This is a genomic window from Acinetobacter sp. YH12231 (genome assembly GCF_013417755.1).
Taxonomy (GTDB): domain Bacteria; phylum Pseudomonadota; class Gammaproteobacteria; order Pseudomonadales; family Moraxellaceae; genus Acinetobacter; species Acinetobacter amyesii.
This window is the reverse complement of record NZ_VPDJ01000011.1, coordinates 1-57,671: the sequence shown is the minus strand read 5'-3', so window position 1 is coordinate 57,671 and position 57,671 is coordinate 1. Positions and strand designations below refer to the sequence as shown.

The following is a 57,671-nucleotide window of genomic DNA, read 5'->3' as shown; positions in this document are numbered from 1 at the left end:
AGGTATCGGTCGTGGAGTCGCACTACAAGTGGCCCGAGAAGGCGCTCAAGTGGTATTGGCAGATCTTTCAGATTTTGTTGAAGATACGCTGAACGATATTCAAGCCCATAATGGCGATGCCATTATTGTTAAAGCCAATCTTGAAACATATTCAGGCGCTCAATTAGTTGCTACCCAAGCCATTAAAAAATATGGCCGAATTGATATCTTGATCAATAACGTCGGAGGTGCGATTTGGATGAAGCCCTTCCAAGAGTTTTCAGAAGAAGAAATCATTAAGGAAGTTAATCGTTCATTATTTCCAACTATGTGGTGCTGCCGAGCCGTGTTACCTGAAATGATTCAAAATCAGCAAGGGACGATTGTAAATGTATCTTCTATTGCAACCCGTGGTATTAACCGTGTGCCATATTCAGCGTCAAAAGGTGGGGTCAATGGCTTAACCGCTGCTCTTGCTTTTGAGCATGCAAAAGATGGTATTCGAGTCAATGCCGTAGCCACAGGTGGCACAGAAGCACCACCACGAAAAGTACCTAGAAACGCCAACCCATTGTCAGATCATGAAAAACAATGGATGCAAGACGTGGTCGATCAAACCATTGACCGCACATTCTTAGGCCGTTATGGCACAATTCAGGAACAAGTCAATGCCATCTTATTTTTGGCATCCGATGATTCATCTTATATGACAGGAACAGTCGTCCCTGTTGGTGGTGGAGATCAAGGTTAATCTCTAAAAATCATTGGTTAAATTCAACAGGCTCATTGACATAGTCGCATGGAGGCAAAAGCGATGGCACCCCTGTTAAAAACATTAAAAGAAGATTGGTCGATCTCAGCGACGGTTGCAGGATTTTTAGCCGTGCTGATTTCATATTCAGGCCCACTAATTATTTTTTTCCAAGCCGCACAAAAAGCTCAAGTTTCCCCAGCCATGATGATTTCATGGATTTGGGGGATTTCTATTGGTGCTGCGCTGGCGGGTATTTATCTCTCTATTAAATATAAAACCCCGGTGATTACCGCGTGGTCAGCGCCCGGTACGGCTCTTTTAGTCACCCTATTTCCGAATATTTCACTGAATGAAGCCATAGCGGCTTATATCACATCCGCTATCGTTATATTTTTGATTGGCATCACCGGCTATTTTGACAAACTCTTAAAATGGATTCCTCAAGATGTCGCTGCGGGAATGATGGCAGGTATTTTATTTCAGTTTGGGCTTGGACTGTTCACTGCTACAGATAGTATGCCGATCATTGTCTTTGGCATGTTATTGGTCTTTCTTTTTTCGAAAAGACTATCGCCACGCTACGCGATGATTTGGGTCTTACTGACTGGAGTCGTTTTGAGTTTTTCATTAGGAAAAATTAATCCTGTTGATGTGAATTTTCAACTCGCTATACCGCAGTTTATTGCCCCAATTTGGACTTGGAACTCAACTTTAAATTTGGCGATTCCCTTAATCTTAGTCAGTCTGAGTGGTCAATTTCTTCCGGGGATGGCGATCATGAAACTCAGTGGATATGACACGCCAGCTAAGCCCATTATTACAGCGACCAGTATTGCCTCGCTCGCTGTAGCATGTGTCGGAGGCATTACTATTGTTTTAGCGTCTATCACCGCAGCCATGTGTATGGGCAAAGATGCACATGAACTTAAAGAAAAACGCTATATAGCCGGTATTGCCAATGGTATTTTTTATATTTTAGGCGGCTTATTTGCAGGCAGCATTGTCATGTTATTTAGCCTATTACCTAAAGAGTTGGTCGCTGCACTTGCAGGTCTAGCGTTATTAGGTGCGATTGGAACAAATATGTCGGTTGCAATGAAAAATGAGGCCAACCGTGATGCAGCGCTGATCACCTTTTTAGCGACAGCCTCAGGTATGCATTTTTTAGGGCTAAGCTCGGTTTTTTGGGGGATTTGTATCGGTGTCGCTGCACATGTCATTTTGACCAAACGAGTAGCCACACAAGCACCGATGACAACGACTCAAGATTCTAAAAGTTCATAATGTCCAAACGCATTGCCAATACAAAGAAGATGGAACACTACATCTTCTTTGTTTAATCGAAAACTCAATTTTTTGATTTTCTTGTCATTTAAACTTAAAAATTCAATATTCGAAATTAAGAGCTCTATAGGATAAAAAAGGGATCATGTTGCATCATCCCTTTTTTACTTATCTTTGAATTATTTACGTTTTTTCTTACCACTAAGTAGATCTATGGCTTGGGCATAACGTGTAGGTGCAATTCGCTGAATTAAATCAATAATTTTGGCATCATTACCAATTAAAACTCGACGTTTATTCTGCTTTACCGCATCTAAAATGACTTTTGCTGCGACTTCAGGCGGTGTTTTTAGCACTTTATTAAATGCTTTGGTTGCCCTATCTGGGTTCATCCCTAACGCACGAATACTGTCACTCATACGCGCGCTATTTGCAATATTGGTTCGAATCCCACCCGGATGCACGCAAGTTGCGCTGACTCCAGCATTTTCCAAGTCTAATTCTTGGCGTAAAGATTCAGTAAAACCTCGTACCGCAAACTTCGTTGCATTATAGGCACTTTGAGTCGGTTGAGCCGTCAAACCAAATAAGCTGGAAATATTAACTATATGTCCATCGCCACTTTGTTTTAAATACGGTAAAAATGCTTTTGTCCCATATACCACGCCCCAGAAATTAATATTCATAATCCACTCAATTTCATCATAATGCATACCTTCTACAGTACTGGCTAACGCGACACCTGCATTATTAAAGATCAAATTGACCTGGCCAAATTCAGCTTGGGTTGCAGCCGCCCATTGCTCTACAGCGGCACGATCAGACACATCTAATTGGGTCTGAATTATTTTCACACCGGTGTACTTAATCATTTCAGCCGTTTGTGCAAGACCGTCAAGGTTGCGATCACTTAATGCTAGATGCGCACCTGATTGAGCCAGTTGAATGGCTAACTGCTGCCCAATACCTGAACCTGCTCCAGTAATGGCTGCGACTTTGTTGTTAAAATTTTTCATCGTTATTCCTATACACACTTAATCTCGTTCAGTGAACAAGCTGCATTTTCATATTATTCATAACACAAGCTTAACGAGAACTGATCTATGAATGAAATGATTTTATTTAATTGTAAAATATGAATGCTATACATAGCTCTTTAGCGTTATTGCTTCAAATCAAATTAATGTAATTCAACATGATTAGAGCAAAAATTGAAAACTTAAATGAGCCTTTTAGCTCCGGCTTTTTTTGGGATTGTAGCTCTAAATTTTTCAGCTCAAACAGCGTTTGATATTTATAAAAGTGATACAAATCCCAAATGTTATAAACAAAGCTCAACATTTATTCTATTTTTCTACACGATCCAGATTCTACATATTCAAAATCAGTATATAAAATCCACAATATATACTTATTTTTTTGTGAATATAGCCCTTGAAGACAACAAGGCTGATGCTTTGTAATTTTCCAAGTCTTGTGTATCCACCCTTTGGAAGATCAGGGATGCACATCTCTTACTATGTTCAATAGAGGTTCTAAAATGATAAAAACAACTCTTAGCCTAATCGGTTTGTCACTGGTGTCTAGCTTAGCTTTGGCTGCTGATCCATTGCATGGTACTAAATGGAAAACCATCGATGACCAAACCAAAAAACCTTTATCTGTAGTTCAATTTAATGAAACATCAAAGGGCGTTTTATCTGCAAAAATCGTTGATGTACTCACCCCGGGTGAAGCAGAAAACTGCCAAAAATGTGTAGGTAAATTCCACAATAAACCACTACTCGGTGTGCAAATCGTGAATGGTTTGAAAAATACCGGTAAAAATACCTATGACGGCGGTAAAATTACTGACCCGAAAAATGGTAAAACCTATAGTTTCAATGCCAAAATGTCGAATGACGGCAAGACCTTGAATGGTCGTGGCTATATTGGTGTATCTGCGCTTGGACGCAGCCAAACATGGATACGTGTAAACTAATCCTTTATGTACAAAGTCAAAAGCGGCTCGATTGAGTCGCTTTTTTTGTATGAAAACCAAGAATGAAATTATTCGAAAATAAAAATTAAACGGTATAACGTTTGCTTAGCCCCCATTCGGCTAATATTCGACGATAGGTTGTCGATGAGCGATCTGCTTCGAAATGCGCCTCCATACTGATATCCAGTGGCAATTCCTCAGATTTTTGACTTTCCACCATGTCCTGATCTTCAGCAAAAATTTGTGCATTAAAATCATAGACCGCTTGTAAATCGCCTGTGGTATCAAAATTACGAGTTAAAGGCACAAATAAACGGGTTTTATTATGCGATACAGGACAACAGGCATTTAATATTTTTAACACTCCATTTTCAGGAAAATCGATGGTTAAAATTGCAGAAAATGGCGGATAGACATCAAACGTTCTTTTCCATAAAAAATCTTCTGGCGCTAAATGTTGTAAACCATGCGGATAATTACTCACATCACTAAGATATTCTGTATGTAGTCCATAGTCCGTACGTACTGTCGAATATTTTTGTACTTTAGGATTTTCACGGTCTGCAAAGCTCTCATGATGCACCCATGCGAAATGTGCAACATCAATAAAGCCTTCGAGCTGGCGCCCACTTGAACCACCAATATCTACATAAGGTGGCAATATAGATTGGTGCTGCTCGGTATCCCACGTGTCTAAATCTGGAAAATTGGCCGTAGATTCGTCTCTGTTAAATAAACTGGTCCACACCAATCCATATTTCAATACAACTGGAAATTTGGTTAATGAAAAACGCTCTGAAATTTGAGTCAGCTCTGGCTGTGCGGGAATTTTTACACACTTTCCTGCGCCGTTATAATGTAAACCATGATATGGACAAATAATGTCTTCACCCTTGACCCAGCCTTTGGTTAATGGCACCCCACGATGTGGACAGATGTCACGAACCAAATGAATTTTCCCACTTTCAGTTTGATATAACGCCATTTTTACATCGAGTAATTGCACTTGTTGCGGTTCAATCGAAACATCTTCTACACGTGCAACGGGATACCAATGCTGCGCCAAAATATTCCAGTCGTTGGCATCAAATGTACTGCACTGAGGTTGGGTAAATAAATTGAGTACTGGAATGGCATTCATAGTTCATCTCGACAATTGCAATATTTCTTTAGCATTTAGCGCTATTTAAATTTTGCTAAATCCTTATTTTCTAAGTCGAAATTAAAATCTAAACACATTTCTGTCTATTAGAATGATTTGCATGGATTGTTCTGTTTTTTAGAACATTAAGCATTGAACTCTGCACGATTTGATAAAGCTGGCATGAATATCGCTTAAAATGCATAACATTATGATTCGCTATTTACGCGATAGAGATTGAAGCCTGTATGTCGATTACTTTTTCTAGATTTTCTGAATATTTTATGGCGGTTGCACGGACTGGAAGTCTACGCAAAGCTGCTGAACAACTTTTTATTTCAGTCTCGGCAGTACATCGACAAATCGTTTTGGCAGAGGAAGAACTGGGGGTTGCCCTATTTGAACGACTACCTCAGGGCTTAAAACTGACGCTTGCGGGTGAATTACTGTACGCCGATTTATTAAAATGGCAAAAAGAATATCAACTGACGCGAACTCGATTTGATGAAATCCAAGGCTTAAACCGTGGAAACATTGAAATGGGTTTTATTGCAGCTTTGAATGACAGTTTCGTCGTCGACTGCATTCAAAAGATGGCTGAAACTTATCCGTGGATCAACCTCAACATCAGCATGAATAGCAGTGAAGACATTTCCAGAAAAATCGTCGATGCAGAATTAGATTTTGGCATTATATTAAATCCCAAAAGCCATAGCCAATTAGAGATTTTATCCTTTATAGAAATTCCGTTGGGCTTTGTGATGTCACCGCATCATACCTTGGGTGGGATGGATAAAATCTATCTTTCAGATACGTTAAATGAACGGCATATTTTGCCGAGTGATCCACTCATTATTAGTGAATATGTCCATACTTTATATAAGCATCATAAGTTTAGTCCGATTCAAAAGATCGAATGTAATGACATTAGAATGATATTGTCATTAGTTCAGCAACAATTAGGCATCAGCTTGATGTCATATATGGATGCTTTGCCACTGCTTGAGAATAATAAGATTATTTTTAAACCGATCCGTGAAAAAGGTTTGCACAGTTTGACCATTGCTTTATGTGTCGCATCGAAGCGCCAAACTTCTCGAATTTCTCAGATCATGATTAATCATTTGGTGGAAAAAATGGAAGAAATTAAAATCAATTTAAAATCCATGACCCCCTAAAACCAATATTTTGGCGTTGTAATAGCAAATAATTATTTAAAAAAAAGCCAGTGCGAATAACCCGTACTGGCTGCTGAAAGCTAAAGTTTTATTAGTTTATTTTTTTAATCCAATGGATTGCCTACAATATTACTAATGATGCCTTTCATAATATGATTGCCTTGTTCTTTACGCAGTTCTGCATACCATTCGCGCGTCACACTTTCATCTTTCATATGCGTCACATCACAACGTTTACGCGCTCGCAGAACCAATTCATTAGCACGTTCATTACGTTTATTTTGATAACGACGCAATGAATCTTGTAAGCCCAAAGTATTGATTTGCAAAGAACGAGCTAAATAAATTGCATCTTCCATTGCTTGGCAACCACCTTGTCCAATATCAGGCGTTGTGCTGTGTGCTGCATCACCCACGATCACCACACGACCTTTGTAGAAATCTGCAAAAGGTTCAATATCATGAATTTCTACCCGATTGGTTTTTTTGGCATCTACAGCATCAATTAGCTTTTGCACCGGTTCACACCAACCTTTAAAGTATTCTTTAAATAAGGCCTTATATTGTGTGCGGTCATTTTCTAAGCCTGCTGCTAAAGGGACATCAAAGAAGAAATAGAATCGGTTGTCGGCAACGGGCATCAGCGAAACACGTTTACCTTCTCCTACAAATGTCGTCCATTGATCTGCCGCAGCAAATTCTTCTGAAATGTTGACTAAACCGTTCCAATTGACATAACCTGCATAGCGGCGCTCAACTTGTTCACCCAATACATATGCCCGTGTCAGTGAATGTGTACCATCGGCGCCAACCAATAAATCAGCCTGAACCTCACTTCCGTCGGCAAAATGTGTGATCACTTGATCATCTTGTTCTGAGAAGCTCACCATTTTTTTGCCTAGATGAATATTCTCACGACCAAATTCATCCATAAGCATATTTTGTAAATCTGCACGTGAAACTGGATAAGGTCGCTGACCAACTTCTTCGATTAAAGGAAACAGACTAAACTGCGTCATAACATCGCCCGTTAAACCATCGATATAGGCTAAATGATCCATCTTGCCACCGAGCTTTTCGACTTGTTCGGTTAGCCCCAAATAGTTCAAACATTTGACACCGTTAGACCATAAAGAAATAGCGGCTCCAACAGGTAAAATTTGTTCTGCCTGTTCATAGATGGTTACTTGGTGTCCGAATTTTTTCAAAGCGATCCCAGTCGTTAGGCCCGCCATACCTGCACCAATAATTGTAATGTCCATCTATAACTCCCCTGTGTTTTTTTAAATATCTTTCTCCTAAAAAGCGAAAAGCATGCCATTTTTTCAAACAAACAATAAAAAAATCTAAAGTTGGCACACGCTGTGCTTCTAAACACGTGTAAATGCTAGTTTTTATCAAATGTTAAATTTTTAACACTAAAAACAAAATGCATATGTTTTAAATGAAAATAGTGAATGGATTTTATATATGGCGACTTTACTCGCACCAAGTTTTGATATTCCTGTACAATTACAGACACTTACAAATTTAGCAGATGACCGTATTGGTGCAAAAATACTTGAATGTTCAGATGATTTTTTTGCAGAAGCAAAACGCATACTTCAATTTAATGCACCTATCTTCGTCGAAGATAAATTTGATGAGCATGGCAAATGGATGGATGGTTGGGAAACGCGTCGTAAACGCCATGCAGGTTATGATTGGGCAATTATGCAACTCGGTGTTGCTGGTCGAATTCAAGCCTTAGATATTGATACAACATTCTTTACAGGGAATTATCCAGCTTCCGCATCAGTTGAAGCCTGTTTTGCACCAAGTGGAGAGCTAGCACAGGCAGCATGGGTCAATATCTTAGGCAATACCGTATTGGGCCCGAGCCAACACCATATATTGAAGGTCTCAACTGATCAGGTTTTTACCCATGTGCGTTTAAATATATATCCAGACGGCGGTATTGCACGATTTAAAGTCTATGGTGAAGTTCAGGTTCAAATTCAAGACAGTACGAGCACATTAGACCTTGTTGCACTGGAAAATGGTGGACGCGTAATTGCTTATAGTGATGCTCATTTTGGACATCCACGAAACTTAATTAACCCTGGTCGTGGTATCAATATGGGAGATGGTTGGGAAACTAAACGTCGCCGTGCACCAGGTTTTGACTGGTGTATTTTGGGTTTGGGTCAATCTGGTGCAATAGAGAAAATTGATATTGATACTGCCCATTTTAAAGGCAACTTCCCTGCGCAAGTGTCCATACAAGCGATCTATGTAGAAGATGCCACTGACCCTCAACTGATTCCGCAAAGTATGTTCTGGCCGTTTTTGCTAGATTCACAAGACATGCAGATGGATCACATTCATAGCTTCGTCAGTGAGATTTTAAAGCATGAAAAAATATCGCATATCCGCATCAATATGATTCCTGACGGGGGGATTAGTCGCGTACGGTTATGGGGAAAAATACATCCTTAATTGCAATATTGATAAAATAGGAAGCCTTCGGGCTTCCTATGTGTTTGGTTTCAATTTTTTTAATTAAATGCTCTATAAGATATCTAAACATGACACATAGCATAAAAATACAAGCTCTAAGTATTGAAGGCTTTGCGCCTTTTGGAGAGGTCATTTGCACGACTGGACATGATTTTTTCCACATCAATGACACACATACAGAGCGATATCATGCCCTCGTGGAAACAGAAATTTCAGGTGATGCGGTTGCTGGAATTAGCATCTTTAGAAATATCAAAACCACTGAATTGCCTTTTACGATTTCGATGTTGGAGCGTCATCCCAACGGCTCACAAGCGTTTATTCCAATGCAAGCGCAGGCTTTTTTAGTGGTAGTTGCACCTGCGTTGGATGATCACAGCCCTGATCTTACACAGCTATGTGCTTTCATCACTGATGGTAGCCAAGGAGTCAACTATCGTGCAGGAACATGGCATCATCCTCTCCTGACACTCGAAGCACCAAGTAGCTTTGCCGTCATCGATCGTATTGGCATTGGACATAATTGTGATGTGTTCCAGTTCCAAACGCCTATTTACATTTCAAATTAATGTATTTTTAGCTTAAACACTTACAGTTAAATAGACTAAAAATCACTTAACCAATTGTTAATACATAATTAATTTCATCTTTTGATATTATTTAATTTAAACATAACGCATTAAAAAAGCCCTCTACTTCGAGGGCTTTATTTATTCTATACAAACTATATTCTATGAATCATCGTGTGGTTCAAGACCCAAGATCGGCAATGATTAATGTTGTACATCTATCGCCATGCTTGGTTTTTTAACCTGATCTTTGCTCATAGTCACTTCTTTATTTTTAAATAAATTCAAATGATTGAACACAATATTTAGAATAATCGCCATCAAACAAGTTGAACTAATACCTGAATGAAAGAGTGTTTGCACCCATTTCGGGAAGTTTGCGTAGAAAGAATGATCGATAATTGGAATCATCCCTGCTGCAATCACAGTCGCAACAATGATGAGGTTCTTTTGCTCGTTATAGTCAATTTTCGCCAAGGTACGAATACCACTTGCCGCAACCGTTCCAAACAAAACTAAACCAGCACCACCTAATACAGGGACAGGAATCGCTGCAATCAGTCGCCCCATAATTGGCAGAACGCCTAATACGACTAAAATCATTCCACCCGCTGCGACAACAAAGCGACTTTTCACGCCTGTAATCGCTACTAAACCGACATTTTGTGCAAAAGCACTTTGCATGAATGAACCAAAGATTGGTGCTGCTGCACTAGATAGCATATCAGCGCGTAAGCCATTGGTAATACGCTCAGCATCTACTTTAGTACCAACAATTTCACCGACAGCAATAATGTCTGCCGTCGTTTCAGTCATAATGACTAAAGTCACGATCAGCATGGCAATAATGGCACTTAACTCAAATGTTGGCATACCGAAAGCAAAGAAGCTTGGAAATTGAATCCAGTTACCATTTGCAACTTTAGAAAAATCGCCAAAGCCAAAGGCATAAGCGAGCACTGTACCGAAGACGATGGCTAACAAAATAGATAAACGTCGGATAGTTGCATTACGGGTTAAGTTCAGCGCAATCACGATACCCAAAGTTAAAAATGCCAAACTGATGTTCTCAGCACTTCCCCAGTCTGGTGCTTTATTGTTCCCACCCATCATCCAGCGTACCGCTACAGGCAGCAATGAAAGGCCAATCACAGTGATCACACAACCAGTCACAATCGGTGGGAAAAAACGAATAATTTTTGAAAAATAAGGTGCTAGAAAAAAGCCAATTAGAGATGCAACAATCACCGCACCATAAACAGCAGAAAGCCCACCGCCTGCGGTTACTATGGCAATCATCGTCGCCACACCTGCAAATGAAACCCCTTGAACTAAGGGTAATTTTGCACCGATATATTTCACACCTACGGTTTGTAGGATGGTCGCCAAGCCACCGACAAAAAGCGCCGCGGCAATCAATAAACCGATTTGCGCAGGTTCAAGTCCCGCGGCTGTACCAATAATCAATGGCGGAGCGATAATACCGCCATACATGGTTAATACATGCTGTAGTCCATAGGCAAGGCTTTTCCCTGCGCCTAAATATTCATGTTCTGGTGAAACTGTTTTATCTTGTTCTGTCATTTTTATATCCCCTATTTTTTAACTTTGCTCTTAGCTTCCGCGATACGTAGAATATGCAAATGGGCTAATGAGTAAAGGAATATGAAAATGCTGCGAGGCATCTTTTACATAAAAATGAATCACAGCTTTTGGAAAAAAGGTTTCGGTATTTAACGTCTGAAAATATTCAGCAGTCGCAAATTCAAGGCTATACGCACCTGCTGTAAATTCCTTGAGTGCAAAATCATTAACGCGGCCATCAGCATTGGTTTGGGCTGAACCCAACAACTTACCTTCAGCATTAAATAATTGAATGCTGACGTTCGCTGCAGGTTTGCCTAGATTGGTGTCTAAAATATGTGAGCTAATCATGCGCTAAGCTCCTGTTTTAATCTTAATAAGGCAATTTCAGCCAGTTGATGATGGACAATTCTTTTTTCTGTTTCAGGATCATTCAATAATCGATATTTCAGCGCCTGTAGTACATCTTCACTACTGATGCCTGAAGCTTTGATTAAAAAGAGATAACCGTACTTTTTCTCATACGCGATATTGCCTTTCAGCAATGCAAATTGAGTTTCTTCATCTGCTGAAATTTCAGACTGTTCTTGATTTGAAAATTGTTGTTCCAAACTACTTAATTCTGCCTGCGCCTTTTTTTCACCAATTCGTGGATGGTTATCTAGAGCATTTTTGATTTCATCCCAAGTCCAAGCTTTTGCAGCTTTTACTGCTTGCTCTGTGATTTGCGTGACAGAGGTATAAGGGCGCTGCGCCACAATGTGTTCCGCCCAGCCTTCAATTTGCACACAGTGCTTTAAAAAAGTTTTTACATCTGCTTCAGATGCTTTATTAAATTCAACAAGTTGCACTATAAAATCGCCTAAAATTATTGAATGATTGTTCAAATTTAGTTTTGCAATATCAGTGCCAACCTAGGTCTATGATGTCAGTTACCTAAGTACAGGCCTAAAAAAAGAGGAGCTAAGCTCCTCTTTATCCGAATATTTTTTTATTAGACTGCATGATGTGTATACCAATGTTCCGCGATATCACCACGACGACAGATCCAGACTTTTTCATGTGATTGCACATAATCTAAGAATCGTTGTAGTGCTTTAAAACGGCCTGGTCGCCCTAAAATACGACAATGCATCCCAATCGATAACATTTTTGGCGCGCTTTCACCTTCTGCATATAGCACATCAAAAGCATCTTTAAGATATTGATAAAATTGTTCACCACTGTTGAAACCACCCGGTGAACAAAACTTCATATCATTGCTTTCGAGTGTATAAGGAATAATTAAATGTGGACGGGTTTGACCATTTTCATTTGTCAAACGACTCCAAAAAGGTAAATCATCACCATAGTGATCACAGTCATATTTAATTTGCGGAAATTCAGCCAATAGCTGACGTGTGTTGGGACTGTCACGCCCTGTGTACCAACCAATAGGCGTCTTTCCAAATAATGCTTCAAGCACACTAATTGCCTGATCCATGTGCTGACGTTCCAACTCTATCGGCATATCCTGATAATGTAACCAGCGTTGACCATGTGAAACGACATCATAATTGGTTTGTTTGATCGCATCGACAATATAAGGATTGCGTGCTAAAGCCATACCAACGCCAAAGACCGTCATGGGTAAATCACGTTTTTTAAATTCTTCATGAATCCGCCAAAAACCGGCTCTGGAGCCATATTCATACATCGAGTCCATCGACATATGTTTGGCAGGAAAACTGGCCGCTCCAATAATATCGGATAAGAATTGTTCTGATCCTGCATCCCCATGTTCGATGTGGTTTTCTCCACCTTCTTCATAGTTCAACACGAACTGCACTGCGATACGTGCCTGATTAGGCCATACGACTTGAGGTACATCGCCATGATATCCAATTAGGTCTCTGGAATAATCCTGTTGTTGGATCTGGTCAATTAAGTCTTGTCCACGTAAGTAGCCTGTAGTCACTTCAACTTCCTAATTTGTTATATCAAACAGTAAAAAAATTAGGTAGAACAAGCAAATTATGCGCCAATATCGTAGACGGCTAAATAACTTTTCATATCAATGACCATTGCCTTTTTTTAAAATATTGAATGGTTGCCCTGAATCATCTGCAAGGATTGAAATTTGCCAAATTTCATCTATTTCTGGAAAATTCTGATGCAGTTGATCAATGAAATAGTAATAACCCAGTGTATTTTCGGTAATATAAATGATTGTATTTGAACACAATATATAGAGTTGAATCTCATCAATGGTTCCAATATTTTGGCGTACGACATCTATACTTTGAATATCTTTCCATAATATAGTTTTTGTGCTTATTTCAGGCCCAGTTATAGTGTATGTGAAACCATCATTAAAATATTCAAAATCACCTTTATCCTGTCTTATAATCTCAAATTCATTTGTTTTATTTTTTATATCTTGTTTTAAATCAATAGAATCTACAAACCAAATATGAGGATGATAAATTATTGCATTCCAAATAATAAAAATACAAAGTGTAAAAAACCATATATTAGCTGTAATTACTATCGTAAGCACTACCAATATAAATAAGATAAAACCAAAATTTAGGTTTAAAAATAATATAGTTGAAGTTCTTATCGGTAGCCGTACTTTCATTGGCAACTGCTTGAATAAAATACCACCATCATTCAATTTTTCGTTGTATTTAAAGTAAAAACAAATTGCCAGTATTAAAAATGATATTAAGCCAATGAATGTAAAATGTTTTTCCCATATTTGCCAATTAGATAAAAAATATATAAAAATGACCATAAATATTGAAATTGAACAATACATCGTAAGTAAGGAATTTAAAAAATATGCATTCTCATTGATTTTTTAATCTTGTAAATTTTTTAATGGTATAACGGCTTTGTTGCATAAATATGTAAGCATCTGATTTAAATAAATTTAATTTTGAATCAAAAAATAATCAAAACCTTTAAAATCATATAGTTATAAAATTTTTGTGCAACAAAGCCCAATAGAGCCATAAACGAGCAAAACTCTACAAAATATTAAAAAAAATATTTACTCATAATTTTTAAATTTTACTCTTCACTCAACAATGCAATATATTGAAAACAAATAAATTACAAAAATATAGATAAACCTAATATAATATTCATAAACTTCACTTTCTTTTTTTATCTTCCCGATCAACAAATAACTCCCATTATAAATTAGATCAACAAAGATAATAAAAAAAACTACTGCACCAATAAAACTCCAGAAACCTATCCCAAAAAAGTAATACTTTATTAAAAAAATCAAAAACTCAATAATAAAAAAAATAGCTATAATTAGCCTTTTATAATCGTGATAAACTCTAATTACAAATTTATCCATTATTATTCCTTTTTAAACTATCGATCCATCTCATTACGAACTGCATCATTACTTTACTTCTTCAGTAGACATCAATTATTTAATACACATCACGGCGGTAACGACCTGCTTTACGCAGTGTATGCAGTTGTTCAATGCCCAGTATCTCTTGCAAAGTGGCATCTACCGCTTTAGCCATATTCAAACTGCCGCAGATATAGAGACAAGCCCCTTGCTCTAGCCAATCAATCAATTCAGCTTTTTTTACAACTAGAACATCTTGCACATACTTTTCAGCAAATCCATCACGAGAAAATACCCGATCGATTTCTGCAATTTTACCTTGGTTTTGTAATTCATGCAGTTCATCAGCAAAAATTGCATCGAAATCTTGTTGATGCTCACCATAAATTAACCAGTTTTGATAGTGCTCTGTTGCGACACGTTGCTTAAGATGTGAAAGCAAACCCGCCATTCCTGAGCCATTGCCAATCATAATTGCCGACTTAACGCCCTCTGCTAAGTGAAAATTTGAATTCGCACGAATATAGGCATGAATACATTGTCCAAGTTTAAAATCTTGTGTTAATAAACCAGAACCTAAACCTAGTTCATCGCCATGCTGCTCTTGACGTACGACGAGCTCTAAATCTTTTTAATTAAATAGAGTTTGATAATTTCACGCTTATACTAAACGACTGAATAAAGACTATAATAAAAATTAAAAATTCATTCGCTATTTGCGAAATCTTCGAGCAATCATGTCCAAAAATCTTGCAACGCTGATTGGATTCAGTGCAATCTTACAATGGTCTTCTATTGTTGGTTTACTTAAGAAAATTAGTTTCAGTATTGGCCCTGATCTTGCTGTGCTCTTTATGTATACCTTGAGCGCAATTATTCTATTGCTCTTATTTAAAATTCCAAACCTTAAACTGGTTCCGCGCCAATTTTTGATATACGCCACCCTTTTATTTGTGATTTATGAGTTGTGTTTTTCGTATGCCATTGCTTTGGCTCAAACAGCTCAACAAGCGATTGAAATCAGTTTGGTCAATTATTTATGGCCGAGTCTGACAATTGCCGCGTTAATATTATTTAAAGAATTAAAATTTAACTTTTTCGTAATCATTGGTTTAGCCATTAGTTTGGGCGGCATTATTTTAATCCAAACTGGTAACGGAAGTTTTAACTGGTCTACAGTCTTTACCAACATTCAGTCCAATCCCTTTAGCTATTTTCTTGCTTTTATGGGCGCGAGTTTATGGTCACTCTATTGTGTGATTACACGTAAATACAGTCATGGGCATAACCCTATTTCATTCTTTTTCGTCGTGATCACCATTGTGCTATGGCTAAAAATGTTGATATTTCACGGTATCCCGCGAATGCCTGCCGTAGACTTACATACCGGTAAGTATATGTTAATCGTGTCCATCGTGTCCATCGTGTCCATCGTGACCGCATTGGGTTATGCAGCGTGGAATGTAGGTATTATAAAAGGCAATATTACGATATTGGTAACTTTATCGTATTTTAGTCCGATTTTTTCTTCGGTTATTTCAATGTTTATATTACAGACACCACTGAGTTTAAGTTTTTGGCATGGTGCCATTTTGGTGACATTAGGTTCGCTGGTATGTTGGATTTCAACCAGTTGGCCACAAATTAAAGCCAGATTAATGCAATTGCGCCATGAATAATAAGAAGCAGTCACTTGGCTCATTTATCTTAAACTGAATAGCAAAACCGCGATTAGGCACAGCATATGAAGTAACTGTGTTGGTGCAAAATATAGAAAATATTTCCAGCCACCTGTGAGAAATGCATTCACACATTTTGAAATCGCATGGGCTGATAATCCAATCACCACAGCATAAACCAATGTTAAATTGTCGATATTACCTTGCATCACCACGGTTGCCATAGCTGCATGGACTTCAAAGAGTGATGCTAATAATGTCCCTAAAATTAAGCCTTTATCACCTAAAGCGAGATTTAATCCATAAACAAGTGCTTGGATCAAAGTAAGCGTGATGGCAATGATTGCCGCCTGTTTTAAGCTAAACATTCGACTATCAGTATTTTCTAACGGCACTGTTTCATTCGCCTCTACACGAAGCATTTCAGGTTCTGACTCTTTATTATGCTGAACTTGAGATGAGCCATAAATCAGATATAACGCAGTAAGGACCAATATCAAGATGCCGACGATACTTGGTATAACTAATATTTTAAACCAAGCAAAACTCACCCCAAGGACAATGATCAAAAGTTGAACCAATGTCGCAACACATGAAAAAAGTCCTGCCCCTGCATTACTTTTGGCACTGGCTTTTCCTGCTCGCACTTCCATGCCTAAGCTTGCGATTGTTGCTGTGCTCGACACAAAACCTGATGCCAAGGCCGATAAGATAATCGCTTTATCAGAAGATAGAAGCCGCTTGGCGATGTGCGCTAATGACTGCACCACCAAGATCAATATCAGTAATTTTAAAATCACATAGGGATTTAATACAGAACCCCAATAGGCCTGATTCGGCGTTAAAGGTAAGGCAATTAGGATCAATGCCAGTAAAAATACACCATCTCTTAACTCATAGTCTTTGATCCAATGTGCTGCAAAATGATGTAAGCCTTTTTTTCCAACTAATATGAGGGTCAACACCACAGCCAAACACGCAGCCAATGGAATATTAAATACACAAGCAGCGCCGATTAAATAGGTCATAACAAAAGCTAGTTCTGTGGTTGTGCCAATATCTTGTTTTTGCTGGCTTAATCCATAATAGCTAAACACACTGACGACAATTGCACCGATTACACCAACAGCTAAATGGATTAAAAAACACAATGCTCCAAACAGCGCACAAATGGTAAATGAGCGTAAACCGGCAAAGCTCTGTTCACTGTCCAAATTGTTGTTACGTTGACGCTCCAAACCGATGAGCAATCCACAGCCTAAAGCCGAAGCTAAAATAGTTAACAACGCTGGGAAGGATAATGTTTGTATGAGTATTTCCAAATTTAAGCCCTCCCATCAATACATTGTTTATTTTGGCAATATAAATAAAAAATAATATAAAAATTTAACGCTAAAATTTGAAAAAAACATATAAATTGAACAACTTGAGAATTTTCAATCATGTTCAAAGTTTAGTCATACTTTAAATCATAAACAATTCCATGATAAATATCCTAGTGGACATCAAATATTTCTCATCTTTTAATTAAAAAAAATATTCGAAAATCTGACTTAAATTCGGACTTTTTTACCTTCATGTCTGTTTAAAGCACACATTAAGCCCAAATCACCATAATCGCCGCAATCACCACTAGGGCTAAACCCCAATGATCAGTTCTTGCGAGTTTTTCCTTAAAGAAATAGGCAGAGATTAAGAGGCTAAATAATATTTCGATTTGACCTAGGGTTTTGACAATCGCAACCGTTTGCATACTCATAGCAGTAAACCAGCCCAAGGATGCTAGAAAGCTACAGACACTAACGCGAAAGGTCAGACCTACTCTCTCCCACATGGCAATGAGCGTTTTACGGCTAAATAGACTGAGGTACAACAGCATAATCACACATTGAAAGCCAATTACACTCAACAACACCCACGCCGCACGATGCAAAGTCGGTAAATCACTTAGCTCTAAACTGGCTTCACGAACCAATAAAGAGGTAATTGCAAAACTTAATCCACTTCCTACACCGATGCATAAAGTTGGCAGAGATAATTTTTGTCGTTGAGAACCTTTGCTTAAAAGAAAAACGGCAACACTACCAACCAAAACACCAATCCAACCAAATAAACTTAAATGTTCACTTAAGAAAATCACTCCAACAATGGCCGCAAAGATCGCTTCACTTTTCGCTAAACCGACGCCGATGGCATAATTCTTTTGTTTAAAAAGCAACACCATTAAAATCGTCGCTAAAATTTGACTTAGCCCTGCAATCACCACATAAACCCAAAACATAGGTGTAAATGTGGTCACCTGAGTCACAGGCTGTTGCTGGTACAACACGAACAAATAAATACAGGCAAATGGGAGCCCAAAAATAAACCGTGCAAGGGTGACACCATACACATCAACAGTGGTACTGAGTTGCTTTTGAAATGCATTGCGCCATGACTGCATAAAAGCAGCCATTAAAGTGAATAAGATCCAAACTGGAAACATAAGAAAGGTGGTTTAACGGTGGATGCCTCATCAATTTACGCTTTTATTGAATTGAATGCGACCCAACACGGCTAGATTATTCATTGAACTTGGTTATAGATTCGTTGAAAAAAATTTATTTAAAAACCTGATATTAAGAACTTGGTATGTATCGAAAGGTAAGTTTTTATAAAAAAATGCAAAGGCATATCACCTTTGCATTTTGCACTTTACCAACATTTAGTTAGCGACTTACGTTAAGTTAGCTTTCAAGTAGTACAGCACCAAATTGCTCACGTAGATCTTTTTTCAGCATTTTACCTGTTCCACTCAAAGGAATAGCATCCACGAAAATCACTTTATCTGGCACCTGCCATTTAGCGACTTTATCTGCATAGTAATCCAAAATTTCTGTATCAGATAAATCGACATCTGGCTTTTTAATCGCAATCAATACAGGACGCTCATCCCATTTCGGATGGGTCGCTGCAATCACTGCCGCCATTGCAATTTTAGGATGTCCCATAGCTAAATTTTCTAACTCAACAGAAGAAATCCATTCGCCGCCCGATTTGATCAAATCTTTTGAACGGTCACTAATTTTTAAGAAACCATCTTCATTCAGCGTAGCAATATCCCCGGTATCAAACCAACCATCTGAGGTTAATGCGGACTCTGTTTTGCCAAAGTAATTGCCAATAATCCAATGCCCTTGGATTTGTAAATTACCTGTCGTTTCACCATCACGTGCAACTTCATATGTACCGCTTTCTTCATCGGTAATACGTAAATCGACCCCAAATGGTGGACGACCTTGTGACAAACGCACTTGTAATTGTTCTTCTTCAGATAATAACAAATGTTTGGCTTTAAACTGGTTTGAAGAACCTAATGGACTGGTTTCGGTCATGCCCCAAGCATGAATCGTTTCACAGTTAAATTGCTCTTTAAACACTTTCAACATCGCAGGTGGGCAAGCAGATCCACCAACCACATTACGCACTAAACTTTCGAGCTGACTACCTGCTTGTTGCGCAGCATTGATTAAACCCTGCCAAATCGTTGGAACACCCAATGCAACGGATACTTTATAGTCATCAATCATTTGCGTCAGGCTTGCTCCATCTAAACCTGGGCCTGGCAGCACTAAGGTGCAACCCACCATAGCCGCAGCATATGGCGTACCCCATGCATTGACATGGAACATCGGCACAACAGGCATCATAATATCTCGCGCTGAGATATTTAATGAATCTGGCATACAAATCGCATAACTGTGTAAGACTGTTGAACGATGACTATACAACACACCTTTAGGATTGCCTGTGGTACCCGAGGTATAACATAAAGAACTAGCCGATAATTCATCTAATTCTGGCCATGTATAGTCTGCAGATTGCCCCGCGATAAGTTCGTCATAAAATTTAACATCTGGCACAGCTTCGACAATCGCTGCATCTGGTGCATCTAAGCAAATAAAGTGCTCAACAGATTTTAATAAAGGTTTTACTGCTTTGATTAAAGGCAAAAAAGTTTTATCAAATAACATGACGCGGTCTGCGGCATCATTGATGATAAAAATTAATTGTTCAGGAAATAAACGTGGATTAATGGTGTGACATACATAACCACTACCTGAAATAGCGTACCAAGACTCTAAGTGACGATGGTTATTCCAAGCGATGGTCGCAACACGATCCCCTAAATTTAAACCGAGTGATGCGAGAACATTCGCAAAACGTTTTGAATTTTTATGGACTTCACCCCAAGTAGTTTTCGTAATCGTCGTGTCTGTATTTTTTGAAATGACTAAACTATCCGCATGATAGCGACCCGCATGTTCAATCATGCTACTAATCAAAAGCGGTTTAAACATCATATTACCAAGCATTCTTTGCTCCCACATTCATCCATATTGAGTTGTTGTTTTTCCGCACTGTCCTGCAGATTTTTTAAAACTTTGCACCATGTCAAAAGTGATTATTCTTTATCGACAAGGTTAAAGCAGTAGATATGAAACGCATATCCAAAACTGATTCTTATGTTTTAACCTTAATTGATTTTAGAATCCACTGTTTTATTGCTCAAAATATGAATGCTTTAGTGGTATAGAATGCAAAAATTAATAGCTTCAGCCCAATTCAAAATATATTCTTAATGTGCGCGCACACCACTGCTTTAAAGAAATTTTTTTGTTCAAATATTAAATAATTGACTGAATCAGATTGGCATAAAAAAACCCAGTCTACATATACTGGGTTCATTCATCGCATTAGCCGTTGTAGTTAAGTTACAATAGTTACAGTACTTCAAACTCAATACGACGGTTTTTCTTACGGCCTTCAGGCGTAGCATTGTCTGCTACAGGCTTATTTGAGCCCATCCCTTCAGTACTTAAGTTCGCCGCTGCAATATTTTTTGAAATCAGGTAGTTTTTAACTGCATTAGCACGATCTTGGCTTAAACTTAAGTTTTTCTCAGGATTCCCCGAGCTGTCTGTGTGACCAATAATTCGTACTTTTTTCCCACCGACGCGATTCAGTGCGACAACCATTTCATCTAAGATCTGTACCCCAGATGGCGCTAAAATAGCACTTCCCGATTCAAATTCGATAATACGATTACGTAAAGCCGCATCAATAATAGCCTGTTCAGCCTGATTGACAGAAAGCTGTGCATTGAAACGAAAAGGTGCTGTGACCAAAGACTGAAACTTGGTGGTCGTTGGTTGGATATCATTTTGATTTGACATCTTGCCACTTAAATCGACTTGCGTTCCGCGTACAGAGAGTTTCCCCTGTTTTACTTTTTTTAAGTCATCATTAATCATTTGGCTTACGCTATTGCCCCAACCATTGGGTGCTGTAACCGCTCGAACCTGAATTTTATCAACCACATTTGCCTGACCATAGGTCAAATAGGCTTTATTTAATATTTCTTGCTTGGTTGCTTCATTCGGTACAGCACCTTCAATCACAATAGGCTCTGCCCAAAGCAAAGTCGAACAACCTAAAATGTACACACTCGCAAGAAATTTGGGCAACATTGGTAAGATTCTTTGCATCATTATTCTTCTATAAAAGTCTGTCTAAAAAGTTTAATGCCATGAATAAGGCTGATCTGGCGCTCACTCAAAGACTGTTCCAAAACGGCTAAGCCTGCATTTTGTTCAAGATAAGGATCAATCCAACTAGCATCAATCAAGGAAACCCAATGATCACTTTGCATGTTTTGGGTAAATACATCACTCAGCGCTGTAATATCAGCGCCTTGAAAACCAAACAGTAAAACTGGCGAATCACTGTGTAGGATGCCAATGAGTAATTCAGCATCTTGGTTTTCGACAAAGCGACTAATTAAATTGACCCAAAAAGCCGCAATTTCATAACAGTAACTAATATTATTGATCGGTAAAATCAACACTTTATTCAACCGAGACGTGCCCTGATGAATAATCGGTTGTAGCAGCAAACCGAGACCAATCATGCTTTGCGCCAACTGATAAGGCGTAAAATTCAATAAACGTGCAAATGAATGCAACGTATGATGCTCATAAAAAGAAGAGGTTTCTTCTGTCCCGAACACTTGAATTTCGTTATTCAGTTTGCCTAATTTATCGAGCAAAATATCGGGATCGCGAATAGAACGCATCACTCGGTTACGCTGATATAAGTCAATTAAGGTTTGTTTATAACGATATGGTGCATACAAAATATTATCGAAAGGATCATCGATTTCTAGCAGATGAGCGAGCACCATTGGAAATTGACGCTTTGAACTGTCTTCACTACTAATCAAATTGGCAACCAAAAAACGCTTATCTTTTGGACTGGCAATAAAGAAATCTAATGAAGGCAGTGAGTTATACGCTGCATTAAAATTGTCTGAACGCATAGCGAACTCAAGCGCCTCCGTGATCCACTGATCGATTAACTGAATCAGTGAATATTGTTCACGGCTCTTTAAGAAGTCACCACGAGCTGGACATTTTCCATAATACAGCGGTGTCGTTCTCACTTCATACATCGTCACACTCCTTGTTCTTTTGCACGAATGCCACCGCTCTCATTTTTAAATTCATCATCATGGTGTTGCTGTTCCTTGTACAACACTCATCGGTGAAGTCACTGGCGCTACAGGCGCTTGTCCTGCAGGCATCGTTTGCGCTGCGACGACACGAACACCTTTATTCGTCACCACTTGATCAACAAGAGTCATACCTGAATAGCCTGAACCTGTAGTTGGGCCAGATGCGTTACCACTAATTAAACGGAAATTCACTTTAACAAACACTTTTGGATTTTGTTTGCTACGCCACACCATTTCAAATGAATTACCATTTTGTGTACGCTGAGCGCCTTCAACCAATCGGTTAATACCATATTCACCCGGCTCATCAAAAATCGTATGCGTTTGACCTTCCAAGTCAATTGCAGTAATACGTGCACCCGGAATTGCCCCTTTATTTGGCCAAACGAAGTTCACCCATTGCTGAACACCGTTTTCATACACCATACGCTGACCATCAATATCAATGGTATATGAAAGCAACTGTGTATTTTCTAATGGGAAGAATTGGAAGTTCGATTGATTGGTTGCCGCAGGTGCTGCTTGACTCAATTCCCCTGTAGCTACGCCATTACTTGGCGCAACATAGCGTTGGAAATTCGCTACAAATTGTGGATTTAAACCAATGCCCAAATCTTTCCATGTTTTCGTGGTTAAGGTATAGCCTCGACGAATCACCAATGGATCTAAATATTCTTTTACAAAACGAGCGATACTTCCGTTTTCACCAAAAATTTGGCTAATTTCATTACTGGTCGCTTGTAAAGTAGCATTGCTATTAAATGGATATTTAGGCGCAAGATTGGTTGTAAATGGTTGATACGCCTGCATTGCCCACAACTTATTAATTTCGTTTTGAGCTGGGATCAAAAGAACCTCAAATGACTGGGTCACTGGCTGCATAAAGAGCTTTTGAATCAACTGTTGATCTAATTCATTCAGACCGACAGACATTTTTTCATCCACAAATTTTTGCGTGCTATTAAAGACAGAGCTTTGATCATTGATGGTTTGTTTCACCAATGTCATGCTTGCAGGCCCCATATCACCACCACTCTTTAAGTCATTGAACTTACTACGTACTTGACTCAAAGAAAGCATGTATTCATCTAAAATAGATTTGTTTTGCTGATCATCACGCTTACGAACCAATTGATAGAACACATCAAATTCTTTTGCAATAACACCTTGACCGGCTTTAGAAGCAACTTGCTGTGCCTGCTGCGCATCATCACGGCTGAGGACTTTACGTTTAAACCACGCAATAAAACCTTTCTGAGGCGCAGCCAGTTCTGCTTGAACAATTGGATTATCCCAACTGGTTTCTTTGGCAATACGGTCGACCACTTTACGAATTGGCGAGTTTTCAGGTTCACCTAAAATATCAATAAAACGTGACTGCTGAGCGACATCTGCGCCTTTGCCATAATGCACAGCATTTAAGAATTTACGCCATTCAGCGATATATTCCTGCTTATAAAGTTCGGTTAACTGTTTACTGATCTGATCTGGACTACCACTAAACGTCAGGTCATCAGAACGATTGGTATTGAGTACCCAATCTTGAGTATCCGTCGGATTATTCGCAGCTTGGTTAATCGCATCTTTTACATAATCATTCCATGCTTGGTAAGTAAAAATACCCGGCAAGGCATAACTACCTAACATGCTTTTTTGGCCTGTTTCACCTAAAATTTGCTTCACAGTTACTGCTGGGAAACGTACCGAACCACGCATTTTAATTTCATTATAAACGCGGTCACGTGCAGGAATACCCATGGTAACAGCTGTTAATAATTGACGTGTTTGATCAACCAATAAAGGATCAGATTCCATTTGCGGGAACGCAGGATCAGCAGCTAAAGTCATCGCATAAGATAAAACTTGTTCGGCTTTTTGAATCATTTCCCCACGTGGCATTTGACCGCGATTTGAATCTAACCATGAACGCCAGAAACGAGTAACTTGGTCACTCAAATGGCTCGATTCCATATATTTATGATTGCTCATCATCAAATACGCCTTCAGTGCATTATATGCATCCTGAGGGTTAGTATCTGATGGTTCTAAATAGGGCTGATTTGATTTCACAGCTTGAGTGATTTGCACATTGACGTGATTTTCTTTCAACGTCGCTTCATTGGCTTTAACGCGCTGTAAGTACTGCGCCATATTTTGCTGAGATGGTGCCAATACAATTTGTTGAATACCTCGTAAATACTCAACTTTGAGTTTTTCACGAATTTTATTCCCTTGGTATAAACCAAAGCTATATTTCAAAGGACGATCTTCATCAAAATGATCGAGCTGCTGTAAATGCCCTTGTAATATCAGCAATGCATCCAATTGAGTCGAAAGCTCACTTCCGCTACGGCTTTCCATTTGTACAACTTTGTCTAGGTCTGCCTGAACTTCAGCCACGAGTTGTTGGTTATTACGATACGACCAAACCCATAATCCAAGCACCACAGCAACCAATAATAATGCAGCAATAAATGCCATAAAACGCTGACGCTTACGTGCAGGATTGATATGTTGTTTAACCAGATTTTTATCTTTTAAAATGACGGTTGAAAAGAGTCCTTTTAAGAAATAACCATGATCTTGCGAAACAGAATTTGTCGGAATGCCAAACTCACTATCCGTACTTTTCACCAAATGAAAATCTTCAGCAATTTGTTCGGTCATCGGACTTTCAATCACACCTTCTTGTAACGCACTGGTGAAATAGAACCCACGGAATACCGGTTTAAACTGATAAGGGTTGTCTTGAAACAACGTACCAATAAAAGTTTTTAACACTGGCTTTAAACTTTTAAACTCAAGTGGAAATGTCATTACACTTGGAGAAATATTTTGCGAATGACGACGACTCAAGTGCGTAGTACTGACGCTCTTCAAGCCATCGTATAAAATTGAATAATGCTTTTCGAACATCTCAACAGCATGTTCGGATGAGTCTGGATCATAAGGTAGCGTTGCACCCCAAACTTGATCAAATTCATCCTTATCATAACAATCAAAAAATTCTGTAAAGCCAGCAATCAAATCCATTTTTGAAAAAACGATATACACTGGCGCAAAAATTTCTAAACGTTCCGTCAAATCCTGTATACGTGCGCGTAAGTTTTTGGCTAATTTGATTGATTTTTCAGGACTTTGACTAACAAGCTCCGCCACAGAAACAATCACGATTAAACCGTTAATTGGTGCTTTAGAACGGTTTTTCTTTAGAATATTTAAAAAGCCTAACCATTCTGAATGGTCTTCGGCATAAACTGAATATCGACCTGCGGTATCGAGTAACACACCATCTGTAGAGAAAAACCAATCGCAGTTACGAGTACCACTTAGACCTGCCGACACCATTTTCTGATGAGTTTCTTCAAATGGAAATCTAAGACCAGAATTATAAATCGCTGAACTTTTACCCGCTGCTGGGTTACCAATCACCATGTACCAAGGTAATTCATATAGGGCTGCATTCCCCTTTTTGTCGCCGAGTTTTGATTTACGGATAAGTTGAATCGAGTCTTTCATTTGCTGATTGATCAGCGCAAGTTCTTCTTTATTTTTTTGTTTACCGTATTCAGCTTCATTATCCTTGGCAATCGCCTCAGCAAGTTCTTCGCCTTGCTGTTTATGACGATAATGCTGTACTAATTCATATATACCCCACAGAATTAATCCGAGAATATAAACAGCAACCACAATGTAAAAAGTCTTTTGCGGAATCGAATTATGCATAGCCACAATGGCCACAAAAAATGACAAAGCCACCATCGCTTTAGGATTGGTGACGTACTGCCAAACATAACCGAGGATCGTATAAAATAGTGTGTTCACAATGTTCTCAATTTCGTCTTAATTCTAATTAAACAGTTTCTTGTTCAAGTTCATCTTCTACTGAAAATGCTTGAATAAAAGCAAATGTCGATTCTTGGTCTGTGCTATAAATCATGGCAGTTAACTCTTCTGGCAAGTGCATACCCAACATGAATCCAAAAATTTTTGCCAATTGCTGGGTATTTCCAAGATTCTGTTTTGTATATAAAAAATGATAGGTTTCAATCGCGGTTTCATTAAATTTATACTGTAATTTTTTCACCACTTTCATATCCGTTGCATCATCTAACATCAATAAAAAGGGTTGTTCTTGATCATACTGATCTAAATTATTCAGTGCTTTAAGCTCTAAATGACGTTTCAACTCAGGCTCATGTGCCACCACTTGTAGCACTTTATTTGGAGTTAAACCTCGAACTTGAACGTCTGAAGCAGCCAAACACCAACTCGATGCAAACTCTGCAGCAATGTATTTTTCTTGTAACCACATCTTTTCATCAATCCATTCTTGGTCGATTTCAGAGTCAGCATTCAGAATCAAACTGACTTCAAACTTTTGTTTTGAAATCATCTCTAAAATGCTTAACCATTCTGAATAAGCGACTTGAGTGCCGATAAAATGTGGCTCGATATGAATTTGTTCGGGAATGATCGAAAATCCGTCAGAAAGATACTGCTGAATAATCTGGGCATAATCATCATTCCATTGATGAATCAAATTATCAGCAAGCAAAATATGGACATTTAAACGATTTAAACGTGAAACTTGCTGTGCATTGTTCGCCAAATGTTCTGGATGTTCATCTTGCGTATAATCTGGATCCACCCAACCCGGATGCATACGGTACTGATATGCCAATTCACTATCATAAAAGAGTGCTGATTGCTTCAGATGCTCAGCAATTAAAAATAGACTTTCAACGTGTTGCTCTAGTTGTTGCTGAATAAGTGACTGGATTCGTTTTTCACGCATGGTGATGGCACTATATTCATCATCTGCTTCTTCATTAGTGAGTTCATCTAAATCTTTGATTCGAAATGAAAGAACAGGCAAACCGTATGCATTGAATAATTTATCATCGAGTTCAGGACTTTTGAATTGTTGAATATCTTGGATAATTTGTTCATTTTCACCAAAACTATGCCAAGCCGCTGAAGAATAAACATTTAAACGAAATTGCTGTACATCAATAGGCTTCGGTTTTGCTTGTTCAATGGCATCAAGTTGTTGTTGCTCAGCTTGTTCTTCTGCACGTTTTTCAGCTTCAAGTTTTTTTTCTTTTTGATGTTGAATGCCCTTATAAATCAAATAAGGCGACAAAATAATTGCACATAAAGCGACAGGAAGAAGTAGAAAATAGGTGACCAGATCAAAAGCTGTCGGGTCATAGCCTGTATCTCGCCAGTAAAAAATCACGAAAGCAGTACACAAAACAAAAAGCGTACTAAAGGTACCAATTATTAATTTCAGCATTATTATAAATTCCCCATTAAGGCATAACAGGTTTCTGTATTATCGACCTGTTTATTCGGCTGTAAAAATGCTCCCTGAGCTAAACCAATTCCGCTCAAAGAATTTAAACACACCGGTTTTATTTCTTCTTTTTGTAAAATTAAGCGCACATCCACCATTAATGTTGGACTGCACCAAGTTTGAATCATTTGTTTTAATTTTAAGCTGCGTGACTGATTCGGTAAAAATGTTAAATAATCTTCATGATTTAAAGGTCCAATCACGATTTCAATTTTTTCGTCAATCTGTTGAATCTTTTCACCACAAAATGTATTTAGTCCCAATAAACTCGGCTGAGATCCACCTAAACATGTTCTCTGATCTTCTTCAAATACAAAAGTTTCAGGGATAAATTCTCGAATATCAAAATTCTGCTTAAAGATACAGTTCAGCATGGTTTTTAATGCATACGCTGTATTGTTTTGTCCCTGCATTAAACCTGAAAACTCTGCAAAATAATCATCTAAATCAGGCTGATCATGCTGGCTACGGATATAACCATTTAATGCATGTAAAATATCAAGATAGTGATTATCCTGCTCGATTTCATAACGAATAGGTAAATGATAATTTAAACTGGCATCAACATAATGTGCTGTTAATTTATGATTAAACAGCCCTAAAAACTTTTGTGTTTCGTGTCGCTGATGTCGCCCGCTGAGCTTAATCTTATTGGTATAACTATAAGGTAATGTACCTTGAATACCCGTTAAACCCACCATTAAATTTGTCAGTTCAACTTTTTCATCATTGAACTCTAAACTTTCAATTTCAGTATTCGGGAAGTTCAGATTAAGTGAACTATTAAACTCAAAGTCATTTGCCCAATGGACTTGAGCTGCTCCATAAGGTGCATGTCTTAACAAACGAGTGGCTTGAACAAACTCGTAGGCTTTCGGTTCTTGGAAAAGTCCGTCAATTACAGAGCTTTCTTGCCACCAACGTTCTGCACGCATTGGTATAACTCCTGTTGACTATTTGCATCAAAAACCGAGACATCGACAAAGCTGTTCATATTGACTTTTAAATTAAAGATATGTGCCAGTAATTGACTAAATATATACAGGCTATGTCCTCTAAATATATCCGCATCGATATCGAGCTGTACTTTTAAACCTCTGACAAATAAGGGAAACGGTTTACTATCCACAAGTTTCTGCGTGGTAGAAAACTGAATATTTTTTATGGAGTCGATAATAATTTGGTTTTCTTTTGATTTAGGTAAATTATACAATTCCAAAAGTTCTTTAATATGAGAGACCGCATCGCCTTTCATTAAAGACATATTATTCAAAGATAAATGTGAAATCACTCGCCACTGTTCTTGTTTATTTTGTTCAAAATAATATGGAATCGACGGACGTTTGAGCATCAGAGCACGACGTGCCAAATTACTATCATTCAGTGTTAATGCATTCTGATCTTTATTATAACTTTCGTAAGGTAACTCACGATTACTACATAGTAGTTCCGTACTAATAAAATCAGACTGAGTGCTATGCGGATCTAAAGCACGAGATATGATTGAATAGTTTAATTCCTGATGTTTATTCTTCATCTGCTGCGGATTTAAACTATAAAAAAACTGAATTTTATCTTGATGATAATGACTCATTGCAAAAAAAGGCAGTACAGGATAATACACTTCATCTTGGTTACTTTTTTCACGCACCATGTTCATTTTTAAAATGCTATAGGCTTGAAAATATTCAGGATGATGTGCGTCTGTCACCAATGGATATTCCATTCGCTTATGATTAATCTTTTGCGGCTCTGCTTGTTTATTGAAAAGATTAACAATTGGTGTAGCAAACAATTTAAAATTTGCCGCATTTAATTCTGAATAATTTCGAATCGCCGCTTGATCATTTAAATTGAGTTTAAAGTGCATTTGAACATCAAATTCACTATGTTCTAAACTTAAAAACTTAATGAAATCTAAATTTAGATTTAAAAAATTGAATTTTTCAGGAACACAAAAATATTCCATCAATAAACGATATGCATGATGCGTATGTTGATCGATAGGTAGAACACTTTGAATTTCATCAAAGCCCATAATTTCAAATGGATTGGCAATATCAAAAATGTGCTGCCCCACACGAATCGAAAAACTCGTAGTCGATTTAAAAATACTATCTAAAACCTGTAAAGGAAAATTAGAAATAGCGTCTAAAAATATCGGCAAAGTTTCATTTTTGAGTAAAGCGTGCTTATTCGAAAAAATTTCAAATCCTAAGCTCAATGTGGCATTTTGATTTAAATGCATATGTGCCGATGGATGAGTTTTGAAATTGAGCTGTTTTAATTGAATCGGTAATAAAGTGACTTCTTGTACCGTCTGATATTCACATTGAACACCACGCGTACTTTTGGCTTTTAGACTGGTCGCCTTTGGAATAACGTGTCGATCTGTTAATTGCTTAATTTTATTTATATCTTCGAAGCTCACCACAGAACATGCAGGAAATGGTTTTAAATATTGAGGAAACATCACCTCAAAAATTGATCGAGTAAAAACGTCATAACTATCTGCAAGTTTTTTATCAATCCGTGCAGAAATTAAAGAAAAGGCTTGAATTAAACGCTCAATATGCGGGTCATCTATTTGTTCTTGGTTTAAAGACAAACGCTGGGCGATTTTGGGGTATTTACTGGCAAACTCACGGGATTGTTGTCCAAATTCCTGTAGTTGTTTTTCGTAATACGGTAACAGCTCTTCAATCACAGATAACCCACTTCATTAAGCTCTTGGAGAAATAACATATTGTTGTGTTGTTGGTTTTAATAAGGCATCAAAAATAACTGGTTCGTATAAAGGATGAATATTTAAATATGCCTGAATACTTAAACATAGTGCCCCCATATTATGGCCATCCATGAGCATTTCGACTCGAATCTGTTTTAAACGCGGTTCATGTGCAGCAATCGATTGCTCAATTGACTGGCAAATTTTGTCGCGATCCGATGGATTTGCTGTCGATAAGCCCACAAAATCGATAATGCCAAATTGCAAAATAGACTTTTTTGCTAATGGAAAGTCATCAATCAGTTCATCTAACTTTGCCACCCGACTATTGAGAAGATCCTCTAAATCGGAAGCAACAGATTCACGAAGTTCTTGCAAAGACAGACCTTGAGTCTGCTGAGCATCTGCTGGTAATAAGCGGTCAAATAATGTCGTTCTAAAACCGTAAGGATAAAGCTGATCGAGATTCATATCTTCTTATAAATATTTAAAAAAATGAAAATAGAGGCTACCCAAGTTAGCCTCTATCTGAATCCATCTATTACGCTGCGTATGAAGCAGTGTTGTTAGATAATGACCACTTCTTAGTAACAGCACCTTTCGCAGTACCGTTAATATCTTGTTGGTTATATGTCCACTCTACTGCAGCATATTTCAAACCAAATGATTCGTGCGGAACACCTTCATCATTTACAGTTGGAGTCACACTAGAAACCAACACATGTTTCAGTTTGATTTGAAGATATTTAATACGTTTATCGCCATTCGCACGGTAGAAATCAATTTGAACTTCATCAAATGTATAACCTGCTGAACATGCTTCCCAAAGTTTAGGGCTTGTCGCGTCTAAATCTTTAACAAAAACCATGTCAGAATGTTCTACACGTTCTGCAGTGTGACCACCCACACTTGAAGAAGTCGCAGATTTAGGTTGACGGATGTTATGCGTCCAAGAGTTTACTTCTAACCAACTCTTGTGCTCTGCATCACGAGATTCGCCGTCTACTTTGTACTTACCACGAAATTGAATGTATATATCTTTCATTGTTCTGAATACCTATTTATTTAAAGTTATTATAGTGTTGACCCAAAATTAATTTGAGGACTGAGGTAACTCGGTCACAAGTCGTAATGAAACAGACAACTCATCCAACTGGAAATGTGGTCTTAAGAAAACCACAGATTTGTAGTGACCAGGCAAAGCTGGATTTTCTACAACTTTTACAGAAGCTTCACGCAATGGATACTGAGCTTTAGCTTCTTGAGATGCACCATCATCGAGCAATACATATTGCGATAACCATTCATTTAAGAAGGTCTCAACATTACCCGCTGATGCAAAACTACCCACTTTGTCACGCATCATTGCTTTTAAATAATGTGCAATACGTGAAACTGCCATGATGTATTGGATCTGGCTAGACAATGCAGAATTGGCATTTGCTGTATCGCTATCATATTTTTTAGGTTTTTGCGTCGATTGCGCACCGAAAAATGCAGCATAATCCGTATTTTTGCAGTGTACCAACGGAATAAAACCAAGATCACTCAGTTCTTTTTCACGACGGTCAGTAATGGCAATTTCAGTTGGGCATTTAAAGACCACTTCACCATCATTGGTTTTGAACGTATGGACAGGCAATCCTTCAACTAAACCACCACCTTCTACACCACGAATCGCAGCACACCAACCATGCATATCAAAAGCATTAGTTAAACGCGTACCAAAGGCATAAGCCGCGTTCATCCATAAATATTCATTATGGTTTTCGCCCGAAACTTCTTCAACGAAGTTAAATCCTTCAGTGGCAATACCTTCTTTTGGATCATATGGCAAACGACCCAAAACACGTGGCATTGTCAACGCAACATAACGTGCATCGTCACTTTCACGGAATGAACGCCATTGTACATATTCTGCTGTTTCAAAGATTTTAGATACATCACGCGGACGATCAATATCAGTAAAAGACTCTAGTCCCAACATATTCGGGCTAGCAGCCGAAATAAACGGTGCATGTGCAGCCGCAGCGACATGTGAAATTTGCTCAAGCAAATACATATCAGATGAAGTACGGTCAAACTCAAAGTCACCAATCAATGTTGCATAAGGCGCACCACCGAATGATCCATATTCTTCTTCATAGATTTTTTTGAACAACGTGCTTTGGTCAAAATCGGTCGCACCTTGGAAATCTTTAATCAATTCTTTTTTCGTCGTATTTAACATACGAATTTTTGTTAAAGAATTTGAAGGTGTTTCTTGGCAGAAATAATACAAACCACGCCATGTCGATTCAATTTTTTGAAATTCAGCATGGTGCATGATTTTACTTAACTGAGATGAAATCAACGCATCAATTTCAGCAATACGCTTATCAATTGATAAAGTCATATTGTCCGAAACGGTGATGGTACCTGCCATGACTTCTTTGGCAAGTTCACCGATCAGACTTTTTGCACGATCATGTTCTTGATCTGTACGCGCAATACGACTTTGTTCGACAATTGAATCTAAAAGCGAATATTCTTCAGTTGCTTCAAGGTTTGCAGCAGTTGCAGTATTAAAATTACTCATTTTCTGCCTCCACACTCAACTTACGAATTTGATCAGTGTTATGTAACACTTCATCCAGTAAATCTTCTAAGCGTTCATTATTTGAAATTTTATTACGCAAGTCAGACAGACGCTCACGCGCGGCAACTAACTTTTGTAATGGATCAACCTGTTGTACAACTTGCTCTGGAGTGAAATCAGCCATGCTCTTAAATGTAAGATCTACCGACATTTTTCCACCGTCTTCAGTCAAGGTATTCTCAACTTGAAAATTAGCACGTGGCGCTAAAGACTCCATTACTTCATCAATATTATCTAAATCAACATTAATGAATTTCTTGTCTTTTAATTTGGTTTTCTCTACTTCAGATGCCGCTGAGAAATCACCTAACACCCCTACAACGAATGGTAATTCTTTAATTTCTTTACCGTCGCCAACTTCAACATCGTAAGTCAATTGAACACGAGGAGGACGAATTCGTTGAAGTTTTTTCTGTACACTTTCACGTTTTGCCATGAGTGCTTTTCCTTGTTATTTATTTTTTAATGTATCGAAAGGTGAACCACTGGCAGCAGGTTTTTTCGCTGTAGTCTGCGTTTTTGCTGTCGTGGTAGTTTTCTTTTTGCTTGCTGCTGTAGTCGTTTGTTTAGACTTGGTAGACGCTGTATTGGTTCGTTTTTTAGCTGGTGTTGTCTGTTTAGATTTCACATTGCTCGAAGATTCTGTACTTTTTTCACGAACATCTGCTGCAGCAGACGTAGATTTATCAATCGTCGGCTGAATATAACGAATATTATCCGACAACACTTTGGCAGGAGAATAGGTCTGTTCATCTAGAGTACGATTTTCATTACTCCGCATATGATTCAGCGCATTATAAGAAATAGCGATACCTGCTAAAAAAGTGACATCAGTAAGTTCAGGCGACTGATAGTTCTTTTCTCGCAGCAGATTGACCGCTTGCAATGCTTTTAAATTGTAACCATTAGCTTGATATTTTTTGGCAATATCTACAAAAATTTCATTTTTTAAGTTCTCATTTTTCTTATTTTTTTTGTCGCATAACTGATTATAAAAACCAATAATCTCTGGATCTGTATCACCTACTGCCAGTGGATAATCCTTTAAACAGGATTTTTTCACAGATGCCGCTTTATCTTTTGCAAAAACGGTTTGTGTTAAACTGGCTGCTAAAATTATAGGTAATAAAACACTAAATTTATTCAAAATTGCCTCTGTATTTCTACGTGCTAAAACTTAATTTATGTGGAGAAATCACCACTTATTTTCCCGTGGGTTTTCTCTTCATTTATCAAAATTAAAAATATGCTGCAGATTTAACAAAAAATAAGCACATAGAGTCAATACAAAAATGTGCCAAATACTCCAAAGTTTGTCGACGATTTGTTTTTTTTTGTTTCATTTTATAAAAAAATCTTTTTCCTTTTTTTATTTAGTCTGTATTATATCGCCTAAAGCAAGACACTAATAATATATAAGGTGTTGATTTTAAAGTTTTTATTTTTATAGCAAGAAAAAAGAGATCACAGTCAAACTTGTAAAATTTCGTACTGTGGATTCTAAATTTGATGAGTTATTTATGAATAATTTAAAAGTTTTAATTACTAAACTTTCACCTCACGCCCGCATTTCACTCGAAAAGTCAGCCAATACATGTATTTCACAGCAAAATTATGAAATCGAAATTGAACATTTTTTACTCGAATTATTAACCTATAACAATAAAAATGACCTTCAAATACTCTTAGAAAAATACAAAGTTTCTGCAGACGGTTTGGCAGATGACCTCAAAGAAAGTATCGCTCAACTTCCAAAAGGAAATACGCGCACCCCGATTTTTGCCCAATCCATTGTGCGCTTACTTGAACAAGCTTGGTTATTAGCATCTGCTGAACAAAATCCACAAATTCGTAGTGGTCATTTACTTGTTGCACTGCTTACCGCGCCAGATTTATACCAAATCGCAGCAAGAGCTTCTTCTCTATTCGATTTATTACCTATCGATACGATTAAACATAAATTTTTAGATCTTTGCCTAAAGAGCATTGAAAATGAAGATTTAGCAACTGCATCACCAGATGAAAAATCAGCAGCACAAACGAATGCAACAACGCCAGTTAAAACACCTGCTCTAGACCAATACACCATTAATTTAACTGAAAAAGCTAAAAATGGTGGCATTGATCCTGTGATTGGTCGTGAGTTTGAAATCCGCCTAATGCTAGATATTTTGATGCGTCGTCGTCAGAACAATCCGATTTTAACGGGTGAGCCTGGTGTTGGTAAAACGGCCGTTGTTGAAGGTCTGGCATTAAAAATCGCAACCAACCAAGTTCCAGATGCTTTAAAAAATGTCAGCATTCATACTTTAGATATGGGCTTGCTACAAGCGGGCGCCAGTGTTAAAGGTGAATTCGAAAATCGCTTAAAACAAGTCATTCATGAAGTTCAAGCCTCTGCACATCCAATCATTTTATTTATTGATGAAGCACACACGTTGATTGGTGCGGGTGGTCAAGCAGGTCAAAATGATGCTGCAAACCTGTTAAAACCGGCGCTTGCACGTGGTGAGTTAAGAACCATTGCCGCAACCACATGGGCTGAATATAAGCAGTATTTTGAAAAAGATGCCGCATTAAGCCGACGCTTCCAAGTAATTCAGGTTGAAGAACCGACTGAAGAAGTCGCAATCGATATGCTGCGTGCCATGATTCCCGTGATGGCAAAACATTTCAATTTACAAATTGACGATGAAGCTATCGTTACTGCAGTCCATGCATCACACCGTTATATCACTGGCCGTCAATTGCCTGATAAAGCGATTAGTGTCTTAGATACGGCTTCTGCGCGTGTTGCGTTAACGCAAAATGCACAACCTGTAAAATTGGATCAACTTCATGCTCAATTACATAATTTGAAGCTTGAATTGGTGATTCTTGAAAATGAACATAAGAATATTCCTATTCACCACGAACGCATTGAAAGTGTAAAAACACAAATATCCGCGCTTGAACAAGAAATTCAGTCGACAGAAACGCAGTGGAAAAAAGAACTCGAAATCGTTCAACAGATTAAAACGCTTGAACAAGAGTCCGAGCAAAAACCAGAAAATATTGAAACTTTAAGCAATATTCGTAACCAACTGGCAACTTTACAAGGTCAAACGCCGCTTGTTTTTGAACGTGTAAATGCTCAAATTATTAATGAAATCATTTCAGACTGGACCGGAATCCCTGTTGGTAAAATGGTGAATGGTGAAATTCAGCAAATTTTGAAGCTTGAAGCACAGTTAGAACAACGTGTGATGGGTCAAGATTATGCACTGCATCAACTGGTACAAGGCATTAAAACCTCTAAGGCAAAATTGGAAGATCCAAATAAACCTCAAGGCGTTTTCATGCTGGTTGGCCCAAGTGGTGTGGGTAAAACCGAAACAGCACTTGCGTTAGCAAACGAGTTATATGGTGGTGAGTCACATTTAATCACCATTAACATGTCTGAGTATCAAGAAGCACATACCGTGTCGTCTTTAAAAGGTGCTCCTCCGGGCTATGTCGGTTATGGCCAAGGCGGCGTACTGACAGAAGCAGTTCGCCGAAATCCATATAGTGTGGTTTTGCTCGATGAGATTGAAAAAGCACACAGCGATGTTCAAGAGCTATTCTACCAAGTATTCGATAAAGGTACTTTGGAAGATGGCGAAGGTCGTGTAATTGATTTTAAAAATACCACGATCTTATTGACTTCAAATGCAGGCTCAAGTGCCATTATGCAGGCTTGTTTAAATCAGCCAGTAGAAGAATGGCCGTCAGCAGAAGAACTTTTAGATGTATTAAAACCAGCATTGTATAAACAATTTAAGCCGGCATTTTTAGGTCGTATGCGTATTGTGCCGTATTTCCCTTTACACGATGATCTGCTTGTACGCATTATTCAGCATAAATTAGGCAAAATCACCGCGCGTATTGAAAAACAATATGGTACGCAAACACGTTATACCGATGATTTAGTCGAATTATTATTAAGTCGCTGTACTGAGGTCGATAGTGGTGCGCGTAATGTCGATAACATTTTAAATGCGACGGTCTTACCTGCTTTAGCCACTGAATTACTCATGGCAATGAGCGAGCAAAAGATTCCATCAGTCATTGAAATCGATGTCAAAGACGATGAAATTATTTATGTTTTAGATCCTAAAAGTAAACCTGCGAAAAAACGCAGCAGCAAAAAGACTAAAACCTTAGAAGCATAAGTTAGGAACGATGTAGAATATGAGTTTAGAGCTCGACGCTTTATTGCAACCGATTACGGATGATTTACCTTGCGGTAGTGATTTTTCATTTTCAAATGATTTTCATGCAATTAAAAAAGCTAAAACACAAGATGACCCGCTCTTGGATCAAGGCGACTGGATCGCAGAACCAAAACAGGCAGATTGGGGCTTTGTGCACCAAAAATCGTCAGATCTACTTCGCGAACATACAAAAGATATTCGCCTATATGGTTGGTTGCTTGAAGCGTGGACTCACATTCATGGTTTCGAAGGGATTGCCAAAGGGATTGAACTTACACAAAAAAGTTTGCAAGACTTTTGGCTACAACTTCATCCTGAAATTGAAGATGATGACCTTGATCAACGTCTAGGTTTATTACAAGGGATAATTAATCAAATCCCAACATTAATTAAATCAGTTTCAATCGTTCATGGCGCGGCAGCGTATTCCCTATCCGACTATGATCGACTACTTCATGTTCAAAACCAAAGACGTAAATCCAACCATGAAGATGATGATCAAGAAGAGTCTTTTAATGGTATGGAACAGTTTGAACATGCCTTGTTCAATACGTCAAAATCAATTCAATACCAGTATTACCAACAGTTTTTAGATATTTTAAACCATTGGGAAAACTTAAAAACGACTCTTGATGATTTGATGGGTTTAGATGCGCCAAGCTTTGCTGGCATTGACTCTCAAATCGAAATGATTCACTTGAGCTTAAAAAAAATCTATAAAGCAGATGCTTTTATCAATTCATCGAGCGCTGAACAGGTTCAATCAAATTCTCCAATTGAAAGCCAGACACTTTCCACTGTAACTTCCGTGCAGAATGATATGCAAATAATACAACAACAGCATACGCAGCAATTTAAACCTCAAGTGCAAAATCATCTTGAAAACCGTGAACAAGCCATGAAAGTCTTGCAAGATATTGCGGACTATTTCCAAGTGAATGAGCCGCATAGCCCTGTCAGTTATATGCTGCAAAAGACCATTAAATGGTCACAAATGCCACTGCATGAATGGTTAACTCATGTGATTAAGGATGAAAACCCTCTTGAAGCTGTACAAGAAATGTTAGGTGTTCAGCAACAAAGCAATGAATCGAATAGCGACTGGTAAAAACAATGTTTAAAGCAGAAAAAATTTTATGGGGCGAAGGATTATTTTTACGCCCACAACACTTTCAATTACAAGATGCTTATCATGAACAGCGTTTAAACCATACGGTTCGCGCAACGATACCGTTCGCTTATGGTATTCAAAGTTTAAATTTTGATGAATCACAACTCAGTACCAATACTTTGGCTTTGAATAAAGTTGAAATGATTTGGCAAGATGGCGAGATTTATCAAGCACCTGCACAAGATTTATTACCAGAGCCCGTGCTACTCGACTCATTAAATTTACGCGGCGAAATGCAAATTTATTTGGCATTACCGATTGTTCAACCGAATAAGCGAAACGTCAATTTTGAAGAAAATACCCAATCGAGTCGCTATCATTCACATTTGACTGAAACTCATGATTTATTTACAGATGCAACGGCTGCTGAAATTACTTTATTACGCCGCCGTGCAGAGTTTAAAATCTTTGAATTAGGCCAAGAACCACAGCACAATCTTGATGGTTTTCTTTACATGCCTATTGGCCGAATTAAGCGCCAAAGTTCTGGTAATTTTGTTTTAGATTATCAATTTATCCCACCAATATTACATATTAGCTCGTGTGATTCGCTGATTACTGGGCTTAAACGAACGCTCAATATCATCAAGGCTAAAATTAAAACCATTCAATCGAATAATCGTGAAAACGAACAAAAGTTAATTGAATTCCGTTCAGGCGATATTGTGTCGTTTTGGTTGGTTAATGCGCTGAATACTGCACATGCGACCTTAAATCATTTATTGCAATATCCACTGATTCATCCTGAACGTTTGTATTTTGAATTATTGCGTCTGACAGGTTCCTTGCTCACCTTCTCGACAGCTTACGAAGTAGATCAGCTTCCACAGTATCAACATCATAATTTGCAAGAAAGTTTTGCTCAATTAGATGTGATTTTACGTGAGTTGCTCGATACGATTATTTCAAATCGATATATCAGTATTAACTTGAAAGAAACCCGTCAATCCTACTGGGTGGGCAGTCTTGAAAGTGACAAAATTACTCGCGATTCTCGCCTGTATTTAGCTGTTTCAAGTAGCGTGATGCCTACACATGACATTATTTCTTATGTACCGCTGCGCTTTAAAGTCGGCAATACTGTCGATGTTGAACAGCGCGTCATGGCAGCCTTACCGGCTGTTCCATTGCAACATATGATGCAAGTGCCAACAGCAATTCCAGTACGTTCAGGTGTGAGTTATTTTGAAGTTGAGCCAAATAATGATTTGTATCAACGTATGCTTGATTCTGAATCCATCTGCGTATACATACCAGCTGGTTTCCAAGATATCTCGATTGAACTTATTGCAGTGATGAATGGTTAAGGAGCAATCATGAATATTTCAAATAATGCCCCTTCACTTTTTGACGACGGTCAAATTGGATTAGGCTCTTCAAAACCAAGTGCTGAACCGAAAATCAACAGTTCAACTAATTTAGTTGATCTACTGCATGATGGTTTTTACATTGTTTTCTTACTCAAAAATCAATATGTTCCATCAAGCCCTGAAAGCTTCAGGACAAAAATTATGGATCTATTAAACCGATTTGAAAGCCAAGCTCGTAAGCTTCAATTCAGCAATGAAGATATCACGGACGCAAAATATGCTTATTGCGCTTTACTGGATGAAACCATTGTCACCCAACAAGATGCTCGCTTTTTTGATTTACAAAACAATTGGATGATGAATCCACTGCAATTAAGTCTTTTTGGTTCTCAGCTAGCTGGTTATCGTTTTTTTGAAAATTTAGAGCAAATTCGTTCTAAAAATAAAGATCGATTAGCTGCACTTGAAGTTTATCATTACTGCATGCTCCTTGGTTTTCATGGTAAATACCGCCTTGAATCGATTGAAATGCTCAATTCACTCGTTGCACGTGTCGGCGATGAAATTGATTATATGAAAGGTAAAAAGGCGTTTTCGCCTTTCGCGGCATTACCGGATCAAATTAAAAACATTATTCACCGTGAATTACCATTTTTTTGGATCATTATCTTTTGGGCTTTGTTTGCTGTATTAGCATTTGGTGGACTGAGATATATGTTATCTAGCCAAAATAATCAGGCGTTATCACAATATCAAAACGTCATAACTGCCCCATCGGAACAGGCTTATATCACCATTCATTTACCATAAGACTTAGACACCATGGCAAACGAAAAATCGAATAACGTTAGAATTTTACAGTCGACTCAAAAAAATAATTTACCGCCTTTAGCTCATGCTGCTATCGGCTTTCTTGTTGGTGCAGCGGTGATTATTGTTGTTGGCCTGGGATATTTTTATCTAAATTCTGACGATCAGCCTACAAATGCAGAAATGACTACTTCTGCCCCAACTGAAGATAAAGCTGAAACTGAGGCATCCGCTGTACCTCGTCAAAACGAAAATGAGCAAGCTTCAGCTGAAAAAGCGCAGCAAACCGTTCATGCAACTGAAGAAAAAGATCCGGATAATGACTTATATTCGAATGATTTAGCTACTGCTTTCAATCATGGTAACACGGCTAAGGCAACTCAGCCTGTTCAAGCTGTGGCGAATAACCGTTCACCTTTTGAAATTACCCAACCGCAGCGCCCTGTTGTAGCTGCTACAACAACCGTTAAATCACATATTCCAAATACTATAGCGAAACCAAAAGCTTCGCCAACAACGGCCAAGGTGACCAAGCCTACAGAGCCATCTACGAAAGTAGTGAAAGAAGATGAGCACTTCGAAGAACCGATGGGCGGAACGCAAATTTCTGAAACCAAACGTCCAAAAGTGGTTGCTGCAACAAGCACTGCCAATGCGACTGTGAGCACTACAGTTTCTCCATGATCATTTTTTTGGTTAGTTGTTTCTTTGTCTTAGCACTGGTGACAGTGCTTTGTTTTTCTTATGAACTCAGAATTAAAGTTCAGGATTTTTTCTTTCAAATCATTCCACAAAGTAAAAAAAGAATTCAGCACGCCAAAAATTTTGCTTATGAACTGAACTATGCAGCAGCACCACAACAGATTCAATCACACTGGCATTTACAACAATGGTGGATTTTATTTGCAGGCTTCTTACTGTTTGCCAGTATTTTATTATTTGCTTTTACTCGCCCGATTACTGCAAGCAAAGTTGAAGCGGATTATTTACGTAAAGTCGATCCACAAATTTACGCCATGCTCGATGGACAGGTTTTAGATGCGCCTCCTGAAGTCGAAGAATATCTTGTTCAAGAAGCAATCGCTGAAGACGCGGCAATGATTGAGCAGCCATCTGTTATGGCTTCAAGCTTTAACCCAGAAGTTCAAGATATCCATACGCATTCATACTCTACGGATGTGCCTTCAGCAGATCGTAAATGGCATAAAATGAACCCACGTTATAAGCAGCGTTTATTGATGGTGTTCAAAATCATGCGTGAACAACATGGTTATGAAATGGTTTTGCTTGAAGGTTATCGTAGTCCAGAGCGTCAAAATAATTTAGCCACCAATAAAAATACCACTCGTGCGCGTGGTTTCCAAAGTTATCATCAGTTTGGTTTAGCAGCCGATGTCGCCTTTAAACGCAATGGCAAAGTGGTCATTACTGAGCGAGATCCTTGGGCTATGCGTGGTTATCAACTTTATGGTCAAGCCGCTGAGTCTGTCGGTTTAACATGGGGTGGACGCTGGAAATCTATTCAAGATTATGGTCATACAGAATATCGTATGCCAGGCCTGAAAAAAACTGCAGAGATGGCGGCATTACTCACCTCTGAAGGTCAGCTTCAAGCCAATAACATTTCGATTGAGTAGTATTTCGATGTTGTGCCTGCAAAATATAATTGAAGGCACACCGTATTAATCTAAATAATTTTGTATTTGCTCTATAACTTCAGTTGTTTTTTCTGCATGTAACCAATGGCCTGCACCTTCTATTTCTACAATTTTCGCATGTGGAAATTGTTGTTCTATCGTATTGGTATGTTCCACTTTTGAAATATAAGGTGACTGTCCACCTTTGAGGAACAATACAGGCTGTTGCCAAGTATTTCCCATACTTTCCCAACCAATAATTTGGTCATACTGTTTATACAACGCATCTACATTAAACAACCATTGTCCTTTGCTAAAAGACTTGAGTAGAAACTGTATCACCATATCTGAATGAATATACTCACGCATAATTTCTACCGCTTGCTGTCTAGATTGAATTTGCGCATTTTGTACAGCAATCAAAGCTATAAATATTTCATCATGATGACGTTCCTGATATGCAAAGGGCGCGATATCCAATACAACAAGTTGCTCTACCCGCTCTGAGATTAAAGCCAATTGCATTGCGACCTTGCCTCCCATGGAATGGCCAATCACTGAAAACTTATCGATACCAATCGCATCTAATGTCTCAAGTACATCGTTTGCCATCTCACGATAATTCATTTCTGTACTTTGAGGTGATTTACCATGATTTCGTAAATCAAGCTGAATGACAGAATGTGAATTTTGAAAAGCTCTGGCAAGCATCCCTAGGTTACTGAGGCTGCCAAATAAACCGTGAATAAAGACTAGTGGATGCGTTTCGCCCTCTAATTTTTGATGATATTCGTAATTTAGGATCATTTTTGAATACTTTGCTATGTTGATATTATGATGCCTAGTTGACGGAATGAAATCAAATGACAGTTAAAAATTATTAGTCTTACTTAGGCTATTTGTATGTGGTATATGATTTAACTTGCTTAGGCTATTTTATAAATGAAATAGCCAACCGCAATCAACCTAAAAGATCTTTGTCTTTAATTTGCAGATTTAAAGTGATTAAAAGGAATTTTTAAATAGCGGATACCATTCCCTTCTGGTTCTGGAAATTTACCTGCATCCATATTGATTTGTATCGCAGGTAAAATCAGTTTGGGCATAGCCAAATTTGCGTCACGCTGAGTTCGCATTGTGACAAAATCTTCTTTTTTCGTATCAACGTGGATATGAATATTCTGCTGTTTTTGCGCATGCACACTGCTTTCGCAGCAGTATTTTGACCGGTTTTCTGGTAAATAGTCATGACATAAAAACACGCGCATTTCAGGTGCTAACTGATAAATCTTTTGTACAGAGTCGAATAATACTGCCGCACTACCCTTGGGGAAATCACAACGTGCTGTGCCATAATCAGGCATAAATAAGGTATCACCGACAAACACAGCATCATCACCAACCACATAGCTCAGACAAGCAGGTGTATGTCCAGGCGTTGGAATGTTATAGGCCTTTAACTCACCGATTTTAAATGCCTCATGATCTGCAAATAAATAATCAAAAGACTGATGTGAATTAAAATATTTCACATCAAAATTATAAATGGCGCTGAATGTTTCCTGCACAATCTTGATGTTATGGCTCATCGCAATTTTGCCACCAAGAACCTGTTTTAAATATTGTGATGCCGTTAAGTGATCTGCGTGCACATGCGTTTCTAAAATCCATTCTACGCTTAGGCTATTTTCTTGGATATAATGAATAATCAAATCTGCATGCTTCGTTTGAGTAGTTGCGGAAGCAGCATCATAATCCAATACACTATCTATAATCGCACATCGGTTTGTTTGCGGATCGGCTACCACATAACTGAATGTATTGGTATTTTCATCAAAAAAATGTTGTACCTGTGCACGATTTGACATTAATTTGCTCCCGAAAATTTACGATGTATATAGACGCCCGCAAACATCGCTACAACGAAATAGATCGCTTGATAATAACCAAGCCCGATCAAAGTAAAGGCTGGCGCAGGACAAATCCCAGCAATGCCCCAACCTATTCCAAAGATAACACTCCCCATGATGAGTTTTGCATCAATTTGATTATTACTCGGTAATTCAATCGCCGTCCCATCAAAGGTTGTCGGTTTTGATTGACGAACGGCCATTTGAAATGGAATAAATGCAACTGCAATGGCTCCCATCATCACAAAAGCTAAACTCGCATCCCACTGCCCTGTTATATCAAGGAAACTTAAGACCTTTTCTGGATTAGACATGCCAGAAATCATTAAACCTAATGAGAAAATTCCACCAAAAATAAAAGCCAATATATTTTTCATCATTAAGCTCCGATTACATGTCTCATTACATAAACTGTGATAATCCCTGCCAACATAAAACTAGCAGTTGCAACGAATGAACGCTTAGAAAGACGACTAATACCGCAAATGCCATGTCCGCTTGTACAACCTGAACCTAATCGCGTTCCGAATCCAACCAATACCCCGGCAATGATCATCATCCATGGGCTTGCATCCAGTTCAATTGTCACAGAGGTCATTTTCCCGTAGATAAAAGGCACAATAAAAAGTCCCGCTAAAAACCATATCGCAGGTGTTTTTAAAATCGTTTGAGGATTCAACATTTGCGCAATTAAACCACTGATACCGGCGATTCGACCATGTACGTATAGGTAGCCAACTGCGGCTAGGCCCAATAAGGTCCCGCCGAGAAAAGCGGTTAGAAAGGGATGCATATTCATCAGCCACAAAAACAATATATGTTTTTATAATATGTTATTTAAAAAAAGATGCAAGCCCTCCAACCGAAATATTCGTTCTGACTTGCCTTTTCCTGATTGAAAAATTCAACGTTTCAAGAGTGTTTGATTAATTTATTTAGAAATAATTTATAAACTTGAAAAATCACGAAATATATCCTCGGAGATTTTTCAATAAAGGCTGTTTATTATGAAGTTAATTGAAATAATAGATAGTTTATAGATCAATACTGATATCGCTGAGTGCATCGCTCACCCACGTTAAAGCATCTGAACCCAATTCTATAATATTCGAACCAATTTCAGCTAAGTCGGTCAAATCTAGAGAAGATAAAGGATCAAATGATGTACTATTTTTTTGCTGTTCTTGTTCAGCTTGCTGCTCAATGGCTTGATCAAGATGAGTTTGATCTAATGGAGATGAGTTTGAATGTTGTTGTAATTCATAGTCGTTATTTTGCATAGGTTCATCCTGTTATTTTGTTTTTTATTACGTTCAGTTGATATTAATTTGGCTCAAACTCTTTGAGCACCTTATCTACAAACCACCAAGGTAAACGCTGAATACCTGAATTCATCTTTAAAATTTCAGCTTGTTCAATTTCCGCAATGAAAGACGCATGCTGTCCATTGGCAGAGTTATCAAATAAATAACTTCGATCCGTTGCTTCTACCGCCTGCATTAACAAATCCATACTTCGATAATAACGTTCACGAATTTTTTGTTCTGGCACGCCATGTCCACCCGTTTTCACTCGGTACTGAACACGTGAAATATTGATAACAGGATCAATAGTGGAAACATAATACAGATAGGTTCGAAAGCCTTTTCTTTTTGCTTCGCGTAGAAATTCCACCTTTGAAATATGGGACATCACCGTTTCAAACGTAAAACTAATTTTTAACTCTAAAAACTGCAAACGGATGTAATCAATAATTCTTGCACAAAGATATGAATCAATCTGATCTGGATGAAATTCAATTTTCCAGGGATCTAATATCTGAGGTTTACGTGCTAATAGCGGAATAAAATCTCCATCAGCGGGACGTTTTTTCGTATCGAGAAAGCTAATTAATGCTTCTGATTTTAAAGCGGGATGGTAATCCAACAAATTGAGCCGGTGTGAATGTTTCAGTTGAGCTTCGAGTTCATCCGCATTTAAATATGCCCCAATATGATGGGGCAATAAATATTCTTTAACTGTGCTTTTACCTGAACCATTTGGACCCGCGAACATTCTAATGCGAGGTTGTGGAGGCATGTATTAAACAATTTCCTCTATTTTCTTTTTACGTTTTAAAATTTTAGGTAGATCATCCACTTGTACGAAGTCGGCTGAAACATCTTTTATTTGTACTTCTTGACCATTTTGCAGACGTTGAACCAGTTGTAGACCTTTTACATAAACCACAGTGGATGAAGCACTTGCTTGTTCAAAAGCATGGCGAAATGCATGGATAGCAAGGCTCGGGATCATATCGTCCTCATATTGGCTTGCTTTCATTACTGAAGTATAAGCTGTCATGGAAACAACTCCTCAAACATCAAAAATAATGTGTTCAATCATCTTATCATACTCGCAATATTTGTCTATTTATCCATCACTCATACTGAAAGGAAATCGATAAAAATTCAAAGTGCTTAAATCATTTGATTATCTTACTCGAAAAGAATGTCGTATATGAGTCAATGTGTGTGGATAGTAAATCAAGAATTATGTAAAAGTTACCTACATTAGATTTATCACCCAATTAAGCATTTAATTTTTCACAAAAAAATAGCCACTTATTCAGTGGCCAAAAGAGAACGACATCAACAAGTTGATGTATTAGTACTGACCTATGCAACAGGACCAGGGATGTTTGTTGCATATAAATCGTTCTAACCTGATTATAATAATGTGATGGACTTATCATTTTAAGCATATTTCATATCATTTTCTGACAATCTACATTTTCAACTTCTAAGATTATTAGAAACTGCACCTATAGTGAATTATGCTGTAATAATTTTGAAATATTAGACCATTTCGAATTATGAAAAATAGAACAAAATGAAAGAAAGTTAGACGAGAGCCCAAAAGTTTTAGAAGAGAAATTTAAACCTAAATTATTTTGTAGGACTCGAACAAAATGCACTTTCGTTTAAGCCAGATGACTGCATACTCTGTTGCTGTTGTTGTAAATAGTGCTGTGAAGCCACTCGCATTAGATTGGCCATTTCAAGAGCTGAGTTTTGCTGAGAAATTTCTAAAATCTGTCGATATGCATTCAATCTTAAACAAAATGCTTGAGTTTGCTGCTGACCCGTTGCAGTAGATGCAGGGTCATCTAAAATGGCTTTGGTTGAATTAATTTGCTCAGTATATGCTTGTATCTGAGCATTATATTCAGCTTGAGTCAGTTGTGGAGTAACGGCTTCTTTCACATTTGCATGTATTACAGAAGAAGTAAACACAGAGAAAATAAAGACATAAAGTTTATACATCAATGGAGAATGCATAAATTAAGCCTCATCACCTTCTTTCCAGACATCTTCATAATCATCAGCATCGATCATAAAACGATAACCTACATCCAAAGCTAAATACGGTAGCACTTCAGGCACGACATCTTGCAGTTTACGCACAGTCATTGTTTCAAAGTTATCTGCGCCTTCAAGCTCCCCGCCATAAATATACCAACTGACATTTTCATCACCTTCTGCAGGCTTACGAATACCGACTATTGGATCTTTATTTAAGGTATGGACAGCCACAGCAATTACATCATCGCCCTGCACTTCTACATATGCAGATCCCACTTCTTCACATAAAAGTTTTTGTTCTGCAATCAATTCTGCCAAAGGTGATGAATTTTGCGTATGTTTTGCCATGTTTGTTCTCAGGCCATATAGGTTTCGGGCATTCTACCGTGAATTACACTTATATAGATAAATTTTTTCCGCGGGAAAGCATTCGAGCCTTGTTTTATCAATTCATTTATAGAAAAAGACTCAATGCGGTAGATTCCACCTAAAAGTATAAACAAGAAGAAAGGAAACTTATTCAACACATATACCGCTAAAACATAGAAATAGACGAATAAAAAATAGAATCAGCATGCAAACAGCAAGCTTCTTTACCACCACAGATTTAACTTTTGCCAATGCCTGTGCAAATTTGGACAAATACCCGATTTTCCAAACTTACATGATTTATGAAAGAAATCGTCAATGCCTTGCACGTTTCATAGATTCAAAACACTGACTAGAAAATACACAGGATGGTTAATACGCTTATATATAGGTCTATAAAGTATGACTTAGCTAGGCAATAAATGTTCATCATATCTAAAGCTGCCTACTTATAAGGAAATGCTCCCACAGAATATTTAATTCGCTAAGGCAAACAAAATATCTAGCTTGAGCCCTATCATCTATGAAAAAAATTTCATTGGCCTAGAAATATGCTTTATAAATCATAGAAAAAGTAACTATCTTTTAATTTTTATATACTTAGCACACAAACCTGATTTATTCTTTCAAATAACTCGATTGAAAACTGAGAACAATTTAGATTCCTTTACGCGTGAAATAAGTTAAACCTTAGAATTTTTTAAGTCGCTGTATAAATACCATCTTTACGACTATGCATGCGTAGGCTGTTCAACTGACGATCTATAAGACAAATGTACAAGCCATCTCACCTTTCAAATCATTTATACTGGTTATTGCTACACGAATGCACCACGATAAAGCAAGTTTACACAAAAGATATCAACAGTTTTAGCCAATTGGGTTTAAAATGATGTCCTACAATATAATGATAAAAATGTAATTTTTTAACATTGCCAATTCTTTGCAAAGTTCGCATTATATAGCCCATTCTCGGCACATGCTTTTCACGTCATTTCAAAGAAATTATAAAAAAAATGTGGAATTTTATGCCATAATGAGCAAACTTTGCAGGTATCTTGCAAAGTAAATTTGCAACTTTTTATTGGAGCAGGCTGAATGAGCTCGACCATTTTGGTCATTCATGGACCGAATCTCAACTTACTGGGAAAACGTGAACCCGAAGTTTATGGCTATCTAACACTCGATGATATCAACCAAAAACTGATTTCACAGGCTCAAAACGCTTCCATTTCTCTCGACACTTTCCAAAGTAATTGGGAAGGCGCTATCGTCGACCGAATTCATCAAGCGCAACAAGAAGGCGTTCAATTCATCATTATTAACCCAGCAGCCCTAACACATACTTCGGTTGCTGTTCGTGATGCCCTTCTTGGTGTAGCCATTCCGTTTATCGAAGTACATCTATCAAATGTCCACGCTCGCGAAGCATTTAGACATCACTCCTATCTATCTGATAAAGCCGTTGGCGTTATTTGTGGTTTAGGTGCAAAAGGCTATGCCGCAGCACTAGACTTCGCCATCGAAAAAATTCAACCAACTTCTCAATCTTAATTAGGAATACTGTTCATGGATATCCGTAAAATCAAGAAACTCATCGATTTGATGATTGAATCTGACTTACAGGCGATTGAAGTTAAAGAAGGCGATCAATCGATTGCTCTAACTCGTCGCAATCCAGTAGTTGCTGCCGCTGCGCCTGCTATGGCTGCACCTGCCGCTGCGCCTGCTGCACCTCGTTCACCACGTGGTGCTGTTGAGCCGTCTCCTATGGTTGGTGTGTTCTATGCTGCGCCAAATCCAGGTGAAGCACCATTTGTGAAAGTTGGTCAAACTGTATCTGCTGGTGAAACACTCGGTATCATCGAAGCAATGAAAATCATGAACCCAATTGAAGCAACTCAAAGCGGTGTAATTGAAGAAATTTTGGTTAAAAATGGCGAAGTGATCCAATTCGGTCAACCATTATTCCGCTATCGCGCTTAAGACCACGGGGAATCACAATGTTGCAAAAAGTTTTAATTGCAAACCGTGGTGAGATTGCGCTCCGCATCACCCGCGCTTGCAAAACTTTAGGAATTAAAACCGTAGGGATTTATTCCGATGCCGACAAAGACCTAATGCACTTACGCTTCTGTGACGAAGCAGTGTGTATTGGACCAGGTGCCAGCAGCGAAAGTTATCTCAATATCCCTGCCATTATTACAGCGGCTGAAATCACCGGTGCAGATGCCATCCATCCAGGTTATGGTTTCTTATCTGAAAATGCTGAGTTTGCTGAAATTGTAGAAAACTCAGGTTTTATCTTTATCGGCCCGCGTCCTGAACACATTCGCTTAATGGGGAACAAAGTTTCTGCCATTATTGCCATGAAAAAAGCCGGCGTACCGACTGTTCCAGGTTGTGACCATGCTGTAACGATTCACAATGCTTTGGCAGAAGCTAAAGAAATTGGCTTTCCATTGATCGTAAAAGCAGCTTCTGGTGGTGGTGGTCGTGGTATGCGTATCGTTGAACGTGTAGACACACTCCTCGAATCTGTACAAGCTGCTCAACGTGATGCTGAAATGTGGTTTGGTGACGATACCGTTTATATGGAACGTTTCCTTCAAAAGCCACGCCATGTCGAAGTGCAAGTTCTTGCAGATGGTAATGGCCATGCAATTCACCTTTATGATCGTGACTGTTCATTGCAACGTCGTCATCAAAAAGTACTTGAAGAAGCTCCTGCACCGGGTCTACCTGAAGAAGCACGTGCGCATATTCTTGAAGCATGTGTAAATGCTTGTAAATTGATGCAATACCGTGGTGCGGGTACATTCGAGTTCTTATTTGAAGAGGGTGAATTCTTCTTTATTGAAATGAATACTCGTGTGCAAGTAGAACATCCTGTTACTGAGCAAGTAACTGGTGTAGATATTATCGAGCAACAATTACGCATTGCTGCTGGCTTAGGTTTGGATCTTCAACAAGAAGACATTCAACTTAAAGGTCATGCGATTGAATGTCGTATTAATGCGGAAGATCCATCTACATTTATGCCTTCACCGGGCAAAATCGATCATTTCTATGCACCGGGTGGCGCAGGTATCCGACTAGATTCTCATATCTATCAAGGATATAGCATCCCACCCTACTATGATTCAATGATTGCAAAACTCATTGCGCATGGTAAAGATCGTGAAACCTCTATTGCGCGCATGAAACAAGCTCTAGAAGAGATTATCTTAACTGGCGTGAAAACCAATATTCCGCTACATAAAGATTTGATTCTTCAAGATAAAAATTTCTGCGAACAAGCAATGGATATTCACTATCTTGAAAAGCATCTATTAAAGAAAGTCGAAGGACATGAAGAGAAATAAAACTTCAGTGTCAAAAAAACCACTCAAATGAGTGGTTTTTTATTTTCATAAGAAAGATCTATAGTCATGCTTAAGGCAAAACTCGACGCAATGTCGCAAAACACTGCTGAGCCTGATCATTGGCACAGAAATTAATAACCGATGGACTTTTCCACTTTACAAAGTACTGTGAAATTTCGCCGGTTTGATCTTGAATATTGCCCGAACAATCCATCTGATTATTGTCATATTTCACTTGTAAAATCAGTGCTGGAATTTGCACATTCGGATCTTGCGCAGGTTGATAGTCATATACCCCAGATGACCACTCTTCACCGCTTTTGATCACAACATCATTATTGCTCTTAAAATTATAATATTCAACGCACTTTTTATTGGTCGGAATTTCCATACCCCATAAGCCGACCAATTCAGAACGTGTTGTCACCCTAAAGCTATTCACCGCTTCAACTTGATTTTTAGCCTCTGAATTTTGAGTTGTATTCTTATTATCTGCCGCCATCACCAACGATGAACTCAACATGAGTAAAACTGTAAGATATGCTATTTTCATACATTTAATCAGTCATATAAATCATGCTCTTAAAGTAACACATTTTTTTACAAATCCGCGGTTTATCACATTTTCATAACAATCATTTTTCCTATTTATCCAAAAAATCAATCTCGGTTAACGAAACTACAAATCAGCTAAATGCCAAACAAATCACACTATTTACAATAAAATAATATAAAATCTTTTTTATCGTTTAATATACGAAAAAAACGAATTCTCCCATATTTAACCTAGTCTTACATAAGCTAATGAAACTGCATTCGAATAGTCTTGCTCCGCTTAATGCACGCCACAGCATGGCTTTTGTCATAGTCGCTGCAGTTATTCTTTGCTGCTGCTTAATCGGTATTTTCACCCGCCCATTAAGCTATTTAGCGATTTTTTGGCCTGCGAACGCAGTATTGTTAGCAATATTCTTAAGGTTCCCTAAACTGAGTAATCTGGGAGGATGGTTAGGTGCATTTACCGGTTATATGCTCGCAGATTTAGTGACGGGCAATTATTTCCAACTCACTTTATTTCTCACTTTTTCAAATTTAACCAACAGCATGGTATCGTTATTTTTTATGCGATATTTTCAGGTGAACTATCAAAACTATAATAAAGGTTTCACCTTTCTGACCATGATTGTCATCATCGCCTGTGGTGGATGCCTTGCAGGTGCTCTTTTTGCTATTTTCACTGTGCCTTATATCCCCAACACGTTTATGTCGACCGATCGATTGTCGATTGATTTTGGTATGTGGTGGATTACTGAAATATTAAATGCGCTGATTATATTACCGCTTATTCTGTCTTTTCCTAAACTGGCCGATCTTAAACTTTATTTCAAAGATCGACGTCATCAAAGCTTTCAGATCAATAAAATATTTCCGGCAATTGCAGTTGTCTTCTGTGTATTTTTAACAGCCGTTTCTACAGGTCCAGGGGCAATTCTCTACCCTTTAGCGGCTCTAATTTGGGCAGCATTAACCTATCGATTATTTACCTTATCCCTAATTAATGCCGTGGTAATTTTAGCGACCTATTACAATTTAAATGCGTTCTACTTACACGATTCTTCATTAGCCTATTTATCGACAGCAATTTCAGTCCGTATCGGCCTAGCCATGCTGATTCTCTCGCCGTTGATTCTTTGTATTATTAGCCGAAATCGGCACGAACTATATAAAGAGGTTTTATACCTTGCAAATCATGATAGTTTAACGCATGCGATGAATCGTCGATATTTTTTCGAGCAAGGTGAGCTTTACCTACAAAACCAAATTCAGCTTAACTTTTCCATTATCATGATGGATATTGATCATTTTAAAAAATTAAATGATCAATATGGGCATTATGTCGGTGACCAAGTTTTACAAGAATTTTCGAGCGTTGTGCGTAAGAATTTACGTGAAACAGATTTATTTGCACGTATTGGTGGTGAAGAGTTTAGTGTATTACTCACGAACATTGCAGCAGCTGAAGCTCAAGGTATTGCTGAGCGTATCCGAAAAGTCGTTGAAACTACGCCTATTTTCATTGATAAAAAAAATACGATTTATATTACGGTGAGTATAGGTCTGATTCATCAGTCTTTGCCCAATGCTCCAAGTTTGCAAAGTATGATAAATCAAGCCGATCAGGCCTTATATCAAGCCAAAGAGCTCGGCCGTAATCAGGTGATTTTAGTTCATTGAGATTTATCAAAATACTGAATTGTTTTAAGCTTGCTTTTGGATCGTTTTAGGCAAGCCCACGACCAAAAACATGGCAGGTATAACCACCAGTCCTGCGATCATAAAAATAACGGGTCCCGAAAGCATGTCCCAATATCGGCCTGCTAAAATACTGCCACTCGCAACACCTAAGCCCCACATGGTACTGTATAGCGCTTGACCACGCCCTTGTTGACTCGCAGTAAAATTTTGAAAAATGATTCGCATCGCGATTAAGTGGAATAATCCAAAACTGAAGGCATGAATCGTTTGCGCAGCAAATTGAGTGATAAACACCGCCGGATATAAGCCTACAATCAACCATCGCATCCCTGTTAGCCCCAAACAAATGAGCACTAAGTTACGCCAAGAATATCGATTAAAAAAGACATTGGCATAGGCAAACATAATGATTTCTGCAATGACTCCTACAGACCATAAAAAACCGATTTGGCTCGTCGAAAAATCAGCCTGCTTAAGGTAATTGCTATAAAAACTATAAAACGGCGCATGCGAAAAAAGTAGAAAAAATTCAATGATAAAAAAACTAGCTACAACTGGTCGTTTTAAGATAGGCCAAAGTGGTTCAAGTTTTTTCTGTGAAGATGGTGCAGTAGCGGGCTCTTTAATCGTAAATGACCAAATAAATGCGAGAAATGCAATGCATAACAACATGATAGGCAGCATTGAAACAGGTATTATTTCTAGCAAAGCCCCTATTCCAAATACACCAACAATGAAACCAACTGATCCCCATTTTCTGACTTTTCCATAAAGTTCTGCACGACGCTCAGCCAACCAAAATAAAGTTACCCCTTCAAACTGAGCTAAAATGGCATTTTGAAAGAAACTGAATACCAACATGAGTAATGCAACAGACTGAAAACTGTTTGGAATTATAAAAATCAGAAACCAAATACAGGCTTCCATCCATGTTGCGATTCGAACTAAAAGCATGCGCTTTCCGGATTTATCTGCAATCCACCCCCAAATAAATGGCGCAAAAAAACGTGTCACAATTGCAATCGAAGATAAAACACCTATTTCTTGATAATTAAACCCTTGATCCTCTAAATACAAACTCCAATACGGCATGAATGTACCCACTATTGAATAATAGAAAAAGTAGAATCCACCGAGTTTGGATTGGATTGGAATGTTAAGCATCAAACTGTATTCCTTAGTATTTACAGTAAGTTATAAACTTTTCAGAGTTGTATGCTTTTGCATCTAAAAGGCTTGGTTAGGATATGACGAGTATACAAATTTATTTTAATTAAATTATTTCAAAATTTGTACAATTTTATCAAAATATCAAATTTCCTCATTATTCTATTTATTAAACAATATGTTATTTTTACTTATAAAACTCTCATATGTTAATAAAAACCGCCCATTTGGGCGGTTTTTTATCTATTGGCTCTTAGTTCGAACTAAATTTAAAAAATGCAGATGACGCTCATATTGATCAATGACATCTTGCAAGATATCTTCTTGCGTCCATTCGATGATGTCATAATTTTGACCACCTTCCCTCAAAAATACTTCAGCTTGATAATCTTGCGTAATTTCTCCTGAATCAATCATAAAGCTTGGTGTATTTTTTTCTTGGACAACTACTTGGTAGATAAAGTTAATCTCATCTTGATGGTTTACACGAAGCTGCAAGCCATCATCTATCGTGTTTACCGTCACATCTAAATGACGACGCTTAAACTCTTTCTGTAGATTTGAAAATGCCTGGCTTACCGTTGTATCAATATATTGTTCAACTTCTTCACGTGTATGCGGATAATGCATAATCAATCCTAAACGTTGCTGCCAACTTCTTGGATTATGAATTGCTCTAGGTGTAATACGCGCATCCTGTAATGCTTGCATCTTGGTTGCATCTAAATGTAGAGCCTTGACTAAGCCCCAGCAAATTAAAAGCATTACAAAAGTGAATGGTAATGCACTCAACATTGTTGCAGATTGCAAAGCACCTAAACCTCCTGCAAACAACAAAACAATCGCAAGAACAGCCATTAACGTTGTCCAAAACAATCGTTGCCATGTTGGGGAGTTCTCAGATTTAGCTGTTAAATAATCTGTAACAAGTGCACCAGAGTCCGCTGAAGTCACAAAAAATAGCATAACCAATATGGTCGCAACAAAACTCATAATGCCTGAGAATGGCAAAGTTCCTAAATACTCAAATAGCGCAACGGATGAGTCTCGTTGTACTGCAGAAATCAGTGAGGTATTCGCTTCGTTTAAGATGCTATAGAGTGCAGCGTTGCCCATCACTCCCATCCAGATCAGCGTGAAGCCTGTTGGTATAAGTAAAACACCTACAATAAACTCACGAATAGTACGTCCTTCAGACACACGCGCAATAAACATACCTACAAATGGCGACCATGAAATCCACCATGCCCAGTACATAATTGTCCAACCACCAATCCAACCATCAGATTGATAGGCATATAAATTAAAGGTCATGTTAAATAAGTTTGAAAAATACTGACCAGCATTTTGTATAGTCGCTTGCAATATAAATATTGTTGAACTAGCAAAAAATACAAATAATAAGAGGGTTAATGCTAAGCCTAAATTGATCTCTGATAATCGTTTAATACCCTTGTCTAAGCCCATAAATACGGACAAAGAGGCCATAGCCGTAACAATGACAATTAGAATTAGTTGCGTCGTCGTTGAATATTCAATCCTGAATAGATAATTCAGGCCGGAGTTAATTTGGGTTACACCAAAACCTAATGTCGTTGCGACACCAAATACAGTACCGATCGTCGCAAAGGTATCTACACCATCACCGATTGGACCATAGATTTTTTTTCCTATGAGAGGATATAACGCAGAGCGAATTTTTAGAGGTAGATTGTGTCTATAAGCAAAGTAAGCTAACGCTAAGCCAACGATGGTGTAGATTGCCCATGCATGAAGTCCCCAGTGGAAGAAGGTTACGCGCATGGCTTGCTGCGCTGATTGGATCGTTTCAGGATCACCAGTTGGAGGTGATACATAGTGCATCACTGGCTCCGCGACACCGAAAAACATTAAGCCAATACCCATACCAGCAGTAAATAACATAGCAAACCAGGAGCTATTACTATATTTTGGTTGGCTATGGTCTAAACCTAATTTAATTTTACCCATATTTGAACAGGCAATATAAATAAGCACTATTAGAAAAATGGCTACAGATAACACATAGAACCAACTGAATGAGTTTGTAACCCATTGATTTAGTTGTTTAGTAATTAGATCAAAAGCATTGGGAGCTAAAAATACAATGGCAATGAAAATGCCGATAATAACAACTGTGCTAATAAACACATTTGGATTCACATTGGAATACCATGACGGTTTCAATGAAGACATACCTTCCCTATTCCGTTTTATTTGTAAGACAGATCAAAATTGATCAAAGAGATATCCGCTAACTGCGGAAGAAACAGGCTTGTAAAGATGAGTGCTGGCGATTGTAATTTCGCTCTATACGATAAATATTAAAAATATTCATGTGCATAAATTGAAAATTAAAGGCTGACTCAATCTAAGCCACTGTTTAGAATGTGCACATGTTATCATATTTTTAGATACTAAATTAAATATTAAGCAATTTATTAAATTAAGAAAACGATCAATTTAATGTCTTCATTCTAAATTCATTATATTTATCAATATCATTTTTCTTAATTTCTTATAATTTTCCAATTAATACAAAATTCAAAAAACCACTTTTTGGTGGTTTTTTGAATATTTTTTTATCACTTATATAGGGTGTGTTGACATTTACAGCCGATAAATTGAGCTAAAGAGGCAACCATATAAATATACAAGCTAAAGCAACAGTGCTTTGATAGTTACGTTTTAGCTTATCGTATCTTGTGGCAATTCCTCTAAATTGTTTTAATCTACAAAATGCATTTTCAACTAAATGTCTGATTTTATACATATACCAGTCCATATCATCATTGCTA

Annotated in this window: 52 protein-coding genes and 1 pseudogene (1 of these 53 running past the window's edge); 17 read left to right on the top strand and 36 right to left on the bottom strand. The window is 38.0% G+C overall.

Going from position 1 to position 57,671, the window contains the following annotated elements; translation table 11 throughout:
• Together benD and benE are read left to right on the top strand one after the other, a co-directional pair.
• Nucleotides 1-730 carry the 3' portion of a benzoate diol dehydrogenase BenD gene (gene benD, locus FTV11_RS08405; RefSeq protein WP_180073801.1) on the top strand. It extends 56 nt beyond the left edge of the window, so only the last 730 of its 786 coding nucleotides appear in the window; its start codon lies off the left edge, out of view; its stop codon occupies nt 728-730.
• A 63-nt stretch (nt 731-793) separates the two neighbouring features.
• A complete protein-coding gene (gene benE / locus FTV11_RS08400) occupies nt 794-2,017 on the top strand; it encodes a benzoate/H(+) symporter BenE (protein ID WP_180059845.1) in 1,224 nt (407 codons plus the stop codon).
• 179 nt (nt 2,018-2,196) lie between these two features.
• Here benE and FTV11_RS08395 read toward each other — a convergent pair whose 3' ends face one another.
• Nucleotides 2,197-3,033 (bottom strand): SDR family oxidoreductase, encoded by an 837-nt coding sequence (locus FTV11_RS08395; RefSeq protein WP_180027184.1) that lies wholly within the window; start codon nt 3,031-3,033, stop codon nt 2,197-2,199.
• A gap of 524 nt (nt 3,034-3,557) precedes the next feature.
• Between FTV11_RS08395 and FTV11_RS08390 the strand changes: the two genes are divergently transcribed.
• Entirely contained in the window at nt 3,558-3,998 is a 441-nt protein-coding gene (locus FTV11_RS08390) for a DUF2147 domain-containing protein (RefSeq protein WP_168379617.1), read from the top strand.
• Nucleotides 3,999-4,083: 85 nt separating this feature from the next.
• Here the strand turns inward: FTV11_RS08390 and FTV11_RS08385 are convergent, their stop codons facing one another.
• Complete coding sequence (locus FTV11_RS08385) at nt 4,084-5,139, bottom strand: aromatic ring-hydroxylating dioxygenase subunit alpha (protein WP_180073800.1); 1,056 nt, start codon at nt 5,137-5,139, stop codon at nt 4,084-4,086.
• Between the two features lie 248 nt (nt 5,140-5,387).
• Here FTV11_RS08385 and FTV11_RS08380 point away from each other — a divergent pair, with 248 nt between their 5' ends.
• Complete coding sequence (locus FTV11_RS08380) at nt 5,388-6,317, top strand: LysR family transcriptional regulator (protein ID WP_180073799.1); 930 nt, start codon at nt 5,388-5,390, stop codon at nt 6,315-6,317.
• Nucleotides 6,318-6,421: 104 nt separating this feature from the next.
• Here the strand turns inward: FTV11_RS08380 and hpxO are convergent, their stop codons facing one another.
• A complete protein-coding gene (gene hpxO / locus FTV11_RS08375; RefSeq protein ID WP_180073798.1) occupies nt 6,422-7,579 on the bottom strand; it encodes an FAD-dependent urate hydroxylase HpxO in 1,158 nt (385 codons plus the stop codon).
• A gap of 208 nt (nt 7,580-7,787) precedes the next feature.
• On the opposite strand from hpxO, the gene alc reads away from it, so the two are divergent.
• Nucleotides 7,788-8,795: an allantoicase gene (alc, locus tag FTV11_RS08370; protein WP_180073797.1), complete on the top strand. Its 1,008-nt coding sequence runs from the start codon at nt 7,788-7,790 to the stop codon at nt 8,793-8,795.
• An 89-nt stretch (nt 8,796-8,884) separates the two neighbouring features.
• Nucleotides 8,885-9,385, top strand: coding sequence for an ureidoglycolate lyase (locus tag FTV11_RS08365; protein WP_180073796.1), 501 nt, complete (start codon nt 8,885-8,887; stop codon nt 9,383-9,385).
• A 204-nt stretch (nt 9,386-9,589) separates the two neighbouring features.
• Here the strand turns inward: FTV11_RS08365 and FTV11_RS08360 are convergent, their stop codons facing one another.
• The 6 genes from FTV11_RS08360 to FTV11_RS08335 all read right to left on the bottom strand — a co-directional run bounded on the left by FTV11_RS08360 (nt 9,590) and on the right by FTV11_RS08335 (nt 14,796).
• Nucleotides 9,590-10,969, bottom strand: a complete 1,380-nt coding sequence (locus FTV11_RS08360; protein WP_180073795.1) for a nucleobase:cation symporter-2 family protein — start codon at nt 10,967-10,969, stop codon at nt 9,590-9,592.
• A gap of 30 nt (nt 10,970-10,999) precedes the next feature.
• Nucleotides 11,000-11,320: a hydroxyisourate hydrolase gene (gene uraH / locus FTV11_RS08355; RefSeq protein WP_180008130.1), complete on the bottom strand. Its 321-nt coding sequence runs from the start codon at nt 11,318-11,320 to the stop codon at nt 11,000-11,002.
• On the bottom strand, nt 11,317-11,820 hold the full coding sequence (gene uraD / locus FTV11_RS08350) for a 2-oxo-4-hydroxy-4-carboxy-5-ureidoimidazoline decarboxylase (RefSeq protein ID WP_180073794.1): 504 nt from the start codon (nt 11,818-11,820) through the stop codon (nt 11,317-11,319). Before uraD ends, uraH begins: the two co-directional genes overlap by 4 nt.
• Before the next feature lie 143 nt (nt 11,821-11,963).
• Nucleotides 11,964-12,926 carry an allantoinase PuuE gene (gene puuE, locus FTV11_RS08345; protein ID WP_180050816.1) on the bottom strand — a complete coding sequence of 321 codons (963 nt, stop codon included), beginning with the start codon at nt 12,924-12,926 and terminating at the stop codon, nt 11,964-11,966.
• 96 nt (nt 12,927-13,022) lie between these two features.
• Complete coding sequence (locus FTV11_RS08340; RefSeq protein WP_180073793.1) at nt 13,023-13,589, bottom strand: hypothetical protein; 567 nt, start codon at nt 13,587-13,589, stop codon at nt 13,023-13,025.
• 811 nt (nt 13,590-14,400) lie between these two features.
• Nucleotides 14,401-14,796 carry a hypothetical protein gene (locus FTV11_RS08335; RefSeq protein WP_180073792.1) on the bottom strand — a complete coding sequence of 132 codons (396 nt, stop codon included), beginning with the start codon at nt 14,794-14,796 and terminating at the stop codon, nt 14,401-14,403.
• A 265-nt stretch (nt 14,797-15,061) separates the two neighbouring features.
• Between FTV11_RS08335 and yddG the strand changes: the two genes are divergently transcribed.
• A complete protein-coding gene (gene yddG, locus FTV11_RS08330; protein WP_180073791.1) occupies nt 15,062-16,003 on the top strand; it encodes an aromatic amino acid DMT transporter YddG in 942 nt (313 codons plus the stop codon).
• Between the two features lie 23 nt (nt 16,004-16,026).
• Here yddG and FTV11_RS08325 read toward each other — a convergent pair whose 3' ends face one another.
• The 14 genes from FTV11_RS08325 to FTV11_RS08260 form a co-directional block, all read right to left on the bottom strand.
• Nucleotides 16,027-17,325, bottom strand: coding sequence for an MgtC/SapB family protein (locus tag FTV11_RS08325; RefSeq protein WP_180008124.1), 1,299 nt, complete (start codon nt 17,323-17,325; stop codon nt 16,027-16,029).
• 275 nt (nt 17,326-17,600) lie between these two features.
• Entirely contained in the window at nt 17,601-18,488 is an 888-nt protein-coding gene (locus tag FTV11_RS08320) for a DMT family transporter (RefSeq protein WP_180008123.1), read from the bottom strand.
• A gap of 241 nt (nt 18,489-18,729) precedes the next feature.
• Complete coding sequence (locus tag FTV11_RS08315; protein WP_180073790.1) at nt 18,730-20,358, bottom strand: long-chain-fatty-acid--CoA ligase; 1,629 nt, start codon at nt 20,356-20,358, stop codon at nt 18,730-18,732.
• A gap of 408 nt (nt 20,359-20,766) precedes the next feature.
• Nucleotides 20,767-21,513, bottom strand: coding sequence for an OmpA family protein (locus tag FTV11_RS08310; RefSeq protein WP_306669385.1), 747 nt, complete (start codon nt 21,511-21,513; stop codon nt 20,767-20,769).
• Between the two features lie 20 nt (nt 21,514-21,533).
• Nucleotides 21,534-22,493: a type VI secretion system-associated protein TagF gene (gene tagF, locus FTV11_RS08305; RefSeq protein ID WP_078190765.1), complete on the bottom strand. Its 960-nt coding sequence runs from the start codon at nt 22,491-22,493 to the stop codon at nt 21,534-21,536.
• A 57-nt stretch (nt 22,494-22,550) separates the two neighbouring features.
• Nucleotides 22,551-26,381 (bottom strand): type VI secretion system membrane subunit TssM, encoded by a 3,831-nt coding sequence (gene tssM, locus FTV11_RS08300; RefSeq protein WP_180073789.1) that lies wholly within the window; start codon nt 26,379-26,381, stop codon nt 22,551-22,553.
• A gap of 28 nt (nt 26,382-26,409) precedes the next feature.
• The gene (locus FTV11_RS08295) at nt 26,410-27,855 is read right to left on the bottom strand and encodes a hypothetical protein (protein ID WP_168379477.1); all 1,446 of its coding nucleotides are present in this window, start codon (nt 27,853-27,855) and stop codon (nt 26,410-26,412) included.
• Between the two features lie 2 nt (nt 27,856-27,857).
• A complete protein-coding gene (gene tssG, locus FTV11_RS08290) occupies nt 27,858-28,850 on the bottom strand; it encodes a type VI secretion system baseplate subunit TssG (protein ID WP_180073788.1) in 993 nt (330 codons plus the stop codon).
• Nucleotides 28,814-30,622, bottom strand: coding sequence for a type VI secretion system baseplate subunit TssF (gene tssF, locus FTV11_RS08285; protein ID WP_180027196.1), 1,809 nt, complete (start codon nt 30,620-30,622; stop codon nt 28,814-28,816). The genes tssG and tssF overlap by 37 nt, the downstream gene beginning before the upstream one ends.
• A gap of 15 nt (nt 30,623-30,637) precedes the next feature.
• Complete coding sequence (gene tssE / locus FTV11_RS08280; protein WP_078190770.1) at nt 30,638-31,114, bottom strand: type VI secretion system baseplate subunit TssE; 477 nt, start codon at nt 31,112-31,114, stop codon at nt 30,638-30,640.
• A 70-nt stretch (nt 31,115-31,184) separates the two neighbouring features.
• Nucleotides 31,185-31,688, bottom strand: a complete 504-nt coding sequence (locus FTV11_RS08275; protein WP_078190771.1) for a type VI secretion system tube protein Hcp — start codon at nt 31,686-31,688, stop codon at nt 31,185-31,187.
• 48 nt (nt 31,689-31,736) lie between these two features.
• The gene (gene tssC, locus FTV11_RS08270; protein ID WP_180022645.1) at nt 31,737-33,221 is read right to left on the bottom strand and encodes a type VI secretion system contractile sheath large subunit; all 1,485 of its coding nucleotides are present in this window, start codon (nt 33,219-33,221) and stop codon (nt 31,737-31,739) included.
• Complete coding sequence (gene tssB / locus FTV11_RS08265) at nt 33,214-33,717, bottom strand: type VI secretion system contractile sheath small subunit (RefSeq protein WP_078193364.1); 504 nt, start codon at nt 33,715-33,717, stop codon at nt 33,214-33,216. Before tssB ends, tssC begins: the two co-directional genes overlap by 8 nt.
• A 15-nt stretch (nt 33,718-33,732) precedes the next feature.
• Nucleotides 33,733-34,428, bottom strand: coding sequence for a hypothetical protein (locus FTV11_RS08260; RefSeq protein WP_111885475.1), 696 nt, complete (start codon nt 34,426-34,428; stop codon nt 33,733-33,735).
• Nucleotides 34,429-34,801: 373 nt separating this feature from the next.
• On the opposite strand from FTV11_RS08260, the gene tssH reads away from it, so the two are divergent.
• From tssH to FTV11_RS08230, 6 genes are read left to right on the top strand one after another with little or no spacing between them, the layout of a single operon-like run.
• On the top strand, nt 34,802-37,474 hold the full coding sequence (gene tssH, locus FTV11_RS08255; RefSeq protein WP_180073787.1) for a type VI secretion system ATPase TssH: 2,673 nt from the start codon (nt 34,802-34,804) through the stop codon (nt 37,472-37,474).
• A 19-nt stretch (nt 37,475-37,493) separates the two neighbouring features.
• Nucleotides 37,494-38,624, top strand: coding sequence for a type VI secretion system protein TssA (tssA, locus tag FTV11_RS08250; protein WP_078193367.1), 1,131 nt, complete (start codon nt 37,494-37,496; stop codon nt 38,622-38,624).
• A 5-nt stretch (nt 38,625-38,629) separates the two neighbouring features.
• The gene (tssK, locus tag FTV11_RS08245) at nt 38,630-39,994 is read left to right on the top strand and encodes a type VI secretion system baseplate subunit TssK (protein ID WP_180027199.1); all 1,365 of its coding nucleotides are present in this window, start codon (nt 38,630-38,632) and stop codon (nt 39,992-39,994) included.
• Between the two features lie 9 nt (nt 39,995-40,003).
• Nucleotides 40,004-40,807: a type IVB secretion system protein IcmH/DotU gene (gene icmH, locus FTV11_RS08240; RefSeq protein ID WP_111885479.1), complete on the top strand. Its 804-nt coding sequence runs from the start codon at nt 40,004-40,006 to the stop codon at nt 40,805-40,807.
• A 12-nt stretch (nt 40,808-40,819) separates the two neighbouring features.
• Nucleotides 40,820-41,491, top strand: coding sequence for a hypothetical protein (locus FTV11_RS08235; protein ID WP_180027200.1), 672 nt, complete (start codon nt 40,820-40,822; stop codon nt 41,489-41,491).
• Complete coding sequence (locus FTV11_RS08230) at nt 41,488-42,444, top strand: M15 family metallopeptidase (RefSeq protein ID WP_180073786.1); 957 nt, start codon at nt 41,488-41,490, stop codon at nt 42,442-42,444. The genes FTV11_RS08235 and FTV11_RS08230 overlap by 4 nt, the downstream gene beginning before the upstream one ends.
• A gap of 45 nt (nt 42,445-42,489) precedes the next feature.
• Here FTV11_RS08230 and FTV11_RS08225 read toward each other — a convergent pair whose 3' ends face one another.
• The 9 genes from FTV11_RS08225 to FTV11_RS08185 all read right to left on the bottom strand — a co-directional run bounded on the left by FTV11_RS08225 (nt 42,490) and on the right by FTV11_RS08185 (nt 48,046).
• Nucleotides 42,490-43,251: an alpha/beta fold hydrolase gene (locus FTV11_RS08225; protein WP_180027201.1), complete on the bottom strand. Its 762-nt coding sequence runs from the start codon at nt 43,249-43,251 to the stop codon at nt 42,490-42,492.
• 176 nt (nt 43,252-43,427) lie between these two features.
• On the bottom strand, nt 43,428-44,312 hold the full coding sequence (locus FTV11_RS08220; protein ID WP_180027202.1) for an MBL fold metallo-hydrolase: 885 nt from the start codon (nt 44,310-44,312) through the stop codon (nt 43,428-43,430).
• Nucleotides 44,312-44,731 carry a DUF6691 family protein gene (locus FTV11_RS08215; RefSeq protein WP_180027207.1) on the bottom strand — a complete coding sequence of 140 codons (420 nt, stop codon included), beginning with the start codon at nt 44,729-44,731 and terminating at the stop codon, nt 44,312-44,314. Before FTV11_RS08215 ends, FTV11_RS08220 begins: the two co-directional genes overlap by 1 nt.
• A gap of 2 nt (nt 44,732-44,733) precedes the next feature.
• Entirely contained in the window at nt 44,734-45,147 is a 414-nt protein-coding gene (locus FTV11_RS08210; RefSeq protein WP_180005525.1) for a YeeE/YedE family protein, read from the bottom strand.
• A 241-nt stretch (nt 45,148-45,388) separates the two neighbouring features.
• Complete coding sequence (locus FTV11_RS08205; RefSeq protein ID WP_180050773.1) at nt 45,389-45,634, bottom strand: hypothetical protein; 246 nt, start codon at nt 45,632-45,634, stop codon at nt 45,389-45,391.
• A 43-nt stretch (nt 45,635-45,677) separates the two neighbouring features.
• The gene (locus tag FTV11_RS08200) at nt 45,678-46,409 is read right to left on the bottom strand and encodes a zeta toxin family protein (RefSeq protein ID WP_180073843.1); all 732 of its coding nucleotides are present in this window, start codon (nt 46,407-46,409) and stop codon (nt 45,678-45,680) included.
• A 27-nt stretch (nt 46,410-46,436) separates the two neighbouring features.
• A complete protein-coding gene (locus FTV11_RS08195; protein ID WP_168379492.1) occupies nt 46,437-46,697 on the bottom strand; it encodes a hypothetical protein in 261 nt (86 codons plus the stop codon).
• A gap of 584 nt (nt 46,698-47,281) precedes the next feature.
• Complete coding sequence (locus FTV11_RS08190; RefSeq protein ID WP_257221029.1) at nt 47,282-47,674, bottom strand: hypothetical protein; 393 nt, start codon at nt 47,672-47,674, stop codon at nt 47,282-47,284.
• 3 nt (nt 47,675-47,677) lie between these two features.
• Complete coding sequence (locus FTV11_RS08185; RefSeq protein WP_078190788.1) at nt 47,678-48,046, bottom strand: hypothetical protein; 369 nt, start codon at nt 48,044-48,046, stop codon at nt 47,678-47,680.
• A 1,119-nt stretch (nt 48,047-49,165) separates the two neighbouring features.
• Between FTV11_RS08185 and aroQ the strand changes: the two genes are divergently transcribed.
• From aroQ to accC, 3 genes are read left to right on the top strand one after another with little or no spacing between them, the layout of a single operon-like run.
• On the top strand, nt 49,166-49,621 hold the full coding sequence (aroQ, locus tag FTV11_RS08180; protein WP_067766951.1) for a type II 3-dehydroquinate dehydratase: 456 nt from the start codon (nt 49,166-49,168) through the stop codon (nt 49,619-49,621).
• 15 nt (nt 49,622-49,636) lie between these two features.
• Nucleotides 49,637-50,053 carry an acetyl-CoA carboxylase biotin carboxyl carrier protein gene (gene accB / locus FTV11_RS08175; RefSeq protein ID WP_078190790.1) on the top strand — a complete coding sequence of 139 codons (417 nt, stop codon included), beginning with the start codon at nt 49,637-49,639 and terminating at the stop codon, nt 50,051-50,053.
• 17 nt (nt 50,054-50,070) lie between these two features.
• Entirely contained in the window at nt 50,071-51,432 is a 1,362-nt protein-coding gene (gene accC / locus FTV11_RS08170) for an acetyl-CoA carboxylase biotin carboxylase subunit (RefSeq protein WP_180005521.1), read from the top strand.
• A 70-nt stretch (nt 51,433-51,502) separates the two neighbouring features.
• Here the strand turns inward: accC and FTV11_RS08165 are convergent, their stop codons facing one another.
• Nucleotides 51,503-51,985 carry a hypothetical protein gene (locus tag FTV11_RS08165; RefSeq protein WP_078190792.1) on the bottom strand — a complete coding sequence of 161 codons (483 nt, stop codon included), beginning with the start codon at nt 51,983-51,985 and terminating at the stop codon, nt 51,503-51,505.
• A 299-nt stretch (nt 51,986-52,284) separates the two neighbouring features.
• On the opposite strand from FTV11_RS08165, the gene FTV11_RS08160 reads away from it, so the two are divergent.
• Nucleotides 52,285-53,667: a sensor domain-containing diguanylate cyclase gene (locus tag FTV11_RS08160; protein WP_257223211.1), complete on the top strand. Its 1,383-nt coding sequence runs from the start codon at nt 52,285-52,287 to the stop codon at nt 53,665-53,667.
• A gap of 24 nt (nt 53,668-53,691) precedes the next feature.
• On the opposite strand, the gene FTV11_RS08155 is transcribed toward FTV11_RS08160, so the two are convergent.
• The 3 genes and pseudogenes from FTV11_RS08155 to FTV11_RS08145 form a co-directional block, all read right to left on the bottom strand.
• Nucleotides 53,692-54,852, bottom strand: coding sequence for an MFS transporter (locus FTV11_RS08155; RefSeq protein ID WP_180073784.1), 1,161 nt, complete (start codon nt 54,850-54,852; stop codon nt 53,692-53,694).
• A 246-nt stretch (nt 54,853-55,098) separates the two neighbouring features.
• Nucleotides 55,099-57,069, bottom strand: coding sequence for a choline BCCT transporter BetT (locus tag FTV11_RS08150; protein ID WP_180008104.1), 1,971 nt, complete (start codon nt 57,067-57,069; stop codon nt 55,099-55,101).
• 433 nt (nt 57,070-57,502) lie between these two features.
• Nucleotides 57,503-57,671: pseudogene (locus FTV11_RS08145) on the bottom strand (IS5/IS1182 family transposase); the annotation flags it as partial.

Excerpts from the sequence above, each read along its gene's own strand:
- benE (WP_180059845.1), top strand. The coding sequence starts at position 794 with ATGGCACCCCTGTTAAAAACATTAAAAGAAGATTGGTCGATCTCAGCG.
- FTV11_RS08395 (WP_180027184.1), bottom strand. The coding sequence starts at position 3,033 with ATGAAAAATTTTAACAACAAAGTCGCAGCCATTACTGGAGCAGGTTCA.
- FTV11_RS08390 (WP_168379617.1), top strand. The coding sequence starts at position 3,558 with ATGATAAAAACAACTCTTAGCCTAATCGGTTTGTCACTGGTGTCTAGC.
- FTV11_RS08385 (WP_180073800.1), bottom strand. The coding sequence starts at position 5,139 with ATGAATGCCATTCCAGTACTCAATTTATTTACCCAACCTCAGTGCAGT.
- FTV11_RS08380 (WP_180073799.1), top strand. The coding sequence starts at position 5,388 with ATGTCGATTACTTTTTCTAGATTTTCTGAATATTTTATGGCGGTTGCA.
- hpxO (WP_180073798.1), bottom strand. The coding sequence starts at position 7,579 with ATGGACATTACAATTATTGGTGCAGGTATGGCGGGCCTAACGACTGGG.
- alc (WP_180073797.1), top strand. The coding sequence starts at position 7,788 with ATGGCGACTTTACTCGCACCAAGTTTTGATATTCCTGTACAATTACAG.
- FTV11_RS08365 (WP_180073796.1), top strand. The coding sequence starts at position 8,885 with ATGACACATAGCATAAAAATACAAGCTCTAAGTATTGAAGGCTTTGCG.
- FTV11_RS08360 (WP_180073795.1), bottom strand. The coding sequence starts at position 10,969 with ATGACAGAACAAGATAAAACAGTTTCACCAGAACATGAATATTTAGGC.
- uraH (WP_180008130.1), bottom strand. The coding sequence starts at position 11,320 with ATGATTAGCTCACATATTTTAGACACCAATCTAGGCAAACCTGCAGCG.
- FTV11_RS08340 (WP_180073793.1), bottom strand. The coding sequence starts at position 13,589 with ATGAAAGTACGGCTACCGATAAGAACTTCAACTATATTATTTTTAAAC.
- FTV11_RS08335 (WP_180073792.1), bottom strand. The coding sequence starts at position 14,796 with ATGATTGGCAATGGCTCAGGAATGGCGGGTTTGCTTTCACATCTTAAG.
- yddG (WP_180073791.1), top strand. The coding sequence starts at position 15,062 with ATGTCCAAAAATCTTGCAACGCTGATTGGATTCAGTGCAATCTTACAA.
- FTV11_RS08320 (WP_180008123.1), bottom strand. The coding sequence starts at position 18,488 with ATGTTTCCAGTTTGGATCTTATTCACTTTAATGGCTGCTTTTATGCAG.
- FTV11_RS08315 (WP_180073790.1), bottom strand. The coding sequence starts at position 20,358 with ATGCTTGGTAATATGATGTTTAAACCGCTTTTGATTAGTAGCATGATT.
- FTV11_RS08310 (WP_306669385.1), bottom strand. The coding sequence starts at position 21,513 with ATGTTGCCCAAATTTCTTGCGAGTGTGTACATTTTAGGTTGTTCGACT.
- tagF (WP_078190765.1), bottom strand. The coding sequence starts at position 22,493 with ATGTATGAAGTGAGAACGACACCGCTGTATTATGGAAAATGTCCAGCT.
- FTV11_RS08295 (WP_168379477.1), bottom strand. The coding sequence starts at position 27,855 with ATGCTGAAATTAATAATTGGTACCTTTAGTACGCTTTTTGTTTTGTGT.
- tssG (WP_180073788.1), bottom strand. The coding sequence starts at position 28,850 with ATGCGTGCAGAACGTTGGTGGCAAGAAAGCTCTGTAATTGACGGACTT.
- tssE (WP_078190770.1), bottom strand. The coding sequence starts at position 31,114 with ATGAATCTCGATCAGCTTTATCCTTACGGTTTTAGAACGACATTATTT.
- FTV11_RS08275 (WP_078190771.1), bottom strand. The coding sequence starts at position 31,688 with ATGAAAGATATATACATTCAATTTCGTGGTAAGTACAAAGTAGACGGC.
- tssC (WP_180022645.1), bottom strand. The coding sequence starts at position 33,221 with ATGAGTAATTTTAATACTGCAACTGCTGCAAACCTTGAAGCAACTGAA.
- tssB (WP_078193364.1), bottom strand. The coding sequence starts at position 33,717 with ATGGCAAAACGTGAAAGTGTACAGAAAAAACTTCAACGAATTCGTCCT.
- tssH (WP_180073787.1), top strand. The coding sequence starts at position 34,802 with ATGAATAATTTAAAAGTTTTAATTACTAAACTTTCACCTCACGCCCGC.
- tssA (WP_078193367.1), top strand. The coding sequence starts at position 37,494 with ATGAGTTTAGAGCTCGACGCTTTATTGCAACCGATTACGGATGATTTA.
- tssK (WP_180027199.1), top strand. The coding sequence starts at position 38,630 with ATGTTTAAAGCAGAAAAAATTTTATGGGGCGAAGGATTATTTTTACGC.
- icmH (WP_111885479.1), top strand. The coding sequence starts at position 40,004 with ATGAATATTTCAAATAATGCCCCTTCACTTTTTGACGACGGTCAAATT.
- FTV11_RS08235 (WP_180027200.1), top strand. The coding sequence starts at position 40,820 with ATGGCAAACGAAAAATCGAATAACGTTAGAATTTTACAGTCGACTCAA.
- FTV11_RS08230 (WP_180073786.1), top strand. The coding sequence starts at position 41,488 with ATGATCATTTTTTTGGTTAGTTGTTTCTTTGTCTTAGCACTGGTGACA.
- FTV11_RS08225 (WP_180027201.1), bottom strand. The coding sequence starts at position 43,251 with ATGATCCTAAATTACGAATATCATCAAAAATTAGAGGGCGAAACGCAT.
- FTV11_RS08220 (WP_180027202.1), bottom strand. The coding sequence starts at position 44,312 with ATGTCAAATCGTGCACAGGTACAACATTTTTTTGATGAAAATACCAAT.
- FTV11_RS08215 (WP_180027207.1), bottom strand. The coding sequence starts at position 44,731 with ATGAAAAATATATTGGCTTTTATTTTTGGTGGAATTTTCTCATTAGGT.
- FTV11_RS08210 (WP_180005525.1), bottom strand. The coding sequence starts at position 45,147 with ATGCATCCCTTTCTAACCGCTTTTCTCGGCGGGACCTTATTGGGCCTA.
- FTV11_RS08205 (WP_180050773.1), bottom strand. The coding sequence starts at position 45,634 with ATGCAAAATAACGACTATGAATTACAACAACATTCAAACTCATCTCCA.
- FTV11_RS08200 (WP_180073843.1), bottom strand. The coding sequence starts at position 46,409 with ATGTTCGCGGGTCCAAATGGTTCAGGTAAAAGCACAGTTAAAGAATAT.
- FTV11_RS08195 (WP_168379492.1), bottom strand. The coding sequence starts at position 46,697 with ATGACAGCTTATACTTCAGTAATGAAAGCAAGCCAATATGAGGACGAT.
- FTV11_RS08190 (WP_257221029.1), bottom strand. The coding sequence starts at position 47,674 with ATGCATTCTCCATTGATGTATAAACTTTATGTCTTTATTTTCTCTGTG.
- FTV11_RS08185 (WP_078190788.1), bottom strand. The coding sequence starts at position 48,046 with ATGGCAAAACATACGCAAAATTCATCACCTTTGGCAGAATTGATTGCA.
- aroQ (WP_067766951.1), top strand. The coding sequence starts at position 49,166 with ATGAGCTCGACCATTTTGGTCATTCATGGACCGAATCTCAACTTACTG.
- accB (WP_078190790.1), top strand. The coding sequence starts at position 49,637 with ATGGATATCCGTAAAATCAAGAAACTCATCGATTTGATGATTGAATCT.
- accC (WP_180005521.1), top strand. The coding sequence starts at position 50,071 with ATGTTGCAAAAAGTTTTAATTGCAAACCGTGGTGAGATTGCGCTCCGC.
- FTV11_RS08165 (WP_078190792.1), bottom strand. The coding sequence starts at position 51,985 with ATGAAAATAGCATATCTTACAGTTTTACTCATGTTGAGTTCATCGTTG.
- FTV11_RS08160 (WP_257223211.1), top strand. The coding sequence starts at position 52,285 with ATGGCTTTTGTCATAGTCGCTGCAGTTATTCTTTGCTGCTGCTTAATC.
- FTV11_RS08155 (WP_180073784.1), bottom strand. The coding sequence starts at position 54,852 with ATGCTTAACATTCCAATCCAATCCAAACTCGGTGGATTCTACTTTTTC.
- FTV11_RS08150 (WP_180008104.1), bottom strand. The coding sequence starts at position 57,069 with ATGTCTTCATTGAAACCGTCATGGTATTCCAATGTGAATCCAAATGTG.